Source organism: Arthrobacter gandavensis, from assembly GCF_039528575.1.
GTDB classification, from domain to species: Bacteria; Actinomycetota; Actinomycetes; order Actinomycetales; family Micrococcaceae; genus Arthrobacter_B; species Arthrobacter_B citreus_B.
Map to the genome: position 1 here is coordinate 768791 of NZ_BAAALV010000002.1, position 49214 is coordinate 818004.

Here is a 49214-nt window from a genome sequence, read left to right on the forward strand (position 1 = left end):
CGGGGACGGCACTTGCGCCGGAGGGGTTGACCGTGTGCACGACGCCGGTGTCTTCAGGATCTTTTTTGCGCAGCGTCAGTGATTCGAACGAGTCTGTGACTGGAGCCGCGACGTCGGAGCTGCCGCCCTGGAACGTTGCTGTGTGGATCTGCGGCGACCCGGCGGGGTTGGCCGCTGGGCGTCCGTCATCCTGCGGGATGTCCTTGCCGGCGGTAGCGGACCCGGCGCTCCCGGCGGCGGGATCTTCCGGTTCCTGACCGTCATCGGAGGCCTTCATTGATTCGCTGTCCGCTGTGCCGGCGGGCTCATCTTCGGTTTGGCTGTCGTCGCGGTCGTTGTCTTCGTTGCCGCTGGCATCTGTGCCCGCGGCGTCGTCGCCGGATCCGTCCGGTTCCTGGGGGACTTCGGCTGTCTCGCTGCCGGCGGCCTCGTCACCGCCTGATGGTTCGTCATCGGCGGCCCGTTCGTCTGCGGGTTCGCCTGCCGGTTCATCCGCGGTAGACGGTTCCAGGTCGGTGAGCCCTGCTCCCGGCTCGACGGCGACTTCCGTTCCTTCAGGTGCAGGCTCAGAGATCCCTGCCTGCTTGCCGGCTTCGGCAGCTTCCTCGGAGACTGCCCGCACCTCGGCGGCGGTTTCCGGGAGGGAAGCGGCCTCGGCAGCATCGGAGCTGATGGATGGCGTCTCCAGCGACGGTTCATCCAGATGAACGTCCTCTGCGGGAACAACACTGGGCTCCACCTGGGCAGCGTCCTGCGACTCGGCGTCGAAGGCTCCGTCCCACAGTTCGGCGTCATGGGCGCCGTCAGGGGACAGCCATGCAGGGGCGTCTGTGTGGGCGGACAGGTCAGGAAGGGCAGCCTCGGCGGGCACTGTCCCGCCGCTGGTTTCCGTGGACCGGGCAGGTGAGGGGGTGCTGCTTCCCGCAGTCTGGCCGGTGCCGGCAGAGTGATTGGCACCTGCCTCCGGGGAGGTGGGCGCCTGGGCATCCTGAGGGGCAGCCGGGTTCGACGCGGGTTCATCCGCCGGGCTGGAGTTCTTTTTGGCGCCGGGGCCGGGGCGGACTGCCGGCCGCTTTGCTCCGCCCTTGGAGCCCAGCAGCCCCTTCGGAACGCCGCTCTGGTTTGCGGCGGCCGGGCGTTTGGCGCCGGATCCCTTGCCGCGCCCTGATTTGCCGGGTTTGGCCGGTTTGGCGGGCTGGGCCGAACCGGGGCTCCGACCGGCCGGGTCTGTGGGGCCGGGGCGCCCGTTGGAGGCGGACGACTGGGGCTTAATAACTGGAATGCTCCTTGTAGCGGGGTTGTTCCGGACTGGGGGTGCAGTCCTCGGTGCCGGCGGCTTGGCGCCGGATCCCTTGGGAACAGCGGTACTTCCGGCCGGGGCGGAGGGGCGCAGGGACTTCCCAGGCAGGGGTGCTCCCTGCCGCGGTGTCCTCTTTTGATCGCTCATGGTGAACGCCGGTCCTCCCTGTCCATGGCCGCAAAAGTGTCCCGCGGCATCTGTTCCTCCCTGACTTTAGCGAATTTGCAGGTCGCGGCGCAGTACGCGCCTGCAGCGGAGAGGGACTAAACTAGGAAGTTGAGTGCGCCTGCGGGTCCTGAGGGGCACAACCCAGCGGGAAAACATGTAACCTGTAGTTACGACAAATTGACCAAATATTCCGGGGCCTCGCTCTCCTGCCCGAGCGACCACCTCCGGATCGACGCAAAAAGGGGGTCACGCCATGGGGCGCGGCCGTCAAAAGGCAAAAGCAACCAAGCAGGCACGCGAGATGAAGTACTTCACTCCTGCCACGGATTACTCAGCCCTGCAGCGTGAGCTGTCAGGACCCTCGAGCCGTCCGTCGAGTCGATATCCCGAGGAACCGGCCGAGCCGGATTACTCGGCGTACGAGGATAAGTACGCAGATCAATTTGGCGATGAAGACGACGAGGATGAGGGTTCCCGCCGCATCGGCTAGATGCCGGCAAACTTTCATTCTTCGGCAAACTAATTGCCCTCCTTCAGCGGATCACCATCACGGTGGATCCGCTGAAAGGCGTTAAAGGGCAGTATTTCTTCATCCAGGGTGCCCAATCCGCGGTTCCCGACACGGCCCCGCCCCCGTTCCCCTCCATCGAGATAACAGAAACTGCCCGTATCAAGGCTGATACGGGCAGTTTCTGTTATGTGGATGAGGGGCCGGAGGCAAAGCGTCCGGGAAAACTAGGCGTAGCTGCCCACCAGGCGGACGGCACCGCCGTCGACACCCTTGGCGCCCTGCACGTAGTTGGGATCGCCGGCCTCGGAATCCGTGACAGCTCCGACGGTTCCCATGGTCCAGGCCGGAACGCCGCGTTCGCCGAGGCGCGCCAGGGCAGCGTCCGCACCGGCGGCGTCGACAATTGCCACCATTCCGACGCCGAGGTTCAAGGTGCGCTCCAGGTCCGGCAGCGGCACGTTGCCGAGTTCGCTGACCAGCTTGAAGACCGGCGGCAGTTCCCAGGTTGAGCGGTCCACGGTGGCTTCCAGGCCCTTGGGCAGCACCCGGGCCAGGTTGGCGGCGAGGCCGCCGCCGGTCACATGGCTGAAACCGTGCACTCCGGCGGGCGCGTAGCGGGCCAGGTCCAGGCAGTCGGCAGCGTAGACACGGGTCGGCTCCAGCAGCTCTTCGCCGAGGGTTCGTCCCAGTTCGGCGATTTGGCGTTCAAGCTGCCAGCCGGCGTGGTTGATGACGCGGCGCACCAGGGAGTAGCCGTTGGAGTGGATACCGGAGGACGCCATGCCAATAACGACGTCGCCCTCCCGCACACGCTCCGGACCCAGCAGGTCCGCGGCTTCCACGACGCCGGTGGCGGCACCGGCGACGTCGTACTCGTCCACGCCCAGCAGGCCGGGATGCTCAGCGGTTTCGCCGCCCACCAACGCGGTGCCGGCAACTTCACAGGCGGCCGCGATGCCGCGGACAATGTCCGCTATGCGCTCGGGCACTACCTTGCCGCAGGCGATGTAGTCGGTCATGAACAGCGGCTCTGCGCCTACGACGACGATGTCATCCACCACCATGCCCACCAGGTCGAACCCGATGGTGTGGTGGATATCCAGTGCCTGGGCAATGGCGACCTTGGTTCCGACGCCGTCGGTGGAGGTTGCCAGCAGCGGCTTCTTGTAGGTCAGCAGCCGGGAAACGTCGTAGAGCCCGGCGAATCCGCCCACCCCGCCAAGGACCGAGTCGTTGTGGGTTGCCTTGACCGCTGCCTTCATCAGTTCGACGGCCCGGTCACCGGCCTCGACGTCCACCCCTGCGGAGGCATAGGTGATGGCGTTTTCGCTCGCGCTCATACCGATTCTTTCTTGTCTGTTGGGGTCAGGAGGGTCTCGAACTCACTGTCCGGTCCCGGATCACAGCCGTTGGAGCCGTCCGCGTCGGACGGGTTTTCCAGCAGGTTCTTGCCCAGCCGGTCTGCCGGGGGCAGCTCGATGGGGTACTGGCCGGTGAAGCAGGCTGTGCAGAGCTTCTCGCGCGGCTGCTGGGTGGCACCGATCATTCCGTCTTCGGAGATGTAGGCAAGGGAATCGGCGCCGATCGACGTGCAGATTTCCTCCACCTTGGCGCCGTTGGCAATGAGCTCGGCGCGGGAGGCGAAGTCGATGCCGTAGAAGCAGGGCCACTGGACGGGCGGCGAGGAGATCTTGACGTGGACTTCCTTGGCACCGACTTCCCGCAGCATGCGTACGATCGCACGCTGGGTGTTGCCGCGGACGATCGAGTCGTCCACAACCACCACGCGCTTGCCGCGGATGACGGATTCAAGGGCGTTGAGCTTCAGCTTGATGCCGAGCTGGCGCAGGGTCTGGCTCGGCTGGATGAAGGTGCGCCCCACATACGAGTTCTTGACGAACCCGTGCGCGAAGGGAATGCCGGACTGCTCGGCGTAGCCAACGGCGGCGGGTGTGCCGGATTCGGGGACCGGGATGACGATGTCTGCTTCGACGCTGTTTTCGCGGGCCAGCTGGCGGCCCATCTCCACCCGGGATTCGTAGACCGAGCGCCCGTTGATGGAAGCATCCGGGCGCGCAAGGTAGACGTATTCGAAGACGCAGCCGGCCGGCGTCGGCTCACCGAACATCTGGGAACGGATGCCGTTTTCGTCAATGGCGATGAACTCGCCGGGCTTGATCTCCCGGATGAAGCTAGCGCCGACGGTGGCAAGGGCGGAGCCTTCGGAGGCCACAACCCAGCCGCGGTTCAGCCGGCCCAGAACCAGGGGACGGACGCCGTAGGTGTCCCGGGCCGCGTACAGGGTGCCTTCGTCCATAAAGACGAAGGAGAACGCGCCGCGCAGCTTGGGCAGCAGTTCCAGTGCGGTTTCTTCCAAGGTCCGGCCGTCGCTGCCGTTCAGCAGTGCGGTGACAAGGGCGGTGTCCGAGGTGTTGCCTTGGGCGATTTCACCTGAGCGGGGGCGGCCCTGGCGGGCCAGGATCATTTCGTAGAGTTCGGCGGAGTTGGTCAGGTTGCCGTTGTGGGCCAGGGCCACCGTGCCGGCAGCGGTTGCACCAAGGGTGGGCTGCGCGTTGGCCCAGTGCGAGGCACCGGTTGTGGAGTACCGGCAGTGCCCAATGGCAATGTGGCCCAGGAGAGTGTTCAGGGTGGTTTCGTCGAAAACCTGGGAAACCAGTCCCATGTCCTTGTAAACGCTGATCCGGCTGCCATCGCTCGTGGCGATGCCCGCGGATTCCTGTCCGCGGTGCTGCAGCGCATAAAGACCGTAATAGGTAAGCTTCGCTACCTCTTCGCCGGGGGCCCAGACGCCGAAGACTCCGCAGGCATCCTGCGGTCCTTTTTCGCCGGGCATGAGATCGTGGGAAAGCATTCCGTCACCGCGTGCCATGGAAGTCATTCTCTCACGCCCGCCGGTTTCCAACGGCTCCGGGACAGAGCGTTACGCGGTGGGAGAAGTGCCTGTGCTATTGGGCTCGTCGTCGGCGGCCTCAACCACTGCATGCTCGGAACGGCGGAGGCTGATCCGGTCCAGGACCAGCGCGGCGATGGAGCCCAGGGCAACCCCCGGGAGGGCGAACATCACGGTAAAGAATCCCAATACGGCTTCGCGGGTGTACTGCGGATTCTCGTCTCCGGTGTAGGCCATGATCAGCGCGGCAATAAAGGCAGCGACCACGCCCAGCGCCATAAAGGGTACAAAGCGGGGAGCGCGGCGGATGGTGATCTCGCGGCGTTCGGGGCTGTGCTGCTCGGAAGTCATGCCCAAATTCTACCGGCAGTAGAGATTAAGCTGCCCCGCCGCCGGCAAGCCGCGGAAACAGCGGCAGGCACTCGGACAAATCCGCACGCAGCCCGGACGCAGAGACCTTTCCGGCAGCCACCGCGTCAGCCCACGCCAAGGTCCCGGTCACCAGCCCCAGCCAGGTGGCGGCGTCGGTCTCTACGACATTCGGGGGAGTGCCCCGGGTATGACGGGGGCCGGGAATGCACTGGGTGACGCCGAAGGGCGGCACCCGCACTTCCACCGAATTGCCCGGTACCCGCTCAGCGAGTTCCTCCAGGGCATAGCGAACCGCCGTCGCCGTGGTGTTCCGGCCGGCCGGGCCTGCCGCCGCCGCGGCCAGCGCAGCCATGCCGTCTGCCGAAGAAATCCTGCGCCGTGCCATGGCTAGTCCAGCAGCGCGGTGACCGGAGCCGCGAGCCGCAGGCTGCCCACGGGTTCGCCGCCGCCGAGTACCGGCGGAACGGTTTTGGCCAGGACCTTGAAGACGCCCTCCGGGTCGATGGCACCGCTGGCGGCGAGCAGGGTCAGGCCCACCAGGGTGGCGGCGCGGCCGTTGCCGTCGAGCATTTTCAGGGCCACGGAAACCCCTGTGTCAGTGCCCAGCACCAGTACGCCTTCGGCGCCGCTCTTGGCGATGATGCCCAGGTCCTCCATGACCACGGTGTTTTCCTTGCCAACGCCGTGGACGGCCCAGGGGTAGTCCAGCATTGCGGTTGCCACGGTGGCCGCGCGTGCGTCGCCGTGCTTGTCCGCCGGAGCCTTGGCCAGTTTGCCGATCCCGCGTGCCAGCCCGGTCAGGGATACCGCGGCCAGCGGAGCACCGCAGCCGTCAACCGCCCAGTGCGCGGGTTTCTCCTCGCAGAAATCCTCGAAAACCCGGGCGATGCCCTGCTGCAGCGGGTGGGAAGGGTCCAGGTAGGTGCGGGTGTCCCAGCCGTTTTCGGTGCAGGCCCACAGGAAGGCCGCGTGCTTGCCTGAGCAGTTGAAGGCAATGCGCTGCTTGCCCTTGCCGGAGCGGATCAGTTCGGTCCGTGCCGTCTCATCCTGCGGCCAGTCCACCGGGCACTGCAGGTCGTCTTCCGTGACGCCGGCGGCCTCAAGCATTCCGCGGACCACATCGGTGTGTTCCTTCGCTCCGATGTGGCTGGCAGCGGCGAGGGCAACCTGCGGCCCGCGCAGCGGTACACCGGCCTGCATAGCGGCCACAGCCTGGAACGGCTTCAGGGACGAACGCGGGAAGACCGGGGTGGTGATGTCACCGAGTGCGGTCACCACCGACCCGTCACCGGCAAGCACGACGGCGGAACCCACATGGCGGGATTCAATGAAGCCGTTGCGCTCCAGGACAGCAAGTTCAACGGCGTCAGAGGCAGCAAAGGTGGCAGACATACTGCCAGTCTACGGAAGTCCGCACTTCTGTCCGCGACTTCCCCCGCGGCGCGCGGAGCGCTCGTCGCAGGGGCCGCAGCCGGAGGGTGGCCGGCAGGACTTTGTTCGGCACCGCGGAGTGAGGGGGTGCTCCGGCGAAGGTCCAGGGAAGCTGGCGGAACGGGCAGCGAAGCAGGGGAGCGATGACCGCCCCAGCACCGCCATCGAGGCAGCCTGCCCCGCTGCCCGGACCGGCGGGCCAAAGCACCGCCGTGTCTTACTATCCGGCGGCGGAGCCCGCCGGGCAACGGGCCGGCGCGAAATCCACGCCCAGCGGGCTGCGTCACGGAGCCGCGGCGGCTTTCGGGGCGTGCATCACAGCCAGTAGTCTGAACTCTTGTGAAGGTTCTCGTTGTTGGCCCCGGCGGCCGCGAACATGCCATTGTCCGGGCCCTGCTGGCCGACCCCTACGTTTCGGAAGTCCATGCGGCTCCCGGCAACGCGGGTATCGCGCAGGTAGTGCCAGTCCATTTCATCAACGCCAGCGATCCGGAGGCCGTGACGGCTCTTGCCCGTGAGCTGGGCTCCGACCTCGTCGTCGTGGGTCCGGAGGCGCCGCTGGCGGCCGGAGTTTCGGATGCCCTGATGGAGGCCGGCATTCCGGTGTTCGGCCCGTCCCGGGCTGCAGCCCAGCTGGAGGCCTCGAAGGCTTTCGCGAAGCAGGTCATGGCTGAGGCGAACGTGCCCACGGCAATGGCCCGGGTCGCTGCGACCGCGGAGGAAGCCGCCGATGCGCTGGACACCTTCGGCGCGCCCTACGTGGTCAAGGACGACGGCCTGGCCGCCGGCAAGGGAGTGGTTGTCACCTCGGACCGGGACGAAGCCCTCACCCACGCGCAGGCCTGCTTCGACGCCGGTGGAACCGTAGTCATTGAAGAGTTCCTTGACGGCCCCGAGGTCTCCCTCTTTGTCCTCTCCGACGGCCGGCACGTCGTGCCGCTGGCACCGGCCCAGGACTTCAAGCGCATCTTCGACAACGACGAAGGTCCCAACACCGGCGGCATGGGTGCCTACTCCCCGCTGGAGTGGGCACCGGCCAACCTCGTGGACGACGTCATTGCCCGGGTGGCGCAGCCCACCGTGGATGAGATGGCCTCCCGCGGCACGCCCTTCGTCGGCGTGCTGTACTGCGGCCTGGCGCTGACCTCGCGCGGACTGCGGGTCATCGAGTTCAACGCCCGCTTCGGCGATCCGGAAACCCAGGCCGTGCTGGCCCGGCTGAAGACCCCGCTCGGCGGACTGCTGCTGGCTGCCGCCAAGGGCGAACTGGATGCCATGGAACAGCTGAAGTGGGATGCGCGCACGGCAGTCGCCGTCGTCGTCGCGTCCGAAAACTACCCGGATGCTCCGCGCACCGGGGACCCGATCCTGGGACTCGTGGAAGCCGAGGCGATCGAGGGCGTGCACGTCCTGCATGCCGGCACTGCCATCGAAGCGGACGAAATCGTGAGCGCGGGCGGGCGTGTCCTGGCCGTCGTCGCGCTGGGGGAGAACCTGGCACAGGCAAGGGAACTCGCCTACCAGGGCGTGGACGCCATCGAACTCGAGGGCTCCCAGCACCGCCGCGACATCGCACTGAAAGCCGAGCGCGGCGACATCGTGGTGCCGGCCGGCAGCGCGGGCGCTGACATTGATGAGGACCTGGCATGAGCACCGCACCGCAGCTTAATGGTTGGACACACATCTATTCCGGCAAGGTACGGGACCTGTACGTACCCGCCGGTCCGGACGCCGCGCAGGACCGGGTACTGGTTGTGGCCAGCGACCGGATCAGTGCCTACGACCATGTGCTCTCCAGCGTCATCCCGGACAAGGGCCGCATCCTGACGCAGCTGAGCCTGTGGTGGTTCGACCAGCTGGGCAACGTTCCGAACCATGTTCTTTCCGCCGACGAGGGAGTGCCGGCCGAAGTGGCTGGCCGGGCCATGATCTGCAAGAAGCTGGAGATGTACCCCGTGGAAGCCATTGCCCGCGGCTACCTCACCGGTTCCGGCCTGGCTGAGTACCGGCAGTCGCAGACCGTGTGCGATGTTCCGCTGCCTGCGGGGCTCGTTGACGGCTCGAGGATCGAGCCGGCGATCTTCACCCCCTCGGCCAAGGCAGAGGTGGGCGAGCATGACGAAAACATTAATTACGACGCCGTGGTGGCGGCGGTAGGTGCCGAAACGGCCGCGCAGATCCGGGAACTGACCCTGGAGATCTACACCACCGCCGAGGCCATTGCCCGGGACCGCGGAATCATCCTGGCGGACACCAAGGTGGAGTTCGGCCTGGAACCGGCCACCGGTCTGGTAACCCTGGGTGATGAGGTGCTGACCCCTGACTCGTCACGGTTCTGGGATGCCTCCCTGTACGAGCCGGGCAAAGCCCAGCCCTCCTTTGACAAGCAGTACGTACGTGACTGGCTGACCTCGGCCGAGTCCGGCTGGGACAAGGCAGCTGACACCCCTCCGCCGGCCCTGCCCGCGGACGTCATTGAGCGCACCCGCGCCCGGTACGTGGAGGCGTACGAGCGGCTGACCGGGAAGACGTTCGTCTAGGTTCCGCTGTTCCCTGCAGGCTCCGGGTTTTCCCGGGGCCTGCAGTGTTTTCCGCGTATGGCGCGTGGAGTTAGCGCGAGAACGTCAGGTGCGTGACGCCGTCGTCGGCTGCTTCCGCGCTGGCCTCATAGCCGTCCTCCAGGCCGCGCAGGCCCTCCCACAGGTTGATGCCCCGGCCCAGCAGGATCGGAGTAATGCCCACGTGGATCCGGTCCACCAGGCCCGCCTCGAGGAACGCTTTCACGACTGTAGGCCCGCCGCCGATCCGCACGTCCTGGCCGGCAGCGGCGTCGACCGCCCGGTCCAGGGCAGCCTGCGGTGAGGCGGAGAGGAACTCGAACCGGGTTCCGTCCGGCATGTCGATGGGCTCACGGGCGTCGTGGGTGAGGATAAAGACCGGGTACTGGAACGGTGTCTGGTCGCCCCACCAGCCCTTCCACCCGGGATCATCCGGGAAGTTGTGCAGCCCGAACATGCCGGCGCCCATGATTTCTGCGCCGATGCCCTCAAAGTAGGCGGCGGCGTAGTTGTCATCAACTCCGGTGGTGCCTGTGCCGCTCTGGTGCAGGACGCGTTCCTGGAAGGTGCGGGTGGCTGTGTACGGTGCAACCAGCCGCGCCCAGTCTTCCCCGAACGGGCTCTCGGGGGTCTGGTCCGTGGTGGTGGCGTAGCCGTCAAGGGAAATATTCACGTCAACGCGGACAACCATGGGAACTCCTGGTGTCTTGGTGTGGGATGTTCCAGAGCATACTCCCGGGCACAGCAAAGACACAGCAAAAAGGACCCATCAAAAATGATGGGTCCTTTTCTGTTTTTGGTCGGGGTGACAGGATTTGAACCTGCGACCTCGTCGTCCCGAACGACGCGCGCTACCAAGCTGCGCCACACCCCGTAACCACTGCCTGACCGGAGGTTTCCCTCCCGGCGAAGCAACTTTACAAGTGTACTCGACAACCTGCGGGAGCGCGAAATCAGCCCTCCGCAGCGGGCAAGAGCGTTACACCAGCGAGTCCTGCCACGCGGCATTGAGCGCCGCGAAGCGTCCGGTGCCGCTGGTGAGCTCGGCGGGAGTGCCGTCCTCCACCACCTCACCGTCGGCCATCACCAGCACGCGGTCTGCAATTTCAACCGTGGACAGCCGGTGGGCAATGATCAGCGCGGTCCGGTTGCCCAGCAGGGTCTTCAGTCCCTGCTGCACCAGCCGCTCGCTGGGAACATCCAGGGAGGAGGTCGCCTCATCCAGGATCAGCACAGCCGGGTCGGCAAGGAACGCACGGGCGAAGCTGATCAGCTGGCGCTGCCCTGCGGAGACCCGTCCTCCGCGCTTGTTCACATCGGTCTCGTAGGCCTCGGGCAGGGACTCGATGAAATCGTGGGCACCCACGGCGCGGGCTGCCGCTTCGATCTCCGCCCGGCTCGCGCCCGGCTTGCCGAGGGCAATGTTCTCCGCCACGGAGCCGCTGAACAGGAACGCTTCCTGGGTCACCATGACGACGGCTCGGCGCAGGTCCCGCTGCGTGAGATCCCGAAGATCCACTCCGTCCAGCAGCACTGCACCGTCAGACGGGTCGTAGAAGCGGGCGATCAGCTTGGCCAGGGTGGACTTGCCGGCGCCGGTCTGTCCCACCAGGGCAACGGTCTGCCCGGCGGGAATGTGCAGGTCCAGGCGGGGAAGAACCAGCGGGCCGCCACCATAACGGAACTCCACGCCGTCGAACTTTATGTCTCCCGCGGCATCCTTGAGTTCCACCGGTTGCCTGGGCGGGCGGACAGTCGGCACTTCTTCCAGGAGGCCGGACACCTTTTCCAGGGCCGCCGAGGCGGACTGGAACGAGTTGTAGAACATGGCCATCTGGTCCACCGGCTGGAAGAACCGCTTGGCGTACAGGAGCAGCGCCAGCAGCGCACCCACTTCCAGGCCGCCGTCGAGCACGCGGTAGCCGCCCACCAGCAGCACCACGGCCACAGTCGCATTGCCGATGAAGATCAGGCCGGGCTGGAAGACGCCGTTGAGGTTAATGGACCTCAGCGTGGCCCGGCGGTAATCCTCGGCCAGTTCGTCATTCTTCTCGGCGTTGACGGTTTCGCGGCGGAACGCTTTCACGGCACGGATCCCGGTCATCGTTTCCACGAAATGCACGATCAGCTTCGCGGAGGTCACACGGGAGGCCCGGTACGCCGTCTGGGAACGCTTCTGGTACCAGCGGGTCAGCAGGAACATCGGTACGAACGCTACGCAGAGCAGCACTCCGGTGCGCCAGTCCAGGGCGAAGATGCTGATGGCTACGAACACCATGTACATGGCTCCCGAGGCCAGGGAACTGATGCCGGAGTCCAGCAGTTCGCGCAGTGCCTCCAGATCCGAGGTCTGCCGCGAGATGATCCGGCCCGAGGTGTAGCGCTCGTGGAATTCAAGGCTGAGCCGCTGGGTGTGCCGGAAAACCCGCAGCCGCAGGTCTAGCAGCATCGCCTGGCTGAGCTGCGCCGTGGACCGGACATAGCCCGCCGTCAGCCCCGCCGCGAGGACTGCGGCGAGCAGGTAGGTGGACCCGGCCGCCAGCAGCGGCAGGGAGCTGCCCTCCTGCAGGGCAGGCAGTGCATGGTCAATGCCGAAGGCGATGATTGCGGGCCCGGCGACGCGCGCGGCCTGGGAGAACACCACAAGTGCGATGGTGAAGATGAACCTGCCCCGGTTGGGGCGTACAAGGGAAGCGAGCAGGGAGAGGGAACGACGCCGGACCGCACGGTTCTGCTCACGGTCCAGGTTCAGGTTGTCCTCGCCTGCCGTGCCAACACCGGCGTTGTCCGGCTTTCCGGGCTCCGGCAGGGGTGCACCGGCCCGGCGAATGCTAAACCGGTTCACCGGAGAACCTCGCTTTCATTTTCAAGTCCGCTGTCCAGGTCCTGCGGGGCTGCCGGCAGGCTGGCGATCACGTGGCGGTAGTGCTCATTTCCGGCCAGCAGCTCGGCGTGGGTGCCGACGGCGGCAATCCTGCCGTCCTGCATCAGGGCTACCCGGTCGGCAAGGGAGACTGTGGAGGGGCGGTGGGCCACGACCAGGGTGGTGGTGTCAGCGAGGACTTCGCGGAGCCGGTGCTCCACCAGTTCCTCCGTGCGCACATCCAGTGCGGAGAGCGGGTCATCCATGATCAGCACCGTGGGCCGCGCGGCAATCGCGCGGGCCAGGGCCACACGCTGGCGCTGCCCGCCGGAGAGGCTGAGCCCTTCCTCACCGATCAGGGTGTCCACGCCGTCCGGCAGCGAGTAGACGAACTGGGCCTGCGCCACTTCCAGGGCTTCACTGAGCACCTTCTCTGCCTCGGCTCCGCTGGCTGGCTCTGCGCCGAGCAGCACATTGTCCCGGACCGAACTGGAGAAGAGGGTGGTGTCCTCGAAGGCCACGGAGACGATGCGGCGCAGCTCCTGCAGCGGGAAGTCCCGCACATCGACGCCGTCGATCCGGATGCTGCCTGCCGTCACGTCGTAGAGCCGGGGAACCAGCTGCAGGAGCGTGGATTTGCCGCTGCCGGTGATGCCGACCAGCGCCATGGTTTCACCCGCGCGCAGGTCCAGGCTCACGCCGTCGAGCACGTCCCGGCGTTCCGGCGAAGCATCCGGGTAGGCGAAGTGCACATCTTCAAAGGAGAGCTGGCCGTGGACGGTTTCCGGCCGTGCCGGGTGTTCCGGGTCGGTAATGGTGCGTTTGGCGTCCATGACCTCGAAGTGCCGGTCGATCGCGGTGGCGGCTGTGAGCGTCATGGACAGCAGCGGGCCCATGGACTCCACCGGACCTGCGACGACGGCGGCGGTTGCGAAGAACGCCACCAGCGCACCGATGCTGACCTGGCCGTCATTGACCAGCAGGATGCCCAGGACCAGGGACACCGCCAGTGCGGCCTCGGGCAGCAGCGTCACCACCAGGGAAAACTTTGCCAGCGAGTTCGCCTTGTAGACCTCTGTCTGGCGCAGGCCCTCGGCCTGCTCCTCGAACGCGTCCAGTGCCTCGGAACTGCGGCCGAAAGCCTTCAGGACGCGGATCCCGTGCACCGATTCCTCGACGGTGGTGGCCAGGTCCCCGGCCTGGTCCTGGCTCTTCCTTGATACCCGGCCGTAAAAGCGGCGGAACCTGAAGCCGTAAACGACGATCGGCACAGCGGCGAGCAGGAACACAATCGCCAGCTGCCAGGCGGTGAAGAACATGATGGTGACGCCAATGAGAACCGTGAGTGCCGTGACGATCAGCATGAGGGCGCCGAATGCCATCCAGCGCCGGATCAGGTTCAGGTCACTCATGGCCCGGGAGAGCAGCTGTCCGGATCCCCAGCGGTCGTGGAACGCCACGGAAAGGTCCTGCAGGTGCCGGTAGAAGGAAGTGCGCAGGCTGGTTTCAACGATTGTGGACGGCGCGACGGCGAACTGCCGCCGCAGCGCCATGAACACCGCTTCCAGAGTCCCCAGCACCAGGACGATTCCGGTAGCCCACCACAGCGCCGTTACCGCACCGCCGGGGGAGAGGTAGGAGTTCACCAGGACGCGCAGTACCTGGGGGATGGCCAGCGCAACGACGCTGGCTCCAATGGCCGAGAGGAAACCGAGGAACAGGCGGGGAAGGATCGGCTTGATGTGCGGGTACAGGCGCCCCAGGGATTGCCACAATGATGTCTGCCGGGGCATGAATCCTCTTCGAGATCGAGAGGTCCGCGCCTAGGAGGTGCGGGCCGGATACCGCTCAATCCTAGGCCACCCCGGGCGTGGTTACGACGCCGCGTGCCGGTTTCGCCCCTCCCCGCCGAGAGAGGCCACTTACGGCTCGTTTCGGCGCTCTAAGGAGCCGTAACTGGCCTCTCAGCGGGAGTAAGGGTGATGAGGACAGCTTCCGGCCGGCAGGCGAACCTCACCGGGGCGAACCGGGACGTGCCGATGCCGGCCGAGACATTCAGCGGCACGGTGCGGCCGTTGTGTTCCCAGTCTGTTAGGCCCTTGGCCCGCCAGGTAGGCAGGTCGCAGTTGCTCACCAGTGCGCCGTAGCCCGGAATGCAGACCTGCCCGCCGTGGGTGTGCCCGGCCAGGATCAGCTGCGCACCACCGTCGGTGAAGTAGTCCAGCACCCGCTGGTACGGGGCATGCGCGACGCCGACGCGCAGGTGCCGGGCCGCGGCCGACGTCGAGCTTCCGGCGGGGAATCCGGCATAGCGGTCCCGCTTCAGGTGGGGATCGTCAACGCCGGAGAAATCCAGGCGCAGTCCGTTCAGGACCACGGACTGGTTCCGGTTGGTCAGGTCGATCCAGCCGGCGCTGCCGAAGGCCGTGAACATCTCTGCCCAGGGCAGTTTGGCCGGGTTCTTCCGCAGCCTGGACGGGGAGGTGAAGTATGTGAACGGGTTCTTGAGGACCGGAGCGTAGTAGTCATTGGAACCGGGAACGAACACGCCGGGAAACCGCATCAGGGGCTTGAGTGCTTCCAGCAGCGGCGGCACTGCCTGCTGATGGCTGAGGTTGTCTCCGGTGTTGACCACGAAGTCCGGTTCCAGGTCCGCAAGGGACTGCAGCCAGCGGGTCTTGCGGTCCTGGCCGGGAACGTAGTGGATATCCGAAAGGTGGAGCACCCGCATCGGCTTGCTGCCCGCAGGCAGCACTGCCACTGTCTCGGTGCGGATGCCGAAGAGGTTCCGTTCAATGAGGGAACCGTAGGCAAAGGCTGCGGTGCCGGCAGCCGCGAGGCTGCCGGCGGTCCACGCGGCGGATCGAAGGACCGGGGCTACCGGATTACTGGTCGCCAAGGTCAGTCGTCGTTGTTCTGGTTGTTGCCGTTGCCGTTGTTGCCCGGGTTCGCGGACTCAGAAGGGCTGGCGCTGGGGCTCGGCCGGGGAGCCGGAGGCTGGCCAACGATGTTCGCCGGCGGGGCGGTGAACGGATTGGCGCCGTACTGGCCCGGAACCCGCTGGATGAAGTTCTTCCACGACGGGCCGGCAATCAGGGAGCCGTCGATTTCCGGGTAGTACCGGCCGCCAATGAGCTTCTCGGACATGGTGGTGTTATTGGCTTTCCAGTTTCCAATCCAGGAAGCAGTGGAGAGCCCGGTGCTGTAGCCCATGAACCAGGTCTGGGAACGGTAGTCATTGGTACCGGTCTTGCCGGCGGTGGGCACGCCCACCTGCAGGTTGATACCGGAGCCGTTGGTCATCACACGCTGGGTGGCCACGTTGACGCCCTGGGCCACTTCCTTGCGCATTACCTGTTCACAGTCTTGTTCGGGAACCGGGTATTCCGTGCCGTCGCTGCCCTTCACCGACACCAGGGCACGGGGTTCGCACATCAGGCCTTCAGCTGCGAAGGTCGCGAAGCCAGTTGCCATGGACAGCGGCGAAGCGTCGCCGCCGCCGCCGAAGGTCGACGGCGGGTTCACGGCCAGCATTTCGCGTTCGCCGGATGCGCTCTTGCCGTTGTGCACGCCTGCGGCGAAGGCCATCTGCTGGAATTTGCAGAGGTCCAGCTCGTTGGCCGAAGCCAGCGTGATGGTGTTCAGGGACTGGGCCAGGCCTTCCAGCACGGTTGTATTGCGGTAGTTCGTGTCTCCGTAGTTAATCGGGGTCCACGGATCCAGGATGGCGTACCGGCCGCCGGGCAGGCAGCTGGCGTTCCAGGTGTGGCCAGCCGGGTAGGTCCGCTTATTGCCGTTCAGCTGGGCGTTGAGGGTCTTGCCGGAATCCAGCCAGGCCGCAACGGTAAACGGCTTGTAGGTAGAACCGGGCTGGAATCCGCCCAGGCCGTTCAGGAGCTTGTTGGGATCGCCATCCTGATACGCGTCCACGTTGAAGTTCTGCACGGAGTTTCCGGCTGCCAGTTCCGGGGTGTACCGGGTGTTCTGGGCCATCACCAGGATCTTGCCGGTGCCCGGCTCGACGCTGACCATGGAGTGGCCGATCTCCGCATCCGTGGTGTCCGGATTGGCGGTCTCGTTGATCGCTGCCTGGGCAGCGTTCTGCAGCGTGGGGTTCAGCGTGGTGGTGATGCTGAGTCCGCCGCGGTACAGCAGCTTGGTGCGGTCCTCGTAGGTGGCACCGTAGCGCTCGTCGTTGAGCACCAGCTGCTTCACGTAGTCACAGAAGTAGGGCGCCTGCTCGGCACCGACACAGCCGTTGAGGACCGGAGTCAGGTTCAGCTCCAGCCCGGTGGCAACCGCGGCATCGTGTTCTTCCTGGGTGATCCTGCCCTTGTCCAGCATCGCGTCCAGCACGAGGTTCCGGCGGGCCAGGGAACGGTCCGGGTTCAGTTCCGGGCTGTAGAAGGTGGGCCCGTTGACGACGCCGGCCAGCAGGGCAGCCTGTGCAATGCTCAGGTCCTTGGCATCGACGTTGAAGAAGTACTTCGAGGCGGCCTGCACGCCGAAGGTTGTTCCGCTGAAGGGAACAATATTGAAGTAACCCTCCAGGATCTCGTCCTTGCTCAGTTCCTTCTCCACGGCGATGGCTAGCTTGATTTCGCGCAGCTTGTCACCGACGGTCTTCTGCCCGCTGAAGACAACCTCCCCGCCTTCCTGCAGGTTGGTGTCGATGATCACGTTGTTCACGTACTGCTGCGTGATGGTGGAGGCGCCGCGGGTGCGGTCGGAGGTGACGTTGGAAACGATGGCGCTGAAAATGCCCTGCAGGTCCACGCCGCCGTGTTCGTAGTAACGGTCGTCCTCGATGGCCAGCATCGCATCGATCATGTGCGGGGACACCTGGTCCAGCGTGATCGGCTGACGGTTCTCCTCATACAGGGTGGCGATCAGTGATCCGTCGTTGGCGTAAATCCGGGAGGGTTCAGCCAGCGCCCCGCGCTGCAGCTCAGAGGGCAGCTGGTCGAAGAACTGGATGGATCCGGAGGCCGCAGTGCCGGCGGCAGCCGCGGCCGGTACCAGCAGCCCGGCGGCAAGGACACCGCATAAAGTGCTTACCCCAAAGAAGGCGACAATCTTGCCCAGAGTGGTAGCCGTGTCAAAAAAAGGAGATTTGCGAGCTGCCATGCGGATCAGTCTACAAGCACGCGCTAGTCTTTGGATCATGAGCAAATGGGAATACTTCATTACACCGCTGCCTTTGCACACCCCCGGCGCCGTGCTGAACATGCACGGTGAAGAAGGGTGGGAGCTGGTGCAGATTACCCCGGCCCCGAACGGCACCGGTTCAGTGGCCTACATGAAGCGGGAGAAGGCCTGATGAGCACTGCCCCCGAGGCGGTTTCCGCCGTCGAGCAGCGCCTGGCCGAACTCGGCCTGGACCTGCCCCCGGTCGCCGCACCGGTGGCAGCCTACGTTCCTGCCGTAGTAAGCGGGAACCACGTGTACACCTCCGGCCAGCTGCCGTTCGTTGACGGTGCGCTGCCGGCCGCGGGCAAGGTCGGTGCGGATGTAACCGCCGAGGACGCCAAGACGTACGCCGCACGCTGTGCCGTGAACGCCCTGGCGGCCATCAAGGCGCAGATCGGTGACCTGGACCGGGTGACCCGGATTGTGAAGGTTGTGGGCTTCGTAGCCTCCGACCCGTCCTTCACCGGCCAGCCCGGCGTCATCAACGGAGCGTCCGAACTCCTGGGACAGGTATTTGGTGAGGCGGGCAGCCATGCCCGTTCCGCCGTCGGCGTGGCAGTGCTGCCGCTGGACGCGCCGGTGGAAGTGGAAGTGATCGCAGAGTTTGCCTAGCGTCTCCACCCGGCATTTCCAGCTGCCGCCCTGGCAACAGGGCGCAGCGCAAAGCTGGTTCGAACGCGGCGAAGGAGCCGCCCGCAAGCCGCGGGCGGCGTCCTCCGTCCTGCTGCTGCGCGACTCCCGCCAGGGAGCCGAAGTGTTCCTGCGCTACCGTCGGGGCGAATCCCCGCTGGGCAAGATCGCCTTCCCCGGCGGCAGCCTGGAAGAAACCGACGGCGATCCCGTTGACTGGTTCGGCCCGTCACCCGCCGAGTGGGCCAGGACCCTGGGGATGGACGACGCCCAGGAAGCCCGCCGCCACGTTGTAGCCGCTGCCAGGGAGCTGTTTGAAGAGACCGGCGTGCTGCTGGCTGGTCCGGATGAGTCCACCCTGCTGGAAAGCAACCGGGGCCCGGAATGGATGACCGCGCGAGTTGGCATCGCTTCCGGGGAGGAGTCCTTCCCCCGCCTGCTGGCCCGCCGCGGACTGGGACTGCGCAGCGACCTGCTGCGGCCGCTCACCCATTGGCTGACCGCGGACTTCGCGCTGCGCCGCTTCGACACCCGCTACTTTGCCGCCGTCCAGCCGCTGGGGCAGGAAACCTCGCTCCTGGAAACCAAGGGTGTCTGGGGGCAATGGCGAGCGGCTGCAGTGGAAATGGAACGGGCAGGCACCGCGGCACTGGGTGATGAAGTTGCCCAGCCGGATACGGAGGGGCTGACGCTGGAACAGCTCACGGTTCCGGCCGTGGCGCTGATGATCGAAAAGCTGGCCAAGGCCCGGGGCTGCATTGCCTACCTGGCGCACCGGCGCGCGAACGAGGTTTTCCAGCCTGAACTCGTGGAAGCTGACGGCGGGTACGCACTGCGGGTGACGGCTGTCGACGCCGCGGAGGGATCCGGGCACCGCGGCCGCTGATGCCCGCGGACACAATGCAAAAGCGGCACCGCTTCCGGGAGGAAGGCGGTGCCGCTTTCTTTTTGTCTGGAAAGACTCAGCGGGAGCGCTGGCGCAGGCGCTGCACGTCAAGGATGACGACGGCGCGTGCCTCCAGCCGCAGCCAGCCGCGCTGGACGAATTCAGCCAGCGCCTTGTTCACGGTTTCGCGGGAAGCGCCAACCAACTGGGCCAGCTCTTCCTGCGTCAGTTCGTGGGCCACCAGGATGCCGTCTGTTGCGGGCCGGCCGAACCGGTCCGCCAGGTCCAGCAGTGCCTTGGCGACACGGCCCGGGACGTCGGAGAAGACCAGGTCGGCCAGGGACTCGTTGGTGCGGCGCAGGCGGCGGGCAAGGGCCTGCAGCAGCTGTACGGACACCTCGGGGCGCGTCTCGATCAGGGCGCGGAGGTTCTCGTGGCGCAGGCCAGCCAGGCGCGTCTCGGACACTGCGGTGGCCGTGGCGGTGCGGGGGCTCGGGTCGAAAAGGGCCATCTCGCCGAACAATTCGCCCGGGCCAAGAATGGCCAGCAGGTTCTCGCGGCCGTCAGGAGCCGAACGCCCCAGCTTGATCTTTCCGGACACGATGAAATAGAGCTGGTCGCCCTGGTCACCTTCGCGGAAGACTGATGCCCCGCGGGACAGATCGACCTCGGTGAGTTCGTCGGTCAAAGCGGCGAAGACGTCGTCTCCCAGTGAGGCGAACAAAGGCGCGCGGCGCAATACCTCGATATCCATGAAATCTCCTGTTAATAGTTGTCGCTTCTACTATCTTGCCGCACCGAAGGGGCATGTGACAGCCGTAATAGCTTTGTTCGCCCTCGGATGATAAAACGCCCTGCCTAATGTGCGCAGGATTACACGTCGGTCGAATCGTCAGGGGCGGCCGCTAGACTCGGGAGGCAAAGCGGCTCGCGACCAGCCGCCGCACGCGTACGTACACCATATTGGAGCTCTTTGTGCTCGGATTCACCGTTCTGGACATCATTCTGGGCCTCTCCCTGCTGTTTTACCTGCTGGCGGGCCTGCGGAACGGTCTCGCGGTTACACTCGGCGGCATCGTAGGCTTCGTGGCCGGTGCCGTGGCCGCGTTCTTCGCCATCCCCCTGGTCTCAGGCTGGGTGCCGGATGAAACCTGGCGGCTCGTGGCCGTGATCGCAACCGCCGTCGTGCTGGTCCTGGTGGGCCACGCGGCCGGAGCCGCGCTGGGCGGTGGGGTGCGCCGCTGGTTCAACTTCGCACCGCTGCGCGCACTGGACCGGATCCTTGGCGGTGCACTGAACGTGGTGGTCGCTGCCGTGGTGATGTCCATGCTGGCGTTCAGCATCGGCACGCTGGGCATGCCTTTCCTATCCCAGCAGATCGCCTCCTCCAAGGTCCTGGTGACCATCGACTCAATGACGCCGAATGCGGTGAAGACGGTAGCGGCGCAGGTGCGTTCCTTCACCCTCGACGAGGGGCTGCCGCGCATTTTCGACGGCGCAGCTCCTGAAACGGTGGAGCTGCCTTCCGAGGGAATCAGCTCTGATGCCCTGACCGCGGCGTCGTCGTCTGTCCTGAAGATCACCGGCACTGCGTTCCAGTGCGGGCAGAACCAGACCGGGTCAGGGTTCGTCGTAGCCGAGGACCGGGTCATCACCAATGCCCATGTGGTGGCCGGAGTCAGCGAACCGGTGGTCCAGGTCCCCGGAGGCGGGGTGCTGCCCGGGCGGGTTGTGCACTTTGACCCGGCACGGGACCTGGCTGTCATTGCCGTGGAGAACCTGGACGCCACGCCGCTGGCACTGGGCACCGAACTGCCTGCGGGAACAACCGCTGCGTTTGCGGGCTACCCGGCCGGCGGTCCCTTCCGGCTCCAGCCCGCCGTAGTGCAGAACCTCGGCGACGTGTCCGTGCGCAGCATCTACGGAACCTCCCCGGGAATCCTGGAGGTCTACACCTTGGCCGCCAACGTTCAGCAGGGCAACTCCGGCGGCCCGCTGCTGGATATTGACGGACAGGTGGCCGGAGTGGTCTTCGCCAAGACCACCGGCGACCAGCCGATCGGCTACGCACTGTCCTTGGCGGAACTGGGCCCCATCGCTGACGCCGCGCCGGATTACCGCAGCGCTGTATCGCCGGGGGAGTGCATCAGCGAGTAGCGGACCCGGCGGCGGCGTCCAGCTTCGCGGCTATGTAGTCCACGGCCATCCGGTAACCGGCAATTCCGGCTCCGCAGATGACAACCTCCGCCACGGCGGAGACGAACGAGTGGTGCCGGAACTCTTCGCGCTTGTGGATGTTGCTCAGGTGTACTTCCACCACTGGAAGCCCCACTCCGGAGAGTGCATCACGGATTGCCACGGACGTGTGGCTGTAGGCGGCAGGGTTGATGATAATCGCATCGGCAAGCCCGGGTGCCCCGTGGATCGCGTCAATCAAGTCGCCTTCGTGGTTGGACTGGATGCAGTCCGCGGTCCAGCCGTGGGATTCCGCTGCCGCGACGGCGGCAGCCTCCACGTCATCCAGGGTGTCCGTCCCATAGACCGCGGGTTCGCGCGTACCAAGCAGGTTCAGGTTGGGGCCGTTCAGGACCAGGAGGTTGCGGGTGCGTTCTGTAGTCATGGGTTCAACTATGCCGCAACCTGCGCGGCGTCCTGCGTCTGTGACTGCGCCCGGATGCGGCGGGCAGCTGACAGGGCGCCGGCGATCGTAATGACGGACATCAGGGCCAGCACAGCACCGGGGTGCCACCAGGCGGCGCCGGTGGCGTCGGAGAAGAGCTGTGTGACCGCCGGCGTGAAGCCTGCCGCGATGCCGGCGAAGCTGTAGGCCAGGGACATTGCGGTGTAGCCGGTCCGGGCCGGGAACAGGTCCGCCATGAGCCCGCCCAGGGCAGCCCACGCGGCGGTGGGGGCGATTCCGCCGATCAGGATGGTCATGATGTAGAGCGGCTGGTCCGCAACGCTGATCAGGTAGTACAGCGGGAACGAGATCAGTGCCGTGGCTGCGGCCCCGCCGGCAACAACCCGCGCGGACCCGATCCGGGTGGCGAGCCATCCAAAGGCCGGAATGGTGGCCAGCTGCAGGATCGAGCCCACCAGGGCGGCGTTCAGCACCGTGGATTCGGACAGTCCCAGAACTGTTGTGCCGTAGGCCTGCGTGTAGGTGGTCATCAGGAAGTAGGAGCCGATGCCCAGCAGGGCGGCGGCCATGGCGATGACGACGGCGGCGGGCTGGCTCCGGAGGACCTCCAGGACCGGAACACGCGCCACCTGGTGGTGCTCGGCCACGTCCTTGAAGACCGGTGTTTCGTCGATGGCGAGGCGCAGGTAGAGTGCCACGGCCATAAACGGGAATGCCAGGAGGAACGGAATGCGCCAGACCCCGGCTTCCATGGCTTCGGGGGAGACCTGCGTCAGGATCAGGAAGGTCGCGGTGACCATGATGGTGCCTACCGGCGAGCCGATCTGCGGGATGGCTGCGTAGAGGGCGCGCTTTCGCGGCTCGGCGTGTTCACTGGCAATCAGGACAGCGCCGCCCCATTCCCCGCCCACCGCCAGGCCCTGCAGCAGCCGCAGCGCCACCAGCAGGATCGGAGCCCAGACGCCGATTGAGGCGTAGTCCGGGAGCAGGCCGATGATGCCGGTGGCCAGCCCCATGAGGACGATCGTGTAGATGAGTGACTTCTTCCGGCCCACCCTGTCGCCGATATGGCCGAACAGTACGGCGCCCAGCGGCCGGGCAACGAAGCCCATGCCCAGGGACAGGAAGGCCAGCAGGGTGCCGGTGAGCGGATCCACGTCGGGGAAAAACACCCGGTTCAGGATCAGCGCCGCCGCGGTGCCGAAAACGTAGAAATCATAGGATTCCAGTGCAGTCCCGACGAAGGAGGCTCCGGCGACCCTGCGGGCCATCCGGGAACGCTGTGCGGGGTTCACCGTAGTTGAGGAAGTAGACACAAGTGCTGATTGTGCTAGGTGCCGGCGGCTTTGGCCAGTTGCTGAGCCGAAGGTCACGATTTCGGTCACTGGGCGCGGCCACGGCGCGGTGAATGGCAGGCCGGGCCTGCCTCCCAAGCAGCTCCTGCGTTAGCGCCGCCCTGCGGGCAGGTGCTGCTTCAGGACGGCGCGGCCGGCCTGAAGCAGTGAGGTGCCCACCGCCTGGGGATCGGCGACGTACCCGTGGACCATGGCGCCGTCGCGCAGCATGATCAGCTGATCCGCGGCGAGCTCCGGATCGACGGCCCCGAGCCTGCCCGCAAGCTCGGCCACCAGCCCGCGGAACCAGTCCCGGTGGCGGGTGACGGCGGCGCGTACCGGGTGGTCGCCGGCAGGGTATTCGGCTGCCGCATTGATGAACGGGCAGCCTCGGAAACCGGGCCTGCAGGCTTCGGAGCCCATGACCTGCGCCAGAGTCTTCAGTGCCTCGCAGGGGTCCGCGGGCAGATTCTCCGCCGCCTCACGGATCAGCGCCGACTGCCGGTCGAGGTAGGCGGCCACCAGGTCATCCTTGGTGGGGAAATAGCGGTAGAAGGTCACCTTGGTGGTGCCCGCGGCGGCAATGATCTTGTCCGCGCTGACGGCGCGGATCCCCTCGCGGTAAAACGCGTCCGTCGCTGCATCAAGGATGCGCTCGCGGACCGGCCTCGGCTGGCCGGGTGTCTGATCTGCCATGAATACTCCTGTGCTGCCGGTCCGGGAGGACTGGCCATTAGTAGACTTACTAGTTAGTCTACTAGCAGAACGGCGGAATGTTCCGCTCTTCGACAGCCAAGTGTTCAAACTCGAAGGAGAACCCGATGAGCGCCATTTACACAGCAGTTGCCACGGCTACCGGCGACGGCCGGAACGGAGAAGCCCGGACCAGCGACGGCCTGCTGGAAGTCGACCTCGCCGTTCCCACCGAGATGGGCGGTGCAGGCGGGGCCACCAACCCCGAGCAGCTCTTCGCGGTGGGGTACGCTGCCTGCTTCCACTCCGCCCTGAAGATGGTTGCCCGCCAGGCCAAGGCCCAGATCAGCGACAGCGCCGTCACCTCCGAGGTGAGCATCCACCCCAAGGAAGAGGGCGGTTTCCAGCTCTCGGTTGCCCTGCACGTTGAGATGTCCGGTGTTGACCAGGCCATGGCGGACAAGCTGGTCCAGGAAGCCCACCAGGTCTGCCCGTACTCCAACGCCACCCGCGGCAACATCGAGGTGGAAGTGGACGCCGTCGTCGGCTAGTTCCGCCCTCCCCGCCCCCCAAAAACGAGATAACAGAAACTGCCCGTATCGAGCTCGATACGGGCAGTTTCTGTTATCTCGTTTTAGCTACTTGCGCAGCGACTCAGCGATTTGGGACATCACGGTATTGTCCGCCAGGGTGCTCGAATCACCGGGCTCGCGGCCCTCGGCAACGTCCTTGAGCAGCCGGCGCATGATCTTCCCCGAACGCGTCTTGGGCAGCTCGGGAACCACCAGGATGTGCCTGGGCTTGGCGATCGGACCAATCTCCTTGCCCACGTGGTTGCGCAGCGTGGTGACAATGTCGTCGTCGTCCTTGGCGCTGCCGCGCAGGATCACGAAGGCAACCACCGCTTCACCGGTGGTGTCATCCGTGGCGCCAACGACGGCGGCCTCCGCCACCGAGGGATGGCTGACCAGTGCGGACTCGATCTCCGTGGTGGAGAGCCGGTGGCCGGACACGTTCATCACGTCGTCCACCCGGCCCAGCAGCCAGATGTCTCCGTCTTCGTCCTTCTTGGCGCCGTCGCCGGCGAAGTACATGTTGTCGAACCGGGACCAGTAGGTGTCCTTGAACCGCTGCGGATCTCCCCAGATGCCGCGCAGCATGGCCGGCCACGGCTCCTTGACCACAAGGAAGCCGCCGGAGCCGTTGGGTACCGGCTCACCCATCTCATCCACCACATCGACGGAGATTCCGGGCACCGGAACCTGGGCGGAGCCGGGCTTGGTTGCCGTGACGCCGGGCATGGGGGCGATCATGTGGGCACCGGTTTCGGTCTGCCACCAGGTGTCCACGATCGGGGCGGGGACTTCCTTCTTGCCGCCGTTGCCGCCGATCACCGTGCGGTACCACATCCAGGCTTCCGGGTTGATGGGCTCGCCCACGGTGCCCAGGACCCGGATGGAGTCCAGGTTGAACTTGCCCGGGATGTCCCGGCCCCACTTCATGCAGGTCCGGATGGCAGTGGGTGCCGTGTAGAGGATGGAGACCTTGTACTTCTCCACCAGCTCCCACCAGCGGCCCTGGTGCGGAGTGTCCGGAGTGCCCTCGTACATCAGCTGCGTGGCGCCGTTGACCAGCGGGGCGTAGGTGACGTAGCTGTGTCCGGTGACCCAGCCGACGTCGGCGGTGCACCAGTAGACGTCCGTCTCGGGCTTGAGGTCGAAGGTGGCCCGGTGGGTAAACGCTGTCTGCGCGAGGTAGCCGCCGGTGGTGTGCAGGATCCCCTTGGGCTTTCCGGTGGTGCCGGAGGTGTAGAGGATGAACAGCGGGTGCTCGGAGTCATGGGGCACGGCGGTGTGCTCGGTGCCTGCAGAACCAACGACGTCGTCCCACCACAGGTCCCGGCCTTCGGTCCACTCGACCGGCTCGCCGTTGCGCTTGACGACGACGACGTTGGAAACGGTGTGCCCTTCCTTGACCAGGGACTCATCGACTGCCGGCTTGAGCAGGCTGGGCTTTCCGCGCCGGTAGGAGCCGTCCGCGGTGACAACCAGCTTTGCCTCGGCGTCGTCAATGCGGCTGCGCAGCGCATCAGCGGAGAAGCCGCCGAACACCACGGAATGGACCGCGCCAATCCGGGCACACGCCAGCATGGTGATGACCGCTTCGGGGATCATCGGCAGGTAGACGGCCACGCGGTCGCCCTTGGAGACGCCGAGGGACTCGAAGGCATTCGCGGCCTTCTTCACCTCTTCAGTCAACTGGGCGTAGGTGTAAGTGCGCGTATCGCCGGGTTCGCCCTCAAAGTAGATGGCGACTCGGTCTCCGCGCCCTTCCTCCACATGGCGGTCAAGGGCGTTGTACGAGGCGTTGAGTTTGCCGCCGACGAACCACTTGGCGAAGGGTGCATCGGTCCAGTCGAGGGTCTGGGTGAAATCTTCGTCCCAGGTCAGCAGTTCCCGAGCCTGCTTGGCCCAGAACTCAGGGCCGGACTCGGCAGCCTCTTCGTAGAGCCCGGGCTGTGCTACGGCCGCAGCCGCAAATTCCGCGCTTGGCGGAAAGCTGCGGCTCTCGTGGTAGAGGTTCTCCAGTGCGTCACCGTGCTGCTTGACCGGAGGCTGTTCAGACATCTCGGACCCTTTCCGTTGGCTTAAACCCGGCGCCGGGGCCGGGCGTCTGCCCGGCCGGCGGGGCTGTTGGTGATGTTGTCCTTACCCTAACGCGGCCAGGGCCGGCGTGTGGTACCGGTCACAGGGACCTCCGTGAAACGGGGTAATTATGCGATAAACGGTCACCCCGGTGCCCCGGAGCAGGGGTGAACCGGTAGTCTGTCCTGCTGGCGTTGACTAGGCTGTCACTGAAAGCAAACCGCTTGCGGCGCCGCTGTGGCGGTGCCTGAGCACGGACGGCGCACCCGCCTTCCGGTTGGATGCTCTCGGAACGGAGACCAGAATGAACCAGCCCCACGTTGAACACGAGGAACGTCCCGCTGCGGAAGCCGCTGCGCCGCGGCCCGGCGCCGAACCGGGAGCCGGGGTTCGTGCTGTTGCGGGGCCGTTTGGGCTGCGCGACATTGTGGTGGGATCGGCAGTGTTGGTGATGCTGGTGGGCAGCGTCCTGCCGTTCACCGTTGGCAGCGGCCGGAACCTGTGGACGGCCTTTAGCCTTTTCTACGTTGGGATCGGCATCATCATGCCGCTGGTGGTCGCCGGACTTTTCACTGCCCGCCGTCTGGCGCCGTCTACCCGCCTGCGCGTTGGTTCCCTCTCCCTGGACCAGTTCGCCTCCGTGATAGCCGTCCTGGCTGCCATTTTCTTCTTCCTGCAGATCGTCTACGTGTTCAGCGTCGGCTCCCTGCTGGGCCTGCTGGGTGCCGCGGCCCTGCTCGCTGCGACCACGTTCGCTCCGCACATCCCGCCGTTTGCCGCTGAGTTCAGCGGACGCACGGAGATTCCCGCGCACCCCGTTGCGCGGGATGCAAAGCCGCTCGTCCGTGTTCCGAAACCGGCACCCGAGCCCAAGGCCACAGAGACGCAGGGTGCCGGGCGCCCCGGCATGTTCGGACAGCCCGAGCCCGCGGACACCGTTACCGGTGCACCCCAGTCAGGGCAGGTCCAGGCCCAGGAGCACCCCGATGCAGGCCGTCCGGAGGCGGGCTTCGGGGCCGCAGGCCGGACCGACGCCGCGGCAGGAGCCCAGAGCGCGGCTGCCCCCCGGGACGATTCCGGACTGTCCGCACCCGGACAGCCGGCAGCCGGCCAGGGTACTGCGGCTGCGGCCGGGACTGCGGCTTCCGGAGCAGCAGCCGCTGCAGCATCAACGCCCGAAACAGCCGGATCATCCGGCGGCGGTAACAGTGCCGCACACGGCCAGGAAGTCCCGGCCGGGGAAGACCCGCTGCCCGCCACCACGGTGAACCCTGCCGTCCAGGGCAGTGCACCGGCCCCGAACACCCAGGCCCAGGAGTCCATCTCAGCGACCCGTGAAGAGAACGAGAACGTCGTGGAGGCGTTCTGGTTCGCCGTCGGCACGCCGCGGCAGATCGTCGACGAACGCACCGGCCTGCCGCTGTTCATGTTCTACCCGGGTGACTGGGAGCTTGGCCTGGAAGACCGCGGCCACGAGTTCCTGGTGCAGGACAAGCGCACCGGACGGATCGGCGTGCTGCGCGACCTGACCAACATCGAACGCGTCAGCGACGACAGCTCCGGACACTAAGACCACCCACCGATGCCCCGGCGCTAAGGATTCTTTCCGAAGCGCCGGGGCATCGTTGACTGCGAAGGACACCACGCCACATGCCCACCGGCAACGACGCCTCCCCGCTGGCGGCCAAGCGCCGCGCCCGCAAGATCAACCGACTGCTCGGGGAGCTTTACCCCTACGCGGTGGCTGAGCTGGACTTCACGAACGCCTTCGAGCTGCTGATTGCAACGGTGCTCTCCGCCCAGACCACGGACGTACGGGTCAACTCCGTCACCCCGGTCCTGTTTGCCCGTTATCCCGACGCCCGTGCGCTTGCGGAAGCGAACGAAGAGGAGCTGCAGGAACTGATCCGGCCCACGGGTTTCTTCCGCGCCAAGTCAGCTGCGATCAAGAAACTGGCTACCCAGATCGTGGACGACTACGACGGCGAAGTGCCGAACAAGCTTGATGAGCTCGTGAAATTGGCAGGGGTGGGCCGCAAGACTGCCAACGTGGTGCTGGGCAATGCCTTCGGCGTCCCCGGCATTACGGTGGACACCCACTTCCTGCGCCTGTCCCGGCGGTTCGGCTGGACCGAGTCGAAAGACCCGGTGAAGGTCGAGCAGGACGTGGCGGAGCTCTTCGAACCCAAGGACTGGACGCCGCTGTCCAACCGTGTGGTCTTCCACGGCCGCCGGGTGTGCCATGCCAAGAAGCCGGCCTGCGGGGCATGCGCCGTCGCACAGCTGTGCCCTTCCTACGGGGAAGGTGAAACGGACCCGGACAAGGCCCGCAAGCTGCTCAAATACGAGCTGGCTCCCGGACGCGAGGACCTGCTTGCCAGGATGATGGCTTCTGAAACCAGGGCTCAGCTGCGCGCGGCCGGCTACGGTCTCGAAGCATGAGCGCCCAGGCGCAGCTGGAAGCGTTCGGGAGCCTGGCCAGCAGCGGGGGCGGGGACTACGGGCGCGACCTGCGCTTCCTGACCCGCGCCGTCGACCCGGCTGTTGCCCGTGAAGCCGCGGTCCTCATCCTCTTCGGAGTCCTGGACGAACATCCCGCCCGCTTCCACTCGGAGGCGATCCCCGACGACCTTGATGTCCTTTTCGTTGAACGCGCCTCCACACTGAACGACCACCCCGGCCAGGTGGCTTTCCCCGGAGGTGGCGTGGACGCATCCGACGCGGACGCCGTAGCCGCGGCCCTGCGCGAAGCGAATGAGGAAACCGGGCTGGACCCCAGCGGCGTGCGGGTACTGGGCACCCTGCCCAAGGTAGGGCTGCCGGTGAGCAACTTCCTGGTGACTCCTGTCCTTGGCTGGTGGGACAGGCCCACCCCTGTGGACGTTGTGGACGAGGCAGAATCCGCATCGGTGTTCCGCGTGCCCGTGGCAGATCTGCTGAACCCGGCCAACCGCCGCACCACTGTGCTGCGCCGCGGAGGCCAGGAGCACCGCGGCCCGGCGTTCCTCGTGAACGGAGTGGTGGTGTGGGGATTCACGGCCCTGCTGCTGGACGAGGTTTTCAATCAGCTCGGCTGGACCCTGCCCTGGGACGAGACCCGTGAAATGGTTCCGCCGCTGTAGCTACTTCGCCTCGGCGTACCGCAGCGCCTCCAGGACGGTGACGGCCAACTGGACGCGGTTGGTGACATCCAGCTTGGTGAAGGCGTTGGCGATATGTGTCTTCACAGTGGCGACGCTGACGAACAGCTCGGTGCTGATCTCCGTATTCGTCAGTCCGCGCGCCACGGCCTCCGCGACCTCCCTCTCCCGATCGCTGAGCACATCCAGCCGTGTGTCATGCACCCGGGAGGACGGCGGAGGGACCGCCGCCGCAGCGGCCACGATGCGTTTCAGCACGGCTGGGGAGAACTGCAGCGAATCCTGCGCCGCGTCCCGGACGGCGGACACCAGGACTTCCGGTGCCGTGTCCTTGAGGAGGAACCCGCTGGCTCCCGCGCGCAGGGCCGAAAGGATGAAGTCATCGGTATCGAACGAGGTCAGCACGATAATCCGGGGTGGTGTGGCCAGCGCAGTGATGCGTTCCGTGGCGCCGATGCCGCTCAGGACCGGCATCCGGATGTCCATGAGGACCACGTCCGGGTGCAGCTGCGCTGCGAGGCGGACGGCGGACTCACCGTCCCCGGCCTCACCCACGATCTCGATGTCCGGTGCGCCGTCGAGGATGAGCCGCAGCCCGGCACGGATGAGCGGCTCATCGTCAGTCAGCAGGACGCGTAGCGGTTTCACCACGGCACCTTCACAGTCGTTGCGTAGGCATCCCCGCGGACGCCGGTTTCAAAGGATCCGCCCGCCAGCCGGGCACGTTCAGCCAGTCCAACCAGACCAAGCCCACCGGCGTCCGGAGCTGCTGCGCCGGCCGGCAGGGGATTGCTGACGGCTACCGTGATGCCCTGTCCGGGAGCGCCGGTAAGGGAGACCCGGATGGGCTGGCGCGGTGCATGCTTCTGCGCATTGGTGAGCCCTTCCTGCACAATCCGGTACAGGTGGCGGGAGGTTGCGTCCGGCAGTGAAGCCGCTGACTCACCCTGGAGCGGGGGATCCATGTGCAGCGTAACGTCGCTGCCGGCTGCTCGGGCCGAGGCCACCAGCTCGGGAATCGAGTCCAGTGCGGGCTGCGGTGCGGTCTCAGCCGGGTCCTCCCGCAGTACGGACAAGACGGTGCGCAGTTCACCGGCGGCCGTCTGGGCAGTCTCTCGCAGTATGGCCGCGGTGGCCCGGATGGTGTCCCGGTCCAGGTCCGAGCGGTACTCGAGGGCCCCGGCGTGCATGGAGATCAGGCTCAGCCGGTGGGAGAGGGTGTCATGCATTTCCCGGGCGATGCGGGTGCGTTCAGCCATCCTTGCCGCGGACATCCGTGCTTCCTGCTCGCGGTGCGCGCTCTGCGCCTCATGCTGCAGGGAGCGAATGAGCTGCCGCCGGGCGCCGCGGTTCAGGCCCGTCAGGACCAGGACAGCGAGCAGCAGGCCGGCGGCCGTCGGAACGGCCCACCAGGGCAGGTCTCCGTCGGGATGCACGGCCAGGTCCACCGCGACGGCAGCAGCGTAGGCGGCCGCGGCGGCGACCAGGGCGCGGGGCCGGCGCAGGGCGGCAATACCGATCAGCGCCATGCAGGCCGGGATGAAAGCCAGGGAGGAGAGCGAAGAGAGCGCAATGATCGGCAGGCCGGCGCCCAGCGGCGCCCGCCGGAGTGCCAGCGGCAGGAGCCCGACGGCGGCAAGTCCCAGCAGCAGGTCCAGCACCATCAGTGCCAGGAAAGTGGGCGGCGGTTCCGAACCGTCGGCGGGGATCAGGCTGCCCTGCACCACCAGGAAGGTGACGGTTCCGGCCGCCGCCGCGCCGAGGGTCAGTCCCGTGGTCCGAAGGACGCTGGGGCGGTAGGGCATCGGCTGCATTCAATCGATCCTAGTGAGGGCCGCTTACACCCGGCAATTGGCCGAAAGCATGAGCTTCGGGCGCCAGAGGGCGGAGCGGGAAGGGACCCAAGGACCGATGCGGGGAAGGGCTGGCAGGAAGGAGGCTGGGGAGCATGGTTCCCCCTCCCTCACTCCACGCCCAGCCCGCAGCCGCACCCCAATGGACTGCCTTCCACCGCCTGGCCCGCTTAAGGCCGGACTACCGGTGGTGGCGTCCGGTGCTCACCCTGCTATGCGCCGCCGGGATCTACTGTGTCCTGGTCCTGGCATCCGTCGTGTTCCTGTTCATCCTTGGATTCTTCGTGCCGGCGGTGGCCACCACCGTAGACAACGCCGTTTCGGCGGACACAGACCTCCGCGACCCCGGGCAGCTGGCGTTTCTGCTGGGAGCGGTGTGTCTGCTCTGGCCGGCGGCAGCGCTGGGCGTGCGCTGGGGCGGGAGGCGGAGCGCCGGGACGCTTTCGTCGGTTACCGGCCGGCTGCGCTGGCAGCTCTTTCCCCGGCTGCTGGCGGCGGCTGCCGGGCTCGTCCTGGCCGGCAGCGCGGTCACGCTGCTGCTGCCCGCAGAACCCTCGGGCGAGTCAACCGGAAGCGGCGCCACCGGGGGATGGTGGCTGATGCTCCTGGTCGTCGTGGCAGTGGTCCCGTTTCAGGCCGCCGCGGAGGAGTACGCCTTCCGAGGGCTGCTCATGCAGGTCATAGGATCCTGGCTGCGCCATCCGGCCTTCGCGATCCTTCTTCCGGTGCCGTTCTTCGTGCTCGGCCACGGTTACGGACTGGTGGGCCAGATCGACGTCGCCGTTTTCGCCGTGGCAGCTGGCTGGCTGACGTGGCACACGGGCGGACTGGAGGCAGCCATCGCCCTGCACGTGGTGAACAACCTGGTGGTGCTGGCACTGGGGGCGGTGGGGCTGGCAGATCCGAACGCCGTCGACCTGCCGCTGGCCCATCTTCCGGTATCCATGGGCGTCGTGCTGGCCTACGTGCTGTTGGCGGTCCGCTGGTTCCCGCGCTCCGGTACCCTTCAACGTCCTGCGCCCTCCGGTACAGCTGCGGCTGACGGCCCGGCTGGCTGAGCCGCTACTTCGCTTCGGCGTAGGAGTCGACAGCGGCGCACACCACCGGGAACTCCAAGGGAATCTGCCCAAACAGCAGTTCCGTTGCTTCGGCTGCAGCTTCGGTGACGATTGCCTCGGCCTCTGTGACGCGTTCGGCAGGAACCTCGAGCATCACTTCGTCGTGAAGGAAGAACACCAGCCGCCCCGCCGGTGAGGTTCCCGACGCCGCGCGCAGCCGCCGTCGTATTCCCGCCAGCCAGCAGGTAGCCCACTCGGCCGCGGTGCCCTGGACCACGAAGTTTCGCGTGAAACGGCCACGGGAGCGGGCGAGATTATCCGCCCGTCGCTGTTCCTCCGCCGAGGCGGTCCGCTGCGAGGCAAGCCACCGTTCGGATGCCGGGGGAGTGCTGCGGCCCAGCCGGCTGGAAACCGTGCCGCCTGCTTCGCCCGTACGTGCGGCACGCTCCACGACGGCGATCGCCCGGGGATAGTTGCGGGTCAGGACGGGCATCAGCCGGCCTGCTTCGCCGCTGGTCGCCCCGTACATTGCGCCGAGCATGGCCACTTTGGCCAGCGACCTGTCCCCGTTGAAGCCCTGGTCTGCAATGCCCTGGTACAGATCCTTGCCGCGCGCAGCTGCGGCAAGGGCCGAGTCCTGTCCCAGGGCAGCGAGGACCCGGGGCTCAAGCTGGGCGGCATCGGCGACGAGGAGCTTGTGGCCTGGATCGGCCCGCACTGCGTCGCGGACGGACTTCGGGATCTGCAGCGCGCCTCCGCCGCGGGATGACCAGCGTCCGGACACGACGCCGCCCACCACGTACTCGGTGCGGAACCTGCCGCCTTCCACCCAGTCATCCAGCCAGTTCCAGCCGCTGGCTGAGAGCAGCCGCGCCAGTTTCTTATAGCGCAGCAGGGGCTCGATGGCGGGATGGTCCTGCTGCTCAAGTTCCCAGGTGCGGGTGGTCCGAACCTCGATGCCTGCGCGGTGCAGGGCACGGAGAAGTTCCTGCGGAGAGTCGGGGTTGAAAGACGGATTATTCAGTTTTGTCCGCAGTTCTGCGACTGCGGCTTCGAGTTTCGGGGGGCGCTGGCCTTCAGGCGGGCGCGGTCCGAGCTGCTCCTGGAGCATGGCCTCGTGCAGGTCCCGGCGCCAGGGAATGCCTGCGTGCTCCATTTCGGCGGCAACCAGTCCGCCGGCGGATTCAGCGGCCAGCAGGAGGGTGAGCCGGCGCCGTTCCGAACTTCCGGAGACGGCGGCGAGCTGGTCCTGGAGTTCTTCGGTGAGTTCCTCGACCGTGCGGGTTTGCTGGCGGAAGCGGGGATCGAGGGTCTCGGCGCCGTCGAGTCCTTCGAACAGCGACCCCTGATCCGGTGCCGGCGCCATCGGCAGCAGTTGGCGGGGTGCCAGATCGGGTTCGTCCTCCGGACGGCGGGACCGCAGTTCCTTGATGTAGGGCGTCTCCGCGGCGAATTCCGAGTTGCGCAGGATCTCGCGGGACAGTGTGAGGTCGTGGCTGCGTTCAACGCTGATCCCGGAGGCCAAAAGCCTGCCGTATGTCTCCCGGGTCCGGTCCCAGACCCAGCGGACCGGCCGCTGCTCCGCCCGCGCCACAGCGTCCGCCATCTCGGCTTCGGGCACGACGGCGGACGGAGCGGTGGGTGCCCCCGCGGCGTCAGCCGGCTGCAGGACCCAGGCATCGGCGTTCCCGGTAGCGGGAGCCAGGACAAGGTGCATACCTTCATTCTTCCCTGTCCCGGGGACATCCGTAGACGGCGCCATTCCTCTGTGCCGAGGGCCTTGTCCTCCACAAGGTACCCGCCTGGTTATTTAGTCCCCAGCTTCGCTGCCCCTGCTCCGGAACCTGGCGCGTGGACCCGAGACTGGGCTCATGACGGAAACGCTTTCCTGGACGCCACCGGCCAGACGGGTACAACAGGATCGGGCTTCCTCCGGTCAAACCGGCGGAGTGGACGCCGTGCTGGTGACTCCAAAGAGCCAGGTGCTCCAGGACGAAATCGCGCGCATCGCCGTGGCGGCCGGCATCGCCCTTGCTACGGCGGAAACTATCGCCGCAGCCCTGGCGCTCTCCCCGGGAATCGTGCTGGTGGACACCCATGCACTGGAACGGGCCGGACGTGCTTTGAGAGCTTTCGGGGGAGCGGAAACGATCTGTGTTGGTTTCGATGCTGATGAACCGTGGCAGCAGTCCGCCCGCCATGGGGTGGACGGAGTGGCGGTGTTGCCCCAGGCGGCCGCTTGGCTGGCAGAACACCTCGCCCGCCGTAACAGTCCCGCCGGCCGCATTCTCGGCGTGGCCGGGGCTTTCGGCGGTGCCGGCGGTTCCACTCTGGCTTGCCTGCTGGCCAGGGAAGCAGCTGAATCCGGGCTGCAGGTACTGCTCGCTGAGACGGGCACCAGCGGCGGGGGCCTTGAATACCGCGTGGGTGCAGCGGAGGCCAGCGGACTGCGCTGGCAGGATCTTGCCGGTGTCGAAGGGACGGTCAACCCCGTCCAACTGGCGGCTGCGCTCCCGGAGGCGGGACGGTTCGCAGTGCTCGGGAACGTCTCCGGTGAACCCGCACCGGAAGGGCTGGAAGACGAGGTCCAGCCGGTAGTCCTGCACGCGGCCCGGGCAGCTTTTGCCCTGACCATCCTGGACCTGGGCACCTGCCCGACGCGCCACTCGAGGGCGCTGGAACAGTGTGATGCGCTGCTAGCGGTCGTGGGTGGTGGAACCGCCCGTCTGCTGGCTGCCAAGTCCTGGTGGACCAGTCTGGGCTCAGGGGCTCCGCCCACTTTCGCCGTTGTCCGGGGACCGCTGCCGGAAGGTATGGACGAGGCCAGGATCGCCGCACTGCTGGGCATGGACCTGGCGGGATACCTGCCGTGGATGCGTGGGCTGGCGTCAGCCTCCGACGACGGGCGGCTGCTGGAAGCCGGCCGCCGCCGAATGCGCCGCGCGGTCCGCCGGGTCCTCGCAGCCTCCGGGCCCGCAGCCGGAGGCGAACCATGACCGGTGCCGGACGCCGGGCACAGCGGCCTGTTCAGCGGGCAGCTGATCCGGAATCGTATGCCGGCCTGATCAACCAGATCCGTGAGGACGTCCTGGCAGGCGATGTCCCGGTAACAGGAGCGAGGCTGGCTGCGGCGGTGCATGCCAGCGGACGCCTGCTGGGATCGGACGGAGGGCTGCGTGCCGTTGACCGGGTCCATGCTGAGCTGCAGGGGCTCGGTCCGCTGCAGGGGCTTCTTCGGATACCGGGACTGACAGACATCCTGGTCAATGGGCCACAGGAGGTATGGATCGACACGGGAGCCGGACTCTCCCGGACAGAAGTCGCCTTCTCCTCCGAGGCTGACCTGCAGGGGCTTGCTGTCCGGCTGATCGCCGCCGGTGGGCGGCGCCTGGATGATTCCTCCCCCTGCGCCGATGTGCAGCTTCGGGGCTACCGCGTGCACGCAGTGCTGCCTCCCATCTCCACTGGTTCCACTCTTCTATCGATCCGGGTACGGGCAGCGGACAGCTTCAGCTTGGAAGAAATCCAGGCTGCGGGCATGATGAACGCACGGTGCGCCGGCATCTTGCGGAGCGTCGTAGCCTCCCGGCTGAATTTCCTCATCAGCGGCGCCACAGGCACGGGCAAAACCACACTGCTCTCAAGTCTCCTGTCCCTCTGCCCGCCGCACGAACGCTTGGTGCTGATCGAGGATGCCGCCGAACTCGTGCCTCGGCATCCCCACGTCATAGGGCTGCAGGCCAGGCACACAAACATCGAACGCGCTGGCTCGGTGGACCTGGCAGACCTGCTTCGGCAGGCCATGCGCATGAGGCCGGACCGCTTGATTGTGGGCGAATGCCGCGGGGCGGAAGTGCGGGAACTCCTTGCGGCAATGAACACGGGGCACGACGGCGCAGGCGGAACCATCCACGCCAGCGCCGCCTCTACGGTGCCTGCCCGCCTGGCTGCCCTTGGAGCGCTTGCCGGGTTGAATGCACGGGCACTCGCACTGCAGGCCGTCGGGGCATTGGATGCCGTTATCCATCTCGAAAGAGATGCGGATGGCCGCCGCGTGGCCGAAATCGCAGTCCTGGACTCAGCCGGCGACGGCCAACTGGTTGCCCTCACGGCGCTGGACTGCCGTCCTGGGATTGCCGAACCCGGGCCGGGCTGGGTCAAGCTGCAGGCACGCCTGACCGCAAGGGCCACAGCATGAGGCTGCGTATGCGGGAACTGGCGGCTATCGCATGCCCGGCGCCTGATCGGTTGTCCTGGTCCTGGAGGCAGCCGTGACGGGCTTGGCGGTTGCCGGCCTGCTGGCTGCGGCCTGGCTGCTTGTACTCAAAGGCCAGAGTCAAACGGCACGGGAATCCATGCAACGGAGCCTGCCGCGCAGGACCCGCTTAGCTGTCCGGTACCGGGTCCAGTCCTGGCGGGCGCAACGGCGCACCAGGCGGCCGAACCGTGTCACGGAGGATGAGCTGCACCGGCTGCCGCTGCTGGTCCACCAGCTGGCAGGTCTTCTGGCGGCGGGCAGGACGCCGGCCCAGCTATGGGCCGACGCAGCCAGGCTGCACCCGGACGCAGATGATTCCCTCCCCGGTAACCAGCTTTCGCCGACCCTGGGTCGGGCAGCCCGTGCAGCCCTGCTCGGGATCAGTCCCGTTCCCGTGCTCCGCCAGGCCGCGCAGGAAGCCTCCGGCCTGCATGCCATGCTGTGGGGCGACTTGGCGGCGTGTGTGCAGGCCTCCGAGCGCAGCGGAGCGCCGCTGGCCGGGATCCTGGGCCGCTACGCGCAGGGCCTCGAAGCGATCCTGGATTCCCGCGCGGCCCGGGCCTCTGCACTCTCAGGACCGCAAGCCACCGTCCGGCTGCTGGCGTGGCTGCCGCTTGCTGGGCTGGGACTTGGATTCCTGCTGGGAACCAACCCTCTGGCCGTGCTCGCCCAGAACCCGCTGGGATGGGCCGCCGCTGGAACAGGTACGGTGCTCGGCCTGGCTGCACGGTTCTGGTCCAGGCGATTGCTGTCGCGCGCGGTGCCGCAGGGAGAGGGGAACGGGTGACGTTCCGGATCGGGAGATGACTGGCCTGGCCGTGGGCCTTCTGCTCAGCCTTGCGGCGGCAATCCTGTGGCAGGGCCCCGCCTCCCGTGTGCCGGCCGGATCTGGCCGGACCACCGGGGAAAAGGGCGCCACTGGACGCGCTGGCGCAACTGGCGACGGGATGTCCTCCCGTGCGCTGGGTCCCGGGATCCGGGACCCGGCGCTCATGCTGGACCTTTCTGCCGCCATGCTTTCATCAGGGCGCCCGCTGAGTACGGTGCTGCTGGTACTGGGTGAAACCGCTGACCCTCCGCTCGGGGCAGTCCTTCGCCGGGTAGTGACGGCGTTGGAGCTGGGGGCCGGGTGGGAGCAGGCCTGGGCGCTGGGGGTCAGAGCAGGAGGGCGTGCGTCCAAGGACGCTGTGCCTACGGCCGCGCTCCTCAGGGACGCGCTGGCATTTGCAGCGTCCAGCGGTGCGCCGTCCGCTGCCGTGCTCCACGCTCAGGCCACCCAGCTTCGACGCCGCCGGGCCCGGGAAGCGGAGCGGCGTGCGGCAGCACTTGGCATTCATCTGGTCTTGCCGCTGGGGTTGTGTGCTCTGCCGGCATTCCTGTGTTTCACCGTAGTGCCGCTGCTGCTGGCCCTGCTGCCGGAATTCTAGGCAAGGAAGCTGACTGCGCGCGGTGCCTGAGACTTCATTCCGATGCGTGCAGCCCTTCCGGCTCAGCAAGTATCGCGGCGAGCCGGCGCCGCGCCCTGCGGTACGGCTCGGCGTCGATGACGAGGTCGCCGTCCACTTCCTGCAGTTCGCGGATTCCCTCGTCGGCGATCGAGATCGACATCGCGACGATGAGGCGCGCTTCTGTGCTGCTGTCCTCGCCGGGAAGCCGGGAGAGCTCCGGGTGCACGTCAAGCCATGCCCGGATCACGTCGATGAGCCGCTCACGGCTGACGTAGCTCGCCCAGGAGACGGCAGAGGTTGTGCCGGGCTCCCGCGCGAACAGGGTGAGCCGGCGCCGGGTGACGTCATCGTTCGCCTGTCCGCGGACGGTCTCCGTCACGATGAGGGATGAGGCCACTACAAGGTCGGCGTGGTGCGTCGTGAGCAGGCGCTCAGCGAGAGCCGGGTCGTATTCGAGAGGCGGGCCAAAAATGGCCTCCTCCAGTGACGGGAAGTAGTTGAAGAAGGTGCTGCGTGAGACTCCGGCCACGGAGCATACCCGCGCGACGGTAACCGCGCCGATGCCTTCCTCGTAGGCCAGGTCGACGGCGGCCTTCTCCATGCGCCGTCGATTGAGACGCGCCTTGCGCTCGCGCAGCCCTTCGCTCACCTGCCACTCCTCGTCCGCGCATTGGGTCTGCTCAATCCTAGAGGATGAGGCGAGCGGATCACGCGGATCCGCTCGCCTCATCTGCCTGGTTGGCTACGGCTCATTCACGTCCGTCGCCGGGCACGTCGCGAGATCGCCAGGAACACAGCTCCTGCGGCAATGAGCAGCAGCCCAAGCGCCCACGCGGGGCCGAACCCGGCACCGGTGTCGGGGAGCTCACCCCGGCCCCTGTCGCCGTTGTCACCGTACGAGGTGCCATCCGCGCCCGACTCGTTCCGGCCCTCGTCGGCTGCGGTCACGTTCACCGTCACCGTCGTTGAGCTCTCCAGCATCGCAGGAGACTCCGGCACGAATCTCAGCCGCACTTCATGCGTCCCCGCCGGCAGCCCGGAGAGGGTAACGACGCCCCTCCCGCTGACGACCTCAAATGCGTCCATGGAAGCAGCACCCAGGGAGGCCTCGATATGGCCGCCCAACGGGTCCCCCGCCGCGGCCAGGGCCGTGGAAGCCGCGGCCCGGACAGTGGACCCCGCAATGGCAGAAGCGATCTCGATGGTCACCGGGCTCCCGGACGACGCCGAAACTACCGCCTCCCGCGGTACGACGACCGTGGGGATCCCGCGGAGCTCCAGACCGGTGGCCGCGGAAGCGGACGCGCCGAACCCCGGTTCCGGGACGAAACGGGCCGTCACCTGATGCGCACCGATGGGAAGGGTGTCGGACACGAACTCGAACGTCGCCTCGCCGTCGTCGACATCCGGATCGCTGTCCATGCCGGTAGGCACGGTGTGCACCACCTCGTCATCGAAGAGGAACTCGACGGCGCCGCGGGGATCGATGTCCACCCCGAGCAGCGCGTTGGTCACCGTCGCTGACATCGTTACCGGCTGATCCGCGCGCACGCTGGCAGACGAGAGCGAGAGCGTCGTGAGCGTCGCAATGGGAGTGACCGCCACCGGGTGCGGGGGAGATGTCGAGGACGCGTACTGTTCGTTTGCGTCGCCGAGGAACTCGACCGTGAGCGTCTCCGTACCCCAAGGCAGCACGACGTCGTCGAACAGGACCTCGCCCGCGATGTCGGCAGTGCCGTATGCGAGCAGCCCACCATTGGCGTACAGCGCAGCCTGTCCGCTCACCGCCGTGGCGCCGGCGCGGACGGTAGCCGCTACATCTACCTTTTCGAAGGCCCGCGGGGCTGACGGCGCCTGGGTGATGGCAGTGGCCGTCGCGGCACGAGCGACGCTGAAGGGCACGGGCACGCTCGCCGAGGGAAGAACATCGACTGTGCTCGGATCTGCATCCTGAGAACCTGCGAAACGGGCGGTCGCCACATGGTTTCCAGCCGGGGGGACATGCAGCACCGGACCGGCTGTGAAGATGCCGTTGCCGGCGTCTACGAGCGTGCCCGTCCCGACGGGCACCTCGTCCACTTCAACGGTCACGGTCTGCCCCGTGATGTCAACGCCGCCGCCCACTTCGACGGTCACGTTGGCTGCAAGCGTGTCGCCGTAGGTCGTAAGCGCCGGTGCCACATCGATCGAGGTCGCCGATGCCACTTCCGACGGGCCCGGGGGCGGGGGCGGAACGGGGTTGACGACGGTCACGGTCACGGTGTCTTGGGAGTAAGTGGATGACTGTTTGTAGTCACGTTGGTGGGCCTCGGTGGGGCGGAACTCCGCACGGAACTGATGCGTCCCTGCCGGCAGGCCCGGCACGGTGAAGGTATGGTCTCCCCCGATCGTGGCGTACTTGATGCGTGTGCTGCCCTGATACAGGTCCACCCAGCCGTGCAGCGGTGTGTTGGGTGTCCGGGTATCAGCCGTACGCACACGCAGCGGGATGTCCTGCCCGGCCTCGACCTGGGCGGGAGCGGTGAGCTTCGTCGTAGAGGTCACGGGGACCATGATGCGTACTTTGCCTGTTTCGGAGAGCGGCCCAAAGTAGTCGTGCATGTCCTCGGGCCGCCGCGCAGCTGTGTCGATGCTGATCCTGCGCCCGACGTCACTGACCCAGCTCATGCCGGTGCCCCCGCCCGATCCCGCCGAGTAGCTCAGGAACTTGCGCCCCGGGCCGCCGCCGGTGCCGGAGGCCGGCCAACCGCCGCCGCCGCCGCCTCCGCCGCCGCCGCTCGTCGCGAAAGCGGCGCTGCCGCCTTTGCCTCCACTCTTGCCGTACCCTGCGAACTTGGCGTCATCCTTGCCGTTTTGGCCGGGTGCGGTCGAGTGCTTCCCCTCTCCCCATGTTGCGGGCCAGGTCTGCACCGTCCTGCCGTCGGTGGAGCCGCTGCCCGAGGCCCCGCCGTTGCCTCCGTGGACGAACGTGAAGCTGCCGCTTGTGTCCCCCGGGCCGGAGTACCCGCCCGCGGCCTCGAGGATTTTGAGCAGGCCCGCGAGTGAGATGCCCCATCCGGGATCGCCACTGTATCCGCCGCCTCCGCCGCCCCCGCCGGCGACTGCGACGAGCTGGCCATTCAGCTTCACGGCGGCGGCGCCTCCTCCGCCCCCACCGTCGGCTCCCGAGAGGCTGCCGCCCCCACCGTCGCCTCCGTTGGTCCAGCCCTTGCCGCCCTTCCTGCCCTTGGCATCTTTCGCAGGATAGACGGTGATTCGGTCGCCCTGGGTTACGGGGATCTGCACCGCGAAGTCAGCGCCGCGTCCGCCGGTGCCCATATTGATGGACCCTCCATTACCGCCGTGGAGTCCCACCAGGATGGTGCTTGTCCCGTCGGGGACATACCAGTCGGCCGGCTCGGTGAAGTCCCAGACGTGCTGTGGCAGCGGTGCGGCGTGGGCCGGGATTGCCGCACCGAGGCCGAGACCGCTGAGCGCAACGGAGGCGGCGGTGAACAATGAGACGCGGCGACGAACACGCGAACCAGGGCGGGTGCGTACGCGCTCTCTACGTGGAGACTCAGAAAGTTTGATCACAGTCCAATTTTAGAGTCAGTTCATTTTGAGTGTCTAGTCCCACAAACCTGCCGGGGCTTGGCTTAGGTGACCATGTTTGCCGGAATTGCGGACCGCCGGTTGTCTCCATGCAGGTTCTGTGCCGGGAGACCTGAACGGATCCCGAGCGGCAGGTCCTCCTCCACAAGCCGCGTGCAGGGGCGGGGTATCCATAAAAGCCGGGCCCTCCGTCCTGGTGCTGCCGGCCGGGGCAAGACTGGTTTTCATGCCAACGGCCGTCCGGTCCGCGGTTGTCTATCGAGAAAACTGAGGAGACAGAAATGTCATTCATGCAGCCCAAATCAACATCATTCCCAGGCCCCCGCCGCGTGGCCGGCGCCGTGAGCGCCGGTGCAGAGGACCCCGTCACCGGAGATGTCGTTTCTGCTCCGGCGACCGCCAGCCAGTCCCGCACGACGGCCGGCGTGGTTCCTCCCCTGGCCGAGGTGATTCAATTTCCGGCGGGAAGACGGCGGGTTGCCCGGATGCAGGACAGGGAAGCGGGGATGGCCACGGCAGAGTATGCGATTGCTACCCTGGCCGCCGTGGCCTTTGCTGCGTTGCTCGTCGCGGTGCTTAGCAGCGGCGATGTCCGGGAGCTGCTGATGTCCCTGATTCGTGCCGCGCTCAGCTTCGGGTGAAGCCCGCACGCCGCAAGGAAGCCCAACATGGTGCAGTCACTGCGGAACTCGCGGTGGCTATGCCCGCCGCGGCAATCGTCCTGGCTGCGCTGCTGACCGGAGCCGCAGCCGGCCTGACCCAGCTGCGGCTGGAAGAAGCTGCAGGTGCTGCAGCGAGGCTGGTCATGCGCGGAGACAGCGGCAAGGCCGCCGCGGCCGTCACGCGCCTAGCCGGGGACGGGGCAGTGATGGAGGTGTCCGAGAGCGGGGAATGGATTCACATTCGTGTTGAATCTGCGCTCCGGGCACCGCTGCTGGACCTGCTGCCAATCACGCTCGCTGCAGAAGCTTCGGCTCCCCAGGAGGAATAATGATGAACCGGATTCACCGCCTGTCCCGTGTGGATGCTGACACCGGGGCTGGAACGGTCCTTATGCTCGGCATCGTGCTGGGCGCCATCTCGCTGACCGTGGCTGCAGTACTGCTCTCATCCGCAGCGGTTTCCGGAGCCCGGGCGGGTACAGCAGCGAATCTGGCCGCGCTCGCCGGGGCGGATGCCTTGCGCGGGCTTCGCAGCGGAGACCCCTGCGTGCTGGCCGCTGCGGTGGCGGAACGGAACAAAGCCCGGGTCGGGCAGTGCGCTCCTGATTCGCAGGCACGAACGGTGACAGTCACGGTCGAAACTGCAGCTGTGCTGCTGCCTTGGCCGGCAACAGCGCAGGCGCGGGCCGGACCGCCTCCGGATGGCTCGCCTGGGCCCGGCTGATACCGGCGGGCTAAGAGTGGATGCCGACCTTGCGCGGAGCATGTTCTTTCCCTGATGGGTTGCCTTGCCGATCCGGGGAAGCACCCGTCGTGGGTGCATTCGCCAGCAGTACCCCGATCAGGGTGACGGCGCCCTTCTTGTCCAGGGGATTGTTTTTGTTGCCGCACTTGGGGGACTGCACGCAGGACGGGCAGCCGCCGTCACACTCACAGGCCCGGATCGCATCCCGGGTGGCGCTGAGCCAGATCGTGGCAGCTTCATAAGCCCGCTCCGCGAATCCGGCACCGCCGGGATGACCGTCGTACACGAAGATGGTCGGTTTGCCGGTGTCAGCGTGCAGGGCAGTGGAGACGCCGCCGATGTCCCAGCGGTCGGAGGTTGCCACCAGCGGGAGCATCCCGATCGAGGCATGTTCGGCCGCATGCAGCGAACCCGGGAAATCAGCTGCAGCCAGGCCGGCAGCGAGCAGCAGCTTCTCATCGATGATGAACCACACGGCCTTGGTGAACAGTTCCTTGGCTTCCAGTTCCAACGGCTCCTCGCCGAGGATCTCGTTGGAAACCAGGGCCTTGCGCTGGAAGGAAACCACCTGAGTGGTGACCTTCACCGTGCCGAAGCACATCTGGACTTCCCCCCACTGCTCCGAACGCTCGGTCTCCATCACCTCAATCTGGGTGATGTCCCGGGCCTGGGTATAGAACTCCGGGTTCGCCCGGGTGACCACGGCACAGTGGTCTGCCTCATTGAGTTCCTCGACCAGGAAGGTTTGCCCCTGATGCACGTACACCGCTCCGGTATGGGCCTGGTACTGGCTCTGGGCGCCGTCCATGGTTCCCAGCAGCGTGCCTGTTTCAGCCTCTACGATATTGATCGGTCCGCCGCCGGCCGCCCGCAGGTTCACCATTGATGCGGCGCTCTCGGCATGGGTCCAGAACCAGCCGGCCGGACGGCGCCGCAGGTAGCCCTGCTCCACCAGGGAATCCAGCAGGCCAGCCGCCGTAGGCCCGAACATGTCCCGCTCCTCCGGCTTCAGCGGCAGTTCGGCCGCCGCCGCGCACAGGTGCGGCCCCAGCACGTAAGGATTCGAGGGGTCGAAAACCGTCGCCTCCACGGAAATGTCGAAGATGGCTTCCGGATGGTGCACCAGGTAGGTGTCCAACGGATCGTCGCTGGCAACGAAGGCGGCCAGGGCATCCTGCCCGGATCGGCCGGCCCGGCCGATCTGCTGGAACAGGGACGCACGGGTCCCCGGCCAGCCGGCCACCAGCACGGCGTCCAGCCCGGAGATATCAATGCCCAATTCCAGCGCCGAAGTGCTGGCAATGCCCAGGAGCTGTCCGCTGCGCAGCTGGTTCTCCAAGGCACGGCGTTCCTCCGGCAGGTATCCGGAGCGGTACGCGGCAACGCGGTCCGGCAGGGAAGGGTGCACCTCGTCGAGCAGCCGCCGGGTAATGGCGGCAATGGTTTCAGCGCCCCGGCGGGACTTGATGAACGCTATGGTCCTCACCTGCGCGGACACCAGGTTGGCCAGCAGGTCGGAGGTTTCGGCGATCACGGTGCGGCGCTCGCGGGCACCGTTCTCGCCCTTGCCGTCGGTGAGCTGCGGCTCCCACAGCGCAACGGTTGTTGCTCCGTGCGGCGAATAGTCCCGGGTGAAGGCCTGCACCTCGCTGCCGATCAGCCGGCCGAAGGACTGCGCAGGATCAGCGGAGGTGGCAGACGCTCCGATGAACACCGGATCCGCGCCGTAGTATGCGCAGATCCGGCGCAGGCGGCGCATCAAATTGGCCACATTGGACCCGAAGACACCCCGGTAGCTGTGCGCCTCATCGATGATGACGTACTTCAGACGGCGGAAGAACCGGGCCCACCACGCATGATTCGGGAGCACACCAAAGTGCAGCATGTCAGGGTTCGCCAGCACCATATTGGCGTGGTCCCGGATCCAGCGGCGGGCACCCGGGTCGGTATCGCCGTCGTACGTTTCGGCACGCAGCGTCGGGAGGTGCAGGGAGTTAAGGGCCGCCAGCTGGTCAGCGGCCAGCGCCTTGGTGGGGGAGAGGTACAGGGCCACGGACCCGGTGGGCTCCAGGGAAATGCGGTCATCCAAAGCGGTCCGGTGGATTTCGTCCAGCACCGGCAGCTGGTAGGCCAGCGACTTGCCGGAAGCCGTGCCGGTGGAAATGATCGTGTGCCGTCCGGCATGGGCACAGTCTGCCGCTTCGGCCTGGTGCTGCCAGGGAGAGTGCACGCCCAGCGTTGCGTAGGCGTCAACCAGATCGGGGTGAACCCAGTCCGGCCACGACGCCGTCTGCGCTTGCCGGGCCGGAATCTGATGAATATGGACCAGCTGCTCCGGGTCGGCTCCGCCGCCGAGCAGCGGGATCAGGGAATCAGAAATGGCCACGCGGCCATTGTCCCACTGGTACCCGTGCGTTCGGGACACCCATACCGGCCGGTCCGCGGCAGGCGAAATCTACAGCCGCGGCTCAAACATCATGACGCTCGCCAGGGACTCCCAGCCGAGGTACCGGTAGAGCTCCAGGCCGGTTGCAGGAGAGATCAGCAGCCCGGTCTCGGCGTCGTGCTCCAGCGCCACGGCCGTCAGCGCCCGCATCACATAGCTGCCAAGTCCCTGCCTGCGGAAACCGGGATCGGTGACAATCTGGTCATAGACCGCGAAGCCGTCCACCACCGCCACATGCCCTCCCGCGGCCGTGACGTCCCCGGACGCCACTTCCACCCGGCCACCGGTACTGCTGCGGAAAGTCTGGGCGGTGAACCCGTCCGGGGGCAGCGGATCTTCAATGTCCTGGCCCTCCATGGGCAGGAGCATAAACACCTCATCGGTGGACCGGACGGAGAGCCCATAGACGTTTGCGGCACCGTAGAGTTCCGAGACCCTGGACGTGACAATCGTGAACAGACGCCCTGCGCCCTGCCGTGCCGAACTGGCCAGGGCAGCGAACTCATCGTGGGACGGCTCCAGAGCGAAGTACTCCCAGTCGTTGGTTTTGTCATGCAGGAAAGCGGCCGGGAACCGACCCTCGTGGCGTGTCTGGTATCCGCGGGCCTTCGCCCAGCCCGTCACCCAGGTCTCCAAGAGATCATCGGTTAGTCCGTTCATGCGCCAAACACTAGCCCGCCCTTCCCCCGGGCGGGAGGGCGGTCCGGCAAAACCGGATTTCCCCAGCCGGTCTACCCTTAATACGTGGCCATGAATCGAATTGCTCTCTATTACGCCTTCACCCCCCTCCCGGACCCCGAAGCGATCCGCCTCTGGCAGCGTGCCCTGTGCGAGAAGCTTGGTCTGCGCGGCCGCATCCTGGTCTCCGAGGACGGCATCAACGGAACGGTCGGCGGTGAACTCAGTGCGGTTAAAGCCTATGTAAAGGCGACCCGGGAGTACCCCGCGTTCAAGAAGATGGATATCAAGTACTCCGAAGGCTCGGCCGAGGATTTCCCGCGCCTCAGCGTGAAGGTCCGTCCGGAAATCGTGAGCTTCGGAGCGCCCGGGGAACTGAAAGTGGATGAGAACGGTGTTGTGGGCGGCGGCACCCACCTGCGCCCCGAAGAGCTGCACCAGCTGGTGGAAGCCAAGAAGGCCGCCGGTGAGGACGTGGTCTTCTTTGACGGCCGCAACGCCTTCGAGGCGCAGATCGGCAAGTTCAAGGGAGCTGTGGTCCCGGATGTGTCCACGACGCACGACTTCATCAAGGAACTCGAGTCCGGCAAGTACGACGACCTGAAGGACAAGCCTGTGGTCACCTACTGCACGGGAGGGGTGCGCTGCGAAGTTCTCTCGGCTCTGATGGTGAACCGCGGATTCCAGGAGGTCTACCAGATGAAGGGCGGAATCGTCCGGTACGGGGAGACCTTTGGTGACAAGGGCCTGTGGGAAGGCTCGCTTTATGTCTTCGACAAGCGCATGCACATGGAATTCACGGACGACGCCGCCACGATCGGTGAGTGCGTACGCTGCCATGCCCCTACCAGCAAGTTCGAGAACTGCTCCAATCCATCCTGCCGCAAGCTGACGCTGTACTGCGCTGAGTGCTCCTCGGATCCCTCTACGCTGCGCTGCCCGGACGGCTGCGAGGCCTAGTACCGCCGGTTGGTCATCGCCCCGGCCCCTGATTTAGTTCCCGAAGGCCGCCGGGGCCGTCGTCTCGGCCAGGCTCCTGACCGCCTGTTCGAAGAGGTCCGCAGGATTCGACGCGCTGCCTGCTGCCTGTTCGCGGGCAAAGCACTGCCAGGCTATGCGCCAGGTGCAGGCAATCAGTTCGGCCACGGTCTGTGCCTGCATCCGGTCCAGCAGGCCGCGTTCCTGCAGTGAGTCGCTGAGGTCCCCCACCAGTTGGATTTCCTGCCGGGAAACCACCTGCAGCAGTCGTGGCTCCCGCAGCAGCAGCCGGGAGATCCGCTTGAAGTCAGATTGCTCCACCTCGTAGGCGAACTGCTCGCGGCAGGCATCAATCAGCTCGCGGAGAATCAGCGGCGCGGACCCGGCAGGTGCTTCCCGGGAGAGTAAGGCGTTCAGCAGCTCGCCCTGCCCGGGCACCGCGGCCGCTTCCTTGGAATCGTAGTAGCGGAAGAAAGTCCGCTCAGAGATGCCTGCCCTTTCGGCAATGCGCGCCACCGTCGTCGCCTCCACGCCGTCGGCTTCCAGTAAATCGAGAGTGGCCAGCTGGATCTCCCGCCGCGTAGCGGCCTTATGGTCTGCGCGCTTGCCCATGGTGTTTCCGCTCCCTTCGCCGTGCCTGTAGGGGCATTGTCTTCTGTCACAGTATGCCACTTTCGTTAGGTGAATCTGTCAGTCTGTGACAGAATTTTCCGGTTCCAGTCCAGAAGAAACCGAGGAATCCTTGAGCACCAAAAGCACCACCGCACAACCCGGCGGAGAGAATGCCGCTCCGGCGCTGAACACGAAACAGCTGACCGGAATCATCGGGGCGCTGGCCCTGGCTGCGTTCCTCATGATCCTGAACGAAACAGTCCTGACCGTGGCTTTGCCCTCGATCATGGCGGACCTGCAGGTCTCCGCAGCGGCCGGCCAGTGGCTGACCACCGGGTTCCTGCTGACCGTCTCCGTGGTTATCCCGACCACCGGGTTCCTGCTCCAGCGCTTCACCACCCGAAGCCTGTTCATCTTCGCGCTGGCCAGCTTCCTGGCCGGCACGGTGCTGGCTGTCTTCGCCTCCAGCTTCGCCCTGCTGCTCATCGCCCGGATCATCCAGGCCGTAGGCACGGCCATTGTGCTGCCGCTGCTCATGACCACCACGCTGACACTGGTTCCGCCGCACAAGCGCGGCGCCATCATGGGCCTGAACTCGATCGTCATCTCTGTTGGTCCCGCGCTTGGCCCCACTGTTTCAGGTGCGATCGTCAACGCCCTGAGCTGGCACTGGATCTTTGTGCTGATGCTGCCCATCGCCGCAGTGGTCCTGGCGCTGGGAATCATCTTCATCAAGATCCCCTCCAATACCCGCAAGCTGCCCGTGGATGTGCCCTCGGTGATCCTGTCTGCGCTGGCATTCGGCTTCCTGGTCTACGCGATCTCCAGCCTGGAGCACGCCGCAGACAACCTGGTACTGGTGGGCGTCAGCGTGGTTGTGGGAGCCGGATCCCTGGCATTGTTCATCCAGCGGCAGATCCGCCTCACCCGGACCGGCAGGGAACTGCTGAACCTGGCACCGTTCCGGAACCGGAACTTCTCCCTCAGCGTCATCCTGATCATGATCGCCATGGGCACCCTGCTGGGCACCGTGGTGATTGTGCCGATCATGCTGCAGACCGGCAGGGGACTGGATACCCTGACCATCGGCCTGATGCTCCTGCCCGGCGGACTGATCCAGGCCGCCGTCGGACCGGTCTTTGGCCGCGTCTTTGACCGCTTCGGTCCCCGCCCGGTGCTGATCCCCGGTGCCGCAATGCTGGCCCTTGGCCAGTGGATGTACGTCGGTGTCACTCCGGAATCCGCCACCTGGGTCTTCACCGTTGCCCACATTGTCTTCAGTATCGGTCTGGCCATGCTGATGACGGGACTGCTCTCCTCTGCCCTGGCCACTGTGGAACCGCGGCTTTACGGCCACGGGTCGGCGATCTTCAACACCGGTCAGCAGCTCGGCGGCGCGATTGGCACCACCATCTTCGTCACCGTGCTCTCCACGCTCTCCGCTGCCCGGCTGGACGAGGGTTCGGCACTGGCCGATTCGTTGTTCTCCGGTGCGCACACCGCGTTCATCATCGGAGCGCTGCTGGCCACCGCCGGCCTGGTCCTGGCCCCCTTCATCAAGATTCCGCGCCGCGCCTAACCCCTCCCGCCCCATCGAGATGGCAGATAC

45 protein-coding genes and 1 tRNA gene (1 of these 46 cut by a window edge) are annotated in these 49214 nt (G+C 66.6%); 21 read left to right on the forward strand and 25 right to left on the reverse strand.

Features of this window, described 5'->3' with window-relative positions; genetic code table 11:
• Positions 1–1447, reverse strand: the 5' portion of a protein-coding gene (locus ABFX29_RS06845; RefSeq protein WP_152226028.1) for a septum formation family protein. 530 nt of this gene lie to the left of the window's left edge; the window shows 1447 of its 1977 coding nt (coding positions 1–1447); the start codon lies at positions 1445–1447; the stop codon falls past the left edge of the window.
• Between the two features lie 274 nt (positions 1448–1721).
• On the opposite strand from ABFX29_RS06845, the gene ABFX29_RS06850 reads away from it, so the two are divergent.
• Positions 1722–1958, forward strand: coding sequence for a DUF3073 domain-containing protein (locus ABFX29_RS06850; RefSeq protein WP_152226029.1), 237 nt, complete (start codon positions 1722–1724; stop codon positions 1956–1958).
• A gap of 245 nt (positions 1959–2203) precedes the next feature.
• Here the strand turns inward: ABFX29_RS06850 and purM are convergent, their stop codons facing one another.
• The 5 genes from purM to ABFX29_RS06875 are packed head-to-tail and all read right to left on the reverse strand — an operon-like array spanning position 2204 to position 6654.
• Positions 2204–3319, reverse strand: a complete 1116-nt coding sequence (purM, locus tag ABFX29_RS06855; protein ID WP_152226032.1) for a phosphoribosylformylglycinamidine cyclo-ligase — start codon at positions 3317–3319, stop codon at positions 2204–2206.
• Positions 3316–4869, reverse strand: coding sequence for an amidophosphoribosyltransferase (purF, locus tag ABFX29_RS06860; RefSeq protein WP_152226034.1), 1554 nt, complete (start codon positions 4867–4869; stop codon positions 3316–3318). The genes purM and purF overlap by 4 nt, the downstream gene beginning before the upstream one ends.
• Before the next feature lie 51 nt (positions 4870–4920).
• On the reverse strand, positions 4921–5241 hold the full coding sequence (locus ABFX29_RS06865) for a polysulfide reductase NrfD (RefSeq protein WP_152226036.1): 321 nt from the start codon (positions 5239–5241) through the stop codon (positions 4921–4923).
• A gap of 25 nt (positions 5242–5266) precedes the next feature.
• The gene (locus ABFX29_RS06870) at positions 5267–5647 is read right to left on the reverse strand and encodes a sterol carrier family protein (protein WP_152226038.1); all 381 of its coding nucleotides are present in this window, start codon (positions 5645–5647) and stop codon (positions 5267–5269) included.
• Between the two features lie 2 nt (positions 5648–5649).
• Positions 5650–6654: an asparaginase gene (locus ABFX29_RS06875; protein ID WP_152226040.1), complete on the reverse strand. Its 1005-nt coding sequence runs from the start codon at positions 6652–6654 to the stop codon at positions 5650–5652.
• Positions 6655–7032: 378 nt separating this feature from the next.
• On the opposite strand from ABFX29_RS06875, the gene purD reads away from it, so the two are divergent.
• Positions 7033–8343 carry a phosphoribosylamine--glycine ligase gene (purD, locus tag ABFX29_RS06880; RefSeq protein WP_152226042.1) on the forward strand — a complete coding sequence of 437 codons (1311 nt, stop codon included), beginning with the start codon at positions 7033–7035 and terminating at the stop codon, positions 8341–8343.
• Positions 8340–9233, forward strand: coding sequence for a phosphoribosylaminoimidazolesuccinocarboxamide synthase (locus ABFX29_RS06885; RefSeq protein WP_152226045.1), 894 nt, complete (start codon positions 8340–8342; stop codon positions 9231–9233). The genes purD and ABFX29_RS06885 overlap by 4 nt, the downstream gene beginning before the upstream one ends.
• Before the next feature lie 70 nt (positions 9234–9303).
• Here ABFX29_RS06885 and ABFX29_RS06890 read toward each other — a convergent pair whose 3' ends face one another.
• The 6 genes from ABFX29_RS06890 to ABFX29_RS06915 all read right to left on the reverse strand — a co-directional run bounded on the left by ABFX29_RS06890 (position 9304) and on the right by ABFX29_RS06915 (position 17241).
• A complete protein-coding gene (locus ABFX29_RS06890; RefSeq protein WP_152226046.1) occupies positions 9304–9942 on the reverse strand; it encodes a dihydrofolate reductase family protein in 639 nt (212 codons plus the stop codon).
• A 106-nt stretch (positions 9943–10048) separates the two neighbouring features.
• Positions 10049–10125: transfer RNA gene (locus ABFX29_RS06895), tRNA-Pro, on the reverse strand.
• A gap of 105 nt (positions 10126–10230) precedes the next feature.
• Complete coding sequence (locus ABFX29_RS06900; RefSeq protein ID WP_152227258.1) at positions 10231–12060, reverse strand: ABC transporter ATP-binding protein; 1830 nt, start codon at positions 12058–12060, stop codon at positions 10231–10233.
• A 32-nt stretch (positions 12061–12092) separates the two neighbouring features.
• A complete protein-coding gene (locus tag ABFX29_RS06905; protein ID WP_152226048.1) occupies positions 12093–13907 on the reverse strand; it encodes an ABC transporter ATP-binding protein in 1815 nt (604 codons plus the stop codon).
• Positions 13908–14056: 149 nt separating this feature from the next.
• Positions 14057–15019 carry a metallophosphoesterase gene (locus ABFX29_RS06910; RefSeq protein ID WP_152226050.1) on the reverse strand — a complete coding sequence of 321 codons (963 nt, stop codon included), beginning with the start codon at positions 15017–15019 and terminating at the stop codon, positions 14057–14059.
• On the reverse strand, positions 15016–17241 hold the full coding sequence (locus tag ABFX29_RS06915) for a transglycosylase domain-containing protein (RefSeq protein ID WP_152226052.1): 2226 nt from the start codon (positions 17239–17241) through the stop codon (positions 15016–15018). Before ABFX29_RS06915 ends, ABFX29_RS06910 begins: the two co-directional genes overlap by 4 nt.
• A gap of 37 nt (positions 17242–17278) precedes the next feature.
• Here ABFX29_RS06915 and sp36 point away from each other — a divergent pair, with 37 nt between their 5' ends.
• Genes sp36 through ABFX29_RS06930 form a run of 3 tightly spaced genes read left to right on the forward strand, consistent with a single transcriptional unit; the run spans position 17279 to position 18820 of the window.
• Positions 17279–17434 carry a Sp36 family protein gene (gene sp36 / locus ABFX29_RS06920; protein ID WP_141653630.1) on the forward strand — a complete coding sequence of 52 codons (156 nt, stop codon included), beginning with the start codon at positions 17279–17281 and terminating at the stop codon, positions 17432–17434.
• Entirely contained in the window at positions 17434–17916 is a 483-nt protein-coding gene (locus tag ABFX29_RS06925) for a RidA family protein (RefSeq protein ID WP_152226054.1), read from the forward strand. The genes sp36 and ABFX29_RS06925 overlap by 1 nt, the downstream gene beginning before the upstream one ends.
• Positions 17909–18820, forward strand: coding sequence for an NUDIX hydrolase (locus tag ABFX29_RS06930; protein ID WP_152226055.1), 912 nt, complete (start codon positions 17909–17911; stop codon positions 18818–18820). The genes ABFX29_RS06925 and ABFX29_RS06930 overlap by 8 nt, the downstream gene beginning before the upstream one ends.
• Before the next feature lie 76 nt (positions 18821–18896).
• Here ABFX29_RS06930 and ABFX29_RS06935 read toward each other — a convergent pair whose 3' ends face one another.
• Positions 18897–19574 (reverse strand): Crp/Fnr family transcriptional regulator, encoded by a 678-nt coding sequence (locus ABFX29_RS06935; RefSeq protein ID WP_055239104.1) that lies wholly within the window; start codon positions 19572–19574, stop codon positions 18897–18899.
• Between the two features lie 221 nt (positions 19575–19795).
• Between ABFX29_RS06935 and ABFX29_RS06940 the strand changes: the two genes are divergently transcribed.
• Positions 19796–20977 (forward strand): MarP family serine protease, encoded by a 1182-nt coding sequence (locus tag ABFX29_RS06940; protein ID WP_152226057.1) that lies wholly within the window; start codon positions 19796–19798, stop codon positions 20975–20977.
• Here ABFX29_RS06940 and aroQ read toward each other — a convergent pair.
• The 3 genes from aroQ to ABFX29_RS06955 form a co-directional block, all read right to left on the reverse strand.
• Positions 20967–21440: a type II 3-dehydroquinate dehydratase gene (aroQ, locus tag ABFX29_RS06945; protein ID WP_152226059.1), complete on the reverse strand. Its 474-nt coding sequence runs from the start codon at positions 21438–21440 to the stop codon at positions 20967–20969. The genes ABFX29_RS06940 and aroQ overlap by 11 nt on opposite strands.
• A gap of 8 nt (positions 21441–21448) precedes the next feature.
• On the reverse strand, positions 21449–22777 hold the full coding sequence (locus ABFX29_RS06950) for an MFS transporter (RefSeq protein WP_246167248.1): 1329 nt from the start codon (positions 22775–22777) through the stop codon (positions 21449–21451).
• 129 nt (positions 22778–22906) lie between these two features.
• Complete coding sequence (locus ABFX29_RS06955) at positions 22907–23491, reverse strand: TetR/AcrR family transcriptional regulator (RefSeq protein ID WP_152226061.1); 585 nt, start codon at positions 23489–23491, stop codon at positions 22907–22909.
• A gap of 125 nt (positions 23492–23616) precedes the next feature.
• On the opposite strand from ABFX29_RS06955, the gene ABFX29_RS06960 reads away from it, so the two are divergent.
• On the forward strand, positions 23617–24039 hold the full coding sequence (locus tag ABFX29_RS06960; RefSeq protein ID WP_152226063.1) for an organic hydroperoxide resistance protein: 423 nt from the start codon (positions 23617–23619) through the stop codon (positions 24037–24039).
• 87 nt (positions 24040–24126) lie between these two features.
• On the opposite strand, the gene acs is transcribed toward ABFX29_RS06960, so the two are convergent.
• Positions 24127–26115 (reverse strand): acetate--CoA ligase, encoded by a 1989-nt coding sequence (gene acs, locus ABFX29_RS06965; RefSeq protein ID WP_152226065.1) that lies wholly within the window; start codon positions 26113–26115, stop codon positions 24127–24129.
• Positions 26116–26437: 322 nt separating this feature from the next.
• On the opposite strand from acs, the gene ABFX29_RS06970 reads away from it, so the two are divergent.
• The 3 genes from ABFX29_RS06970 to ABFX29_RS06980 all read left to right on the forward strand — a co-directional run bounded on the left by ABFX29_RS06970 (position 26438) and on the right by ABFX29_RS06980 (position 29255).
• Positions 26438–27703 (forward strand): hypothetical protein, encoded by a 1266-nt coding sequence (locus ABFX29_RS06970; RefSeq protein ID WP_152226067.1) that lies wholly within the window; start codon positions 26438–26440, stop codon positions 27701–27703.
• Between the two features lie 80 nt (positions 27704–27783).
• Positions 27784–28575, forward strand: coding sequence for an endonuclease III (gene nth / locus ABFX29_RS06975; RefSeq protein WP_152226069.1), 792 nt, complete (start codon positions 27784–27786; stop codon positions 28573–28575).
• A complete protein-coding gene (locus ABFX29_RS06980) occupies positions 28572–29255 on the forward strand; it encodes an NUDIX hydrolase (RefSeq protein ID WP_152226071.1) in 684 nt (227 codons plus the stop codon). Before nth ends, ABFX29_RS06980 begins: the two co-directional genes overlap by 4 nt.
• Here the strand turns inward: ABFX29_RS06980 and ABFX29_RS06985 are convergent, their stop codons facing one another.
• Together ABFX29_RS06985 and ABFX29_RS06990 are read right to left on the reverse strand one after the other, a co-directional pair.
• Positions 29256–29921, reverse strand: a complete 666-nt coding sequence (locus tag ABFX29_RS06985; RefSeq protein WP_152226073.1) for a response regulator — start codon at positions 29919–29921, stop codon at positions 29256–29258. It abuts the gene before it with no gap.
• Positions 29918–31087 (reverse strand): sensor histidine kinase, encoded by a 1170-nt coding sequence (locus tag ABFX29_RS06990; protein ID WP_152226075.1) that lies wholly within the window; start codon positions 31085–31087, stop codon positions 29918–29920. The genes ABFX29_RS06985 and ABFX29_RS06990 overlap by 4 nt, the downstream gene beginning before the upstream one ends.
• Positions 31088–31221: 134 nt before the next feature.
• On the opposite strand from ABFX29_RS06990, the gene ABFX29_RS06995 reads away from it, so the two are divergent.
• Positions 31222–32184 carry a CPBP family intramembrane glutamic endopeptidase gene (locus tag ABFX29_RS06995; protein WP_152226077.1) on the forward strand — a complete coding sequence of 321 codons (963 nt, stop codon included), beginning with the start codon at positions 31222–31224 and terminating at the stop codon, positions 32182–32184.
• A gap of 4 nt (positions 32185–32188) precedes the next feature.
• Here ABFX29_RS06995 and ABFX29_RS07000 read toward each other — a convergent pair whose 3' ends face one another.
• The gene (locus ABFX29_RS07000; protein WP_152226079.1) at positions 32189–33901 is read right to left on the reverse strand and encodes a bifunctional 3'-5' exonuclease/DNA polymerase; all 1713 of its coding nucleotides are present in this window, start codon (positions 33899–33901) and stop codon (positions 32189–32191) included.
• A 154-nt stretch (positions 33902–34055) separates the two neighbouring features.
• Between ABFX29_RS07000 and ssd the strand changes: the two genes are divergently transcribed.
• The 4 genes from ssd to ABFX29_RS07020 all read left to right on the forward strand — a co-directional run bounded on the left by ssd (position 34056) and on the right by ABFX29_RS07020 (position 37869).
• Positions 34056–35180 (forward strand): septum site-determining protein Ssd, encoded by a 1125-nt coding sequence (gene ssd, locus ABFX29_RS07005; RefSeq protein WP_152226081.1) that lies wholly within the window; start codon positions 34056–34058, stop codon positions 35178–35180.
• Positions 35177–36382, forward strand: coding sequence for a TadA family conjugal transfer-associated ATPase (locus ABFX29_RS07010; protein ID WP_152226083.1), 1206 nt, complete (start codon positions 35177–35179; stop codon positions 36380–36382). The genes ssd and ABFX29_RS07010 overlap by 4 nt, the downstream gene beginning before the upstream one ends.
• A gap of 73 nt (positions 36383–36455) precedes the next feature.
• The gene (locus ABFX29_RS07015; RefSeq protein ID WP_152226084.1) at positions 36456–37229 is read left to right on the forward strand and encodes a type II secretion system F family protein; all 774 of its coding nucleotides are present in this window, start codon (positions 36456–36458) and stop codon (positions 37227–37229) included.
• 16 nt (positions 37230–37245) lie between these two features.
• Positions 37246–37869, forward strand: coding sequence for a type II secretion system F family protein (locus tag ABFX29_RS07020; protein ID WP_152226086.1), 624 nt, complete (start codon positions 37246–37248; stop codon positions 37867–37869).
• 34 nt (positions 37870–37903) lie between these two features.
• On the opposite strand, the gene ABFX29_RS07025 is transcribed toward ABFX29_RS07020, so the two are convergent.
• On the reverse strand, positions 37904–38539 hold the full coding sequence (locus tag ABFX29_RS07025; protein WP_170287714.1) for a TetR/AcrR family transcriptional regulator: 636 nt from the start codon (positions 38537–38539) through the stop codon (positions 37904–37906).
• A gap of 104 nt (positions 38540–38643) precedes the next feature.
• On the reverse strand, positions 38644–41466 hold the full coding sequence (locus tag ABFX29_RS07030; RefSeq protein WP_152226090.1) for an Ig-like domain-containing protein: 2823 nt from the start codon (positions 41464–41466) through the stop codon (positions 38644–38646).
• A gap of 299 nt (positions 41467–41765) precedes the next feature.
• Between ABFX29_RS07030 and ABFX29_RS07035 the strand changes: the two genes are divergently transcribed.
• From ABFX29_RS07035 to ABFX29_RS07045, 3 genes are read left to right on the forward strand one after another with little or no spacing between them, the layout of a single operon-like run.
• Complete coding sequence (locus ABFX29_RS07035; protein ID WP_246167250.1) at positions 41766–42125, forward strand: DUF4244 domain-containing protein; 360 nt, start codon at positions 41766–41768, stop codon at positions 42123–42125.
• The gene (locus ABFX29_RS07040; RefSeq protein WP_152226092.1) at positions 42122–42475 is read left to right on the forward strand and encodes a TadE family type IV pilus minor pilin; all 354 of its coding nucleotides are present in this window, start codon (positions 42122–42124) and stop codon (positions 42473–42475) included. Before ABFX29_RS07035 ends, ABFX29_RS07040 begins: the two co-directional genes overlap by 4 nt.
• Positions 42475–42870: an Rv3654c family TadE-like protein gene (locus ABFX29_RS07045; RefSeq protein WP_152226094.1), complete on the forward strand. Its 396-nt coding sequence runs from the start codon at positions 42475–42477 to the stop codon at positions 42868–42870. Before ABFX29_RS07040 ends, ABFX29_RS07045 begins: the two co-directional genes overlap by 1 nt.
• A gap of 10 nt (positions 42871–42880) precedes the next feature.
• Here the strand turns inward: ABFX29_RS07045 and ABFX29_RS07050 are convergent, their stop codons facing one another.
• The gene (locus tag ABFX29_RS07050; protein ID WP_152226096.1) at positions 42881–45277 is read right to left on the reverse strand and encodes a DEAD/DEAH box helicase; all 2397 of its coding nucleotides are present in this window, start codon (positions 45275–45277) and stop codon (positions 42881–42883) included.
• Between the two features lie 69 nt (positions 45278–45346).
• Positions 45347–45997: a GNAT family N-acetyltransferase gene (locus ABFX29_RS07055; protein WP_152226098.1), complete on the reverse strand. Its 651-nt coding sequence runs from the start codon at positions 45995–45997 to the stop codon at positions 45347–45349.
• A gap of 84 nt (positions 45998–46081) precedes the next feature.
• Between ABFX29_RS07055 and trhO the strand changes: the two genes are divergently transcribed.
• Positions 46082–46975 carry an oxygen-dependent tRNA uridine(34) hydroxylase TrhO gene (gene trhO, locus ABFX29_RS07060; RefSeq protein WP_152226100.1) on the forward strand — a complete coding sequence of 298 codons (894 nt, stop codon included), beginning with the start codon at positions 46082–46084 and terminating at the stop codon, positions 46973–46975.
• A gap of 33 nt (positions 46976–47008) precedes the next feature.
• Here trhO and ABFX29_RS07065 read toward each other — a convergent pair whose 3' ends face one another.
• A complete protein-coding gene (locus ABFX29_RS07065) occupies positions 47009–47605 on the reverse strand; it encodes a TetR/AcrR family transcriptional regulator (protein ID WP_152226102.1) in 597 nt (198 codons plus the stop codon).
• Positions 47606–47735: 130 nt separating this feature from the next.
• Between ABFX29_RS07065 and ABFX29_RS07070 the strand changes: the two genes are divergently transcribed.
• Positions 47736–49184: an MDR family MFS transporter gene (locus ABFX29_RS07070; RefSeq protein WP_152226104.1), complete on the forward strand. Its 1449-nt coding sequence runs from the start codon at positions 47736–47738 to the stop codon at positions 49182–49184.
• Positions 49185–49214 lie beyond the last annotated feature (30 nt).

Excerpts from the sequence above, each read along its gene's own strand:
- ABFX29_RS06850 (WP_152226029.1), top strand. The coding sequence starts at position 1,722 with ATGGGGCGCGGCCGTCAAAAGGCAAAAGCAACCAAGCAGGCACGCGAG.
- purM (WP_152226032.1), bottom strand. The coding sequence starts at position 3,319 with ATGAGCGCGAGCGAAAACGCCATCACCTATGCCTCCGCAGGGGTGGAC.
- purF (WP_152226034.1), bottom strand. The coding sequence starts at position 4,869 with ATGGCACGCGGTGACGGAATGCTTTCCCACGATCTCATGCCCGGCGAA.
- ABFX29_RS06865 (WP_152226036.1), bottom strand. The coding sequence starts at position 5,241 with ATGACTTCCGAGCAGCACAGCCCCGAACGCCGCGAGATCACCATCCGC.
- ABFX29_RS06870 (WP_152226038.1), bottom strand. The coding sequence starts at position 5,647 with ATGGCACGGCGCAGGATTTCTTCGGCAGACGGCATGGCTGCGCTGGCC.
- ABFX29_RS06875 (WP_152226040.1), bottom strand. The coding sequence starts at position 6,654 with ATGTCTGCCACCTTTGCTGCCTCTGACGCCGTTGAACTTGCTGTCCTG.
- ABFX29_RS06885 (WP_152226045.1), top strand. The coding sequence starts at position 8,340 with ATGAGCACCGCACCGCAGCTTAATGGTTGGACACACATCTATTCCGGC.
- ABFX29_RS06890 (WP_152226046.1), bottom strand. The coding sequence starts at position 9,942 with ATGGTTGTCCGCGTTGACGTGAATATTTCCCTTGACGGCTACGCCACC.
- ABFX29_RS06905 (WP_152226048.1), bottom strand. The coding sequence starts at position 13,907 with ATGCCCCGGCAGACATCATTGTGGCAATCCCTGGGGCGCCTGTACCCG.
- ABFX29_RS06915 (WP_152226052.1), bottom strand. The coding sequence starts at position 17,241 with ATGGCAGCTCGCAAATCTCCTTTTTTTGACACGGCTACCACTCTGGGC.
- sp36 (WP_141653630.1), top strand. The coding sequence starts at position 17,279 with ATGAGCAAATGGGAATACTTCATTACACCGCTGCCTTTGCACACCCCC.
- ABFX29_RS06925 (WP_152226054.1), top strand. The coding sequence starts at position 17,434 with ATGAGCACTGCCCCCGAGGCGGTTTCCGCCGTCGAGCAGCGCCTGGCC.
- ABFX29_RS06935 (WP_055239104.1), bottom strand. The coding sequence starts at position 19,574 with ATGGATATCGAGGTATTGCGCCGCGCGCCTTTGTTCGCCTCACTGGGA.
- aroQ (WP_152226059.1), bottom strand. The coding sequence starts at position 21,440 with ATGACTACAGAACGCACCCGCAACCTCCTGGTCCTGAACGGCCCCAAC.
- ABFX29_RS06955 (WP_152226061.1), bottom strand. The coding sequence starts at position 23,491 with ATGGCAGATCAGACACCCGGCCAGCCGAGGCCGGTCCGCGAGCGCATC.
- ABFX29_RS06960 (WP_152226063.1), top strand. The coding sequence starts at position 23,617 with ATGAGCGCCATTTACACAGCAGTTGCCACGGCTACCGGCGACGGCCGG.
- acs (WP_152226065.1), bottom strand. The coding sequence starts at position 26,115 with ATGTCTGAACAGCCTCCGGTCAAGCAGCACGGTGACGCACTGGAGAAC.
- ABFX29_RS06970 (WP_152226067.1), top strand. The coding sequence starts at position 26,438 with ATGAACCAGCCCCACGTTGAACACGAGGAACGTCCCGCTGCGGAAGCC.
- nth (WP_152226069.1), top strand. The coding sequence starts at position 27,784 with ATGCCCACCGGCAACGACGCCTCCCCGCTGGCGGCCAAGCGCCGCGCC.
- ABFX29_RS06980 (WP_152226071.1), top strand. The coding sequence starts at position 28,572 with ATGAGCGCCCAGGCGCAGCTGGAAGCGTTCGGGAGCCTGGCCAGCAGC.
- ABFX29_RS06990 (WP_152226075.1), bottom strand. The coding sequence starts at position 31,087 with ATGCAGCCGATGCCCTACCGCCCCAGCGTCCTTCGGACCACGGGACTG.
- ABFX29_RS06995 (WP_152226077.1), top strand. The coding sequence starts at position 31,222 with ATGGTTCCCCCTCCCTCACTCCACGCCCAGCCCGCAGCCGCACCCCAA.
- ABFX29_RS07000 (WP_152226079.1), bottom strand. The coding sequence starts at position 33,901 with ATGCACCTTGTCCTGGCTCCCGCTACCGGGAACGCCGATGCCTGGGTC.
- ssd (WP_152226081.1), top strand. The coding sequence starts at position 34,056 with ATGACGGAAACGCTTTCCTGGACGCCACCGGCCAGACGGGTACAACAG.
- ABFX29_RS07010 (WP_152226083.1), top strand. The coding sequence starts at position 35,177 with ATGACCGGTGCCGGACGCCGGGCACAGCGGCCTGTTCAGCGGGCAGCT.
- ABFX29_RS07020 (WP_152226086.1), top strand. The coding sequence starts at position 37,246 with ATGACTGGCCTGGCCGTGGGCCTTCTGCTCAGCCTTGCGGCGGCAATC.
- ABFX29_RS07035 (WP_246167250.1), top strand. The coding sequence starts at position 41,766 with ATGTCATTCATGCAGCCCAAATCAACATCATTCCCAGGCCCCCGCCGC.
- ABFX29_RS07045 (WP_152226094.1), top strand. The coding sequence starts at position 42,475 with ATGATGAACCGGATTCACCGCCTGTCCCGTGTGGATGCTGACACCGGG.
- ABFX29_RS07055 (WP_152226098.1), bottom strand. The coding sequence starts at position 45,997 with ATGAACGGACTAACCGATGATCTCTTGGAGACCTGGGTGACGGGCTGG.
- ABFX29_RS07065 (WP_152226102.1), bottom strand. The coding sequence starts at position 47,605 with ATGGGCAAGCGCGCAGACCATAAGGCCGCTACGCGGCGGGAGATCCAG.